Consider the following 57,671-nt stretch of genomic DNA (forward strand, 5'->3'; position numbering starts at 1 on the left):
CGCGCGGCCTGCGGCGGCCTTTTGTCATCGCCGCCCAACACCCAGCCTGGAGCGCGGCGTTAGCCCAGGCCGCAGGCGCGCCGCCCGAGGCCGTGCGCCTGATCGCCCGGCATCAAACCCCGCCTCAGGCCGACGACTTCTGGCTGCAACGCCTCCAAGCCGCCGACGACCGGTCCTGACAGCCACAAAAGGCCGACCCGAGGCCTGGCCCTGAGATTCCCGCTTTCCGGGTTCGGAGGAAAGCCCATGTCCCGTGCACATGCTGCTGGTGAGCGCCTCTCCCTGGCCGAACAGATCGCCCTCCGGGGGTGGGTGGCATGGTAGGGGGCGACATCTTCTCTGTGTTGGAGATTTCGGCGCTGGTGTCCGGCCATGCGGCGCCCTTCGCCTTTGCCTCCGGTGGTGTCATCGCCCTGCTCACCGGCTATGCGTATGTCAAACTGGGGTTGCATTTCCGCTCCGACGGGGGAGTTTCACTTACACGGGACATCTTTGCTTCCCTTCTGATCACCACACAGATTTACATTGTGATCGCCCTGGTAGCGGTGGGCAACCTGACGCCCGCCGAAATCAACCATTACAAGGAGTATGCCCTGGTCGTAGCAGCCAAACCGGCCCTGGGGCAGGCAGGGTTTTTGCTCATCGGTCTGGGTGCCTTGCTTTCCACCTCCGCCAGTTCAACCTTTCTGCTGCTTTTTATGGCCATTCACCTGTCGGCGCTGCGATGGCGGCGCGTCATCCACGCCAAGGTCTGGCCCCTGCTTGGGTTTCCTGATGGCCAGCTTCTCCTGGGCGATGTTGATGGCCTACCTCTGGAAACACAGCCCTCAAAGCGTGGTCCAGATCGCCACGTTTTATCTGGTCGTGGTGAGCGCTGAATTACTGTTCAGCCGGCGTGGCTGGCTGCGGAAAGCAATCCGTCGGCCTCGCCGCTGAGGAGGATTTTTCCTATGAGCAACCGCGAAATCCGCCTAAGCATCATTGGGCTGGGCCCCATCGGGGCCTCCTTCGGGCTGGCCCTGGCATCCCGGCGCGAAACCCTGCCCTTGCTGCGCATCGGGCACGACCCCGAACCACTACAGGCCCAGGCCGCCAAAAAGGCCGGCGCCGTGGACAAAATCACCCTCACCCTAAGCGGAGCAGTCAACCAGGCCGACATCGTGCTCCTCAGCCTCCCCCTACACGAAATACGCAAAACTTTAGAGCATATCGCCCCCGACCTCAAACCCGACGCCGTGGTGCTCGACACCTCCCCGGCCAAAGCCCGGGTGGCCGCCTGGGCGAAGGACCTGCTGCCTGCCCATGTGCACTATGTGGGCCTGTTGCCGGTCATCAATCCAATGTACCTGTTGGCTTCTTCCGCCGAGGAGCCCCGGGCCGACCTGTTTCACCACACAGTCATGGGCATTGTGGCGCCCGTGGAGACGCCAGGGCCGGCCCTCAAACTGGCCGCCGACCTGACCGCTCTGGTCGGCGCCACACCGCTCTTCCTGGACATCGCCGAGGCCGACGGCCTGCTAGCTGCCGTGGAAGTGCTGCCCCAACTGCTGGCCGCCGCCCTGGTGCACACCACCACCGGCGAACCCGGCTGGCGCGAAAGCCGCAAACTGGCCGGACGCGCCTACGCCGCCGCCACCGAGGCCGCCGACCACCCCACAACCGAACTCTCCGAAACCCTTCTTGCCCACCGGCACACCTTGCCGCACCTGTTGACGCGCCTCACGGCCCAAATGGACGCCCTCGCTCAATGGCTGAACGCAGGCGACGCGGAGGCCATCCGGGCCTGGTGGGACCAGGCCGCCCGCGCCCGCCGCCGCTGGTTGGGCAACCGCCAACGCAACGCATGGGAGACCGCCCCTCCGACCGAAGCCCCTTCCATAGGGGATACCTTCAGGGCGTTGTTGGGCCTCCGTCGTCCGGAAAAGCCTTCTTCGTAACCTCCTCGTTTTCCTTACCCTCCAGGAGCAGACCCATGAGCCCCACCCCCTTCCCGTCCGTGCCCTCCCCCGTGGAAATCCTCCGCCGCCTGATCCAGTTTGACACCACCAACCCGCCGGGGGACACCGACACATGCATCCACTACATTCAGGGCCTCTTGACCCAGGCGGGCATCGAGACCCAGATATTCGCCAAACAGCCCCGTCAGCCCAACCTGGTGGCCCGTCTGCCCGGACGCGGCACTGCGCCCCCTTTCCTCATGTATGGCCATGTGCATGTGGATGTGGTGACCACCGAAAACCAGACCTGGCGCTATCCTCCCTTCGCCGGCGAGGTGGCCGAAGGGTTCGTTTAGGGCCGCGGTGCCCTGGATATGAAGGGCGGCGTGGCCATGATGCTGGCTGCCCTGCTCCATGCCAAAGCGGAAGGTTTCGTCCCTCCCGGCGACATCCTGCTCGTGGTGCTCAGCGACGAAGAGGGCGGAGGCAACCTGGGGCCCGTTTTCTGGTCGAGGAGCACCCGCACCTCTTCCAGGGCGTGCGCTACGCCATCGGGGAGTTCGGCGGGTTCACCCTGACCGTGGGCGGCGAACGTTTCTACCCCATTCAGGTCGCCAAAAAGCAAATCTGCTGGCTGAAGGCCATCTTCGACCTGCTGCGAAAACTTCCGGAAAGCGGTTTCTGAGCAGCGCGGCAGGCGAAGCCACCAGATAAAAACAGGCGCACCTCTGTCGGGATGCGCCTGTCGATTTTCACAGGCCTGCGGCAGCACGCCTTCTCAGGGCGAGATGAGCACCTTCACGCTGCTCAAATAGCGAATGCCCTCTGGTAGCGCATCGTATTCCCGCACCACCAGCCGCACCCAGGTGGGTGCCGTCACCTGGTAATCCACCGTGACCGTGAACAGCCCGTACCCATCCTCGCCCGGCGTGGAAACCACGCCCGTGGCGTAGGCGATGACCTTTCCTTCGGCGGTGACCAGGGCGGCTTCCACCATGCCGTTGGTGGGTCGGGCCAGCCCCCGGACGAACACCTGGCCGCCTTGAATTAACTGCCCACGCCGGGGCTCCTGAATGACGATGGGCTGCAACAGCACATCGCCGGGCAACAACTCGGGCTGGCCGTCGCGCAACAGAAAAAGGCGCAGCGAGGTACGGAAGGACTCCCGCCCCTGCTCGTCAAAAGCCACCAACTGCAGGCGCGCCTGCTCCACTTCGGCCCGGATCTCAAAAGGCACCGCCAGCACATAGGTCAGCAGCGCCTCCCGATTTCCTTCAGGAATCCGCATGACCTTGCGGTAGAGCAAACGGCCATCTTCGCCGATCAACGCCAACTGAAAGCGCCCCACCTTTCTGGCCTGAACGGCGAATTGCACCCGGATAGGCGAAACCACCTTCGAGCCTTCCCCAGGGGTGAGAAACTGCAAAGGAGCGTAGGGCACATACCCCAACTCCGGAATGGGTGGGGGAGTGGCGGTGAGGGTGGGCCAGGGAATGGATAGCACCGTCGGCGATGGAGGCAGGGGCGAAAGACGGGGGGCTTGCCTTGCCCCTACGGTAGGGGTCGCCGTGGGCGTAAAGGCTGCGGTGGGGTCGGCGGTGGGCGTCGGCGAAGGCGTTCCCGCAGCGGTCAGGGTGCCGGGCGGTTCCCCCAACGCTGCCGCCGTCAGATGCACCACCGTGGGCAACACCTCGGTGGGGATCAGGGTGGGTAGCGGCGGGGTCGCCAGCGCCTGACAGGCCACCTCGGTCCCCAGGAGCAGCCAAGCCAATCCACGCAGCAGAGTGCGAGGCTTCATCGGCCTACCCCAACGCCGCCCAGGCTTCCAGTTTGGCCTCCACCCGGCGGATGACCTCGTCGGTAAAGGCCGTGGTCCCCAATTGGCCGCCCAGGTCGGGCGTGGCCTTGCCTTCATAAATGGTCTCGAACACGGCCTCGTAGATGGCCCGCGAGGCCAACTGCGCCGCTTTGTCTTCGATGTAGGAGAGCAAAGCCGCCCCGGCCAGAATCATCGCCATAGGATTGGCCACATCCTTGCCGTAAAGCGCCGGTGCCGTGCCGTGAGGCGCCTCGGCCATCACTGTCTTGACCTTCATTTCACGCGGGTCGAAGGCCAACACCAGGCTCTCGGATCCGGCGATGGAGCCGAACATCTGCAGCACCATATCCGAGAGCAGGTCGCCGTCGCGATTGAGAGTGGGGATGACCAGCGCCTCACCGGAGGTTTGCAAAAGCAAGGCCAGGGTCGCATCGATGAGCAACGGGCGGTAGGGCACATCGGGATGACGTTCGGCTGCTGCGTCCAACTCTTCTTTGAACATGCCTTCGTAAACCGGGCTGACGGTGTACTTCGGCCCACCGAACACCGTGGCCCCCATGCGTTCGGCGTACTGAAAGGCGAATTCCGCCACCGCACGGCAATTGGAACGGGTCAGGCGCGAGATGCGGTAGGCCACCTCGTCGTCATCGGGGGTGCTCTCACGCCACTCTTTGGCGCCATAGGCATCTTCCACGGCCATGCGCACGATGGCGATGGGCGCATGCACGCCGCCGATGGGCCGCACCCGCGGCAAACGTCGGCCGGTGCGGAGAATCACCTTGGCGTCAATGGCCTCGCGCAGGATGGCGTTGGGCGAACCGACATCCTCGGGGTCCTCCGGCGTGATGGTGGCCGCCTTCAGCCCAAATCCGGTGGCACACATGGCCTTGGCCGCCTCGTACACCACCTTGTTCTGCGTCGCCCGGCGGTTTTCCAGGCTCAAATCGTAATGTTCGAATTCCAAAGGAAAGCGAATCACCGCCGGATCCAGCACCCGGAGGGCCTGCTCCAGCAACTCTTCGCCAGTCTGATCACCATGCATCACTACTACCGTTGAGACGCGTCGGTACTCAGCCATCCAACACCTCCAACAAGATATCGGGGGAAAGGGGTTTCTCCAGCACGCCTCGGGCACCGGCCTGAAGAGCGGCCTCTTGCAGGGCCGGGTCGGCCTCGGCCGTCAACAGGAAAATGCGCGTCTGCCCCGCCGGCAGGGCCTGCCGAAGGACACGGATCACGCTCAAGCCGTCCGTTTGCGGCATGCGCAGGTCCACCAACACCAAATCCGGCGTATCCTGCCGAACCACAGCCACCGCCTCGTCCAGAGAACGGGCCACCCGGGGAATCGACCCCACCAGACGCGCGATGCGGGCCAACAAGGTCAGGGTTTGTTGCGAATCATCCACAAACAGCACTTTCTTCCCGCTCACCGAACCCTCCTCTATCGGGGTGCCTCATTTTACTCCATCTCCCTTGAAAACGCGAAACGCGCAGGAGAGCATCCTGCGCGTCGTTTCACACTCGCAACCCGCGGCTCAAGACAGGCCGTAAATCGCCCCAAATTTGGTGCTCAAGTAGCGCACATACGGCTCGGCCGTGATCTCCGAACCCGTCACCCGCTTGACCAACTCCTGCGGCTCGAACTTGGCCCCGTGGCGGTGGACCATCTCACGCAACCAGCCCAACAGCGCCTCGAACTCCCCACGGCGGATCTGCTCCTCCATATCGGGGATGTCACGCTGCATGGCCTCCCACAATTGCACCGAGATCAAGTTGCCCAAAGCGTAGGTGGAGAAGTAGCCCAACGCGCCCATGGACCAGTGAATATCCTGCAACACCCCCTGGGCATCGTTCGGCGGCGTGAGGCCCAGATATTCCTCCATGCGGGCGTTCCACGCTTCGGGGAGGTCCTTCACTTCCAGGGAGCCTTCCATGAGGGCGATTTCCAGTTCCAGGCGCAACATGATGTGCAAGTTATAGGTAGCCTCATCCGCCTCTACCCGAATGAGTGAAGGCTGCACCTTGTTGATGCCCTTGTAGAAATCGTCCAGGCTGACATTGCCCAGTTGGGTAGGGAAAGTTTCCTTCAGGCGGGGGTAGAAGTGCTCCCAAAAGGCCCGCGAACGCCCGACCAGATTTTCCCACAGGCGCGATTGGGACTCATGCACGGCCAGAGAGGCGCCGTTGGCCAGCGGCGTGCGATCCAGCGCCGGGTCGATGCCTTGCTCGTAAAGCGCATGCCCGCCCTCGTGCAGGGTGCTGAACAAACCCGAAGCCAGGTTGTTCCGGAAAATCCGCGTGGTGATGCGCACATCCCCCATCCCAAAACTGGTGGTGAAGGGATGAGCCGATTTATCCTGACGGCCCCGTTGCCAATCATAACCAAAGCGCGTGATCACCGCCACGCCAAAATCCCATTGCTTCTGCTCGTCGTAATCGAGGTAGAGGAACCCATCCTCCACCTGGGGGCGTTCGGCGATGGCGCGGATCAACTCCACCTGTTGAGGGCGCAGGGCGACGAAAATCTCCTTTACCTGCGCCGTTTTCATCCCCGGCTCGAAGTCGTCCAGCAATGGATCGTAAATGTGATCGTAGGGGGCGAACAGGCGGGCATACTCCCGCTTCAGGTCCACCAACCGCTCCAGATAGGGGCGGAATCTGGCAAAGTCGGATTGGGCTTTGGCCTCTCGCCAGGCCATCTGTCCTTCTGAAGCGGCCTGGCTCATTTCGGCGACCAGTTCCGGGGGCACCCGGGTGGCTTTGTCGTACTTGCGCCGGGTGACCTTCACCAGGCGTGCCTCGTCGGAATCGGGATCCCGTTCGGCCACATAGGGTTGAAGGTCATCCAGCAATTGGCCAATTTCGTCCGAGGTGAACTTGATGTGCGCCAGACGGGAAAGCGTGGCCAGTTGCTGCCCCCGCTGCGCCGCCCCTCCCGAGGGCATGTAGGTTTCCTGGTCCCATCCCAACACCGCGGCTGCGCGGCGGATATCCGCCACTTCGCCGAGAAGTTCTTTCAAGCGTTGCAGTTTGGCTTGCATACAAAGGCTCCTTGGCAAGAATCCCAGACCTCATCTGGGAACACTTGATAGATTATACCAAAAAACGACGCCCTTGTGTTCTCTGCTCAATTGTGATAGACTGAGTGTGGGACCCAGTGCCCTGGCGGAGGAACCTGAAAATGGCCAACGAAAAAATCCTGATCATTGACGACGATCTCGATACCTTGAAGTTGGTGGGGCTATTGCTCCAGCGAAACGGGTATCAAATCGCTGCGGCCAAATCCGGTCCTCAAGGCATCCAAAAGGCACGCCAGGTCCACCCCGACTTGATTCTGCTGGATGTGATGATGCCGGGGATGGACGGCTACGAGACCGCCCGCCACCTGCGGGCCGACCCCGAAACCGCCTCCATCCCCATCATCATGTTTACGGCGAAAAGTCAACTGGACGACAAACTGGCTGGGTTCGAATCCGGCGCCGACGACTATGTCACCAAGCCCGTCCATCCTGCCGAATTGCTGGCCCGGGTGCGCCGGGTGCTCAGCCGCACCACCGGGCAATTGAGCGTCGAGCGCCCGGCAGCCACCGGGGGGTTGCGGGGCTTCGCCGCGGGGGTTTTGGGCGCCAAGGGAGGCGTTGGGGTCACCACCGTGGCCCTCAACCTGGGTATCGCCCTGCGCCAGGAAAGCAAAAACAGCGTGACCATCGCCGAGATGCGCCCGGCCCACGGCACCCTGGGCGTGGAACTGGGCTTTGAAAGCAACAACGGTCTGGGCAATCTGCTCAACCTGCCCATCGATCAGATCACCGAAACCCGAGTAGGCAACGAACTGCTGGTGTTCAATCCGGGGTTGCGGTTTCTCCTAGCCTCCGCCGACCCCGCTCAGATCGCCTTTTTCACCGAGGGCGCCAAAGCCGAACGGATCACCCACCATCTCAAAAAACTGGCCCCTTTCACCATCCTGGATTTGGGGCCGGGATTCCAGCCGTGGACGGCCAAACTGCTGCCATTGTGCGACCATTTGTTCATCGTGGTCGACAGTTTCCCCTCCACCTTGCGCATCGCCCAGGCCCTCATTCAGCACCTGGGGGCTCAGGGCTTCGGCACCGGGCGGCTGAGCGCCATTCTGCTCAACCGCACCCGCTCGGCCATGCAGGCTTCGGCCAGCGAAGCCCAACGCCTGCTGGGCATCCCCATCGCCAAGGTCATCACCCCTGCTCCAGAACTGGCCTACCAGGCCACCAAGAACCATGTCCCCATGATCATCCAGGCCCCCAACAGTCTGACCGCCTCCCAATTCAACGAAATCGCCAAATACCTGCACGAAGAGGTGTTGGTACGCGCATGAACGCTTTTCCCTTCGCCGACTCCCTGGACGACCTCATCCGCGAAGCCGCCGCCTACATTCGTCATGCCCGCTACGGCGTGGTGCTCACGGGAGCAGGTATCTCCACCCCTTCGGGCATTCCCGACTTCCGTTCCACCGGAAGCGGCCTGTGGGACAAATACGATCCTTTCGAAGTGGCCTCCCTGAACGCCTTCCGTCACCATCCGGAGCGGTTCTTCGAATGGGTGCGTCCCCTGACGCGGGAGATGATGAACGCCCAACCCAACCCGGCCCATTACGCCATCGCCCAACTGGAACAGGCCGGATATTTCAAGACCATCATCACCCAAAACATCGACGGATTGCACCAGCGCGCCGGGTCCAAACAAGTGATCGAAGTGCACGGCACCTTAAACACCGCCACCTGCACCCGCTGCTTCCGTACCTATCCCAAAGAGACCTTCCTGGAAGCTTTCCTCCAGAGCGGGGAGATTCCTCGCTGCCCGGAATGCGGCGGCATTCTCAAACCCGATGTGGTGCTTTTCGGCGAGCAACTGCCCTGGAAAGCCTGGTCGGCCGCAGAAAAAGCGGCCCGTCAATGCGACCTGATGTTCGTGGCCGGCTCCTCGTTGGAGGTCACCCCGGTGGCCAACCTGCCGCTTATCGCGGTCCAGAGTGGTGCCGCCCTCATCATCGTCAACCACACGCCCACCTATATCGACATTCGCGCCGATGTGGTGCTCCGGGGCGATGTCGCCAACATCATCCCGCGCATCGCTCAGGCCGTGCTCCAAAGTGAAAACGCCTGACCAGCCCCCCTATGCCTGCTCTCACTCGACGAGACGCTTTGAAACTGGGCCTGCTTTCGCTGACCGCCCTGGCCTGGCGCCCCTTTGCGCGCTGGTTCGGCCAGGGGCGCTCCCCCTTTGGCCCCGTTGCCCAATGGGCCCGTATCACCGTGGGCGGGGTGCCCATCTTCGCCGAACCCGACTTTCAGGCTCCCAGGGTGGGACACTTTCCCCGCGACACGCTGTTCCCCATCTTAGAGGAGGTCATCTCTCCGCATGGGCCGCCTTACAACCCCCGCTGGTATCGCACCTGGCGAGGGTATGTGCACACGGCCTACACGCAACGCGTGGAGTTTGCGCCGCAATGGTATCTACGGCCCACCCTGCCGCCTGGGGGGCAACCCGCCGAGGTCACCGTGCCCTACGCCCAGTCTTACCGCGTGGCCCAGCAAAAACCCTGGAAGCCGCTCTACCGCCTGTATTACGGCTCCGTGCACTGGGTGGTGGATTTCGTTCGAGAGCAGGGCAAAGGCTGGTTCGTGGTGGAGGACGATTTGCTCAAGGTGCGTTACGCCGTCCTGGCGGAGCATTTGCGCCTGCTCACCCCTGAAGAAGTGGCCCCGATTTCGCCCGATGTTCCCCCGTTGGCCAAGTGGATTCGCGTCTCCCTGAGCGAGCAGCGGGTTTACGCCTACGAGGGCCAGGAGATGGTCTTTCAGGCGACCATCTCTTCAGGCATTCCCTCGAACCTGCCCACGGACAACGGCATCCCCACCAAAACGCCCAGCGGGCGCTTCTTCATCACCAGTAAAGCCTTCGCCCGGCACATGGGCAACGGTGACCTGACCACGGCCCTGGAGGCCTACGAACTGCCCGGCGTGCCCTGGGTGGGGTTCTTCGTGGAAACCGGGGTCGCCTTCCACGGCACCTACTGGCACGACAACTTCGGTACGCCCATGAGCCACGGGTGCATCAACATGCACAACGAAGATGCCCGGTGGCTCTTTCGCTGGAGCACCCCCACCCTGAAGGCCCAGGCCGACTACTGGGAACCCTTCAAAAACGGGCGCGGCACCACCGTCATCGTGGAAGACTGACCCCGCGGGGTCAGAGCCCCACCCTCAAATCCGGAAAGAGAAAAAGCCCGGGAAGATGTTGCCTTCCCGGGCTTTTGGGTTCACCCCATGGGGGCTACTCGTCCCCGTTGAAGCGGAAAGCGATCTGCGACCAGGCCTTGTACAACTGCCAGCGCTGCTGCACATCCCGCTGAGCCTCGGCCAGCAGTTGCTCGGCGCGATCGGGATGGGTATCCAGGAGCATCATGTAGCGCCGCTCGTGGCGGATGTACTCCTCCAGAGAAATCTTGGGATCGCGCGAATCCAACTGCAGCGGCGGCAGATCCTTCTCGATGCGGCGCGGGTCGAAGCGCACCAGCGGCCAGTATCCCGAATCCACGGCCCGCTGTTGCTGCTCGGCGCCGTAGCGCATGTCGTAGCCGTGCTCGATGCAGTGGGAGTAGGCCACGATGATGGAGGGGCCGGGATAGGAGTCGGCCTCCAAGAAGGCCTTGACGGTCTGGGTGTCCTTGGCGCCCATGGCCACCCGGGCGGCATATACATTGCCGTAGGTCATCGCCAACAGGATGAGGTCTTTCTTCGGCAGGCCCTTACCCGCGGCGGCGAACTTGGCCACCGCGCCACGCGGCGTGGCCTTGGAAGCTTGGCCGCCGGTGTTGGAGTACACCTCGGTGTCCAGCACCAGGATGTTCACATCGAGGCCCGAAGCCAACACATGGTCCAGGCCACCGTAGCCGATGTCGTAGGCCCAGCCATCGCCGCCCACAATCCACACGCTCTTGCGCACCAGGGCGTGGGCCACATGCTTTAGGTCGAGCACTTCACGGGTGGGCTCCATCTGCTCCAGGCGCTGGAGCAAGAGGGCGACGCGCTGCCGCTGGGCCTTGATGCCCTCCTCGGTGGACTGGTCGGCGTTGAGGATCTCATCGACCAACTGATCGCCGATCTTCCCACCGATGCGCTGGAGCAGATAGCGGGCGTAGTCGGCCTGCTTGTCCAGAGCCAGGCGCATGCCCAGGCCGAACTCGGCGTTGTCCTCAAAGAGGGAGTTGGACCAGGCCGGGCCGTAGCCCTCTTTGTTGTAAGCCCACGGGGTAGTGGGCAGGTTGCCGCCGTAGATGGAGGAACAGCCCGTGGCGTTGGCCACATAGATGCGGTCGCCGAACAGGCGGGTGAGCAGGGAAAGGTAAGGCGTCTCGCCGCAGCCCGCGCACGCGCCGGAGAACTCGAAGAGCGGCTCCATGAGTTGGATGTCCTTGACCTGCGTATGCTTGAGTTGCTCGCGCGGCGGGTCAGGCAGGTTGAGGAAGAAGTCCCAGTTTTCGGCCTCCTGCTCGCGCAGCGGCGCCTGAGGCGCCATGTTGAGCGCCTTGCGGGTGGGGTCGTTCTTGTCCACCGCGGGGCAGACTTCCACACACAAAGTACAGCCGGTGCAGTCCTCGGGTGCCACCTGGATGGTGTAGGCCATGCCCTTGAACTGGCGCCACTTGGCCTCCATGTGCTTGAAGGTGGGCGGCGCGTCCTCCAGCAAGACCGGGTCGTACACCTTGGCGCGGATGACCGAGTGCGGGCAGATCATCACGCACTTGCCGCACTGGATGCACAGATCCGGCTCCCACACGGGGATTTCCAGGGCGATGTTGCGCTTTTCGTAGCGGGTGGTCCCGCTGGGGTATGTGCCGTCGGCCGGGAGAGCGCTCACGGGCAGGGCGTCGCCCTCGCGAGCGATCATCTTAGCGGTGACCTTCTGCACGAACTCGGGGGCCGTGGGCGGCACCGGCGGGCGCAGGTCGAAGGTGGCCGTCACCTTGTCGGGCACCTTGACCTCGTGGAGGTGCTCCAGGGCAGCGTCCACGGCGGCGAAGTTCTTGCGCACCACATCCTCGCCCTTCTTGCCATAGGTCTTGCGGATGGCCTGCTTGATCTTCTCGATGGCCTCATCTCGCGGCAGAACCCCGCTGATGGCGAAGAAGCAGGTTTGAAGGATGGTGTTGATGCGCAGGCCCATGCCCGTCTCGCGAGCCACCCGGTAACCATCGACCACGAAGAAGCGCAACTTCTTGTCGATGATCTCCTTCTGAATGGTCTTCGGCAGGTGATCCCAGACCTCGTCGGGGCCGTAAGGGCTGTTGAGCAGGAAGGTCGCCCCCGGCTCGGCCTCCTTGAGCACATCCATCCGCTCCAGGAAGGCGAACTGATGGCAGGCCACGAAGTTAGCCCGGCTGATGAGGTAGGTGGAGCGGATAGGCTTGGGGCCGAAGCGCAGGTGAGAGACGGTGATAGCCCCGGCCTTCTTGGAATCGTACACGAAGTAGCCCTGGGCGTAGTAGTCCGTCTCCGTCCCGATGATCTTGATGCTGTTCTTGTTGGCGCTCACCGTACCGTCGGAGCCCAGGCCGTAGAATACCGCGCGGATGGTCTCGGGGTCCTCGGTAGAGAAGGACGGATCGTAATCGATGCTGGTGTGCGTGACATCGTCGTAAATGCCCACGGTGAAGTGGTTCTTGGGGCTGGCCTTGGTCAGTTCGTCGAAGACGCCCTTGACCATGGCCGGGTTGAATTCTTTGGAGGAGAGGCCATAACGCCCACCGACCACCTTGGGCTTCTGAGCAAAGGGGGCCACCCCACGCTCGAAGGCCTCTTCCACGGCCGCCACCACATCCAGGTACAGCGGCTCACCGGTGCTCCCCGGCTCCTTGGTGCGGTCGAGCACGGCGATGGCCTTGACGGTGGGCGGCAACGCCTTGATGAAGTGCTCCATGGAGAAGGGCCGATAGAGGCGCACCTTGAGCACGCCCACCTTCTCGCCCATCTTTTCGGTGAGGTACTCCACTGTCTCGTGGGCCGTGTCGGCACCGGAGCCCATGAGCACGATCACCCGCTCGGCGTCCGGCGCGCCCACATACTGGAACAACTCGTAGCGCCGACCGGTCAATTCATAGAACTTGTCCATGTAGCGCCGGACGATCTCCGGTACAGCCAGATAGTAGGGGTTGACCGACTCGCGGGCCTGGAAGTACACATCGGGGTTCTGGGAAGTGCCTCGGATGAAGGGATGGTCGGGGTTCAACGCCCGATCCCGATGGGCCCGCACCAATTCATCGGAGATCATGGCCCCAATGTCTTCGGGCGTGAGCTGTTCAATCTTCCGGATCTCGTGGGAAGTGCGGAACCCATCCATGATGTGGAGGAAGGGCACCCGGGCCTCCAGGGTGGACGCGTGGGCGATGAGCGCCAGGTCCTGGGCTTCCTGGGGGTTGGCCGAGAAGAGCATGCCAAACCCCGTGGCGCGGGCGGCCATCACATCGGAGTGATCGCCAAAGATGGACAGGGCCTGCGCCGCCAAAGAGCGCGCGGCGATGTGGAAGACGGTCGAGGTCAACTCGCCCGCAATCTTGTACATGTTGGGGATCATCAAGAGCAGGCCCTGGGACGCCGTGAAGGTGGTGGTCAGCGCCCCCCCCTGCAAGGAGCCATGCACGGCCCCTGCCGCACCGCCTTCACTCTGCATCTCGACCACCCGGGGCACGGCGCCCCAGATGTTGGGTCGCCCCGACGCCGCCCATTTGTCGGCCAACTCGGCCATGGGCGAAGACGGGGTAATCGGATAAATGGCCACCACTTCGCTCACCTGGTAGGCCACATTCGCGGTGGCTTCGTTCCCGTCCACCGTGACAAAAGGTCGCTTAGCCATAAACTAACCTCCTCGACGTTCGGCGCAACTGAATTTGTCTAACGCCAAGAACAGACATGGCGGTCAAAACATGCTTCGCTTGATAGGAACCCACGACGCCGCCGAAGGATGCGCCAGGCTCCTAAGAGCTGATTATACTACCATTTTGACCTCCCCCTCTGCTTCCTTAAAAAGATAGGCCGGATATGGGAACCCCATCCCGGCCCAGAAAGCATGCCTTTTCCTAAAACATCAGGCTCCTTCGGCAAGCAGGCCCATCGCCCGCAGGTCCTCCAGCACTTGTTTGCTGTGCTCGGCGGGTTTCACTTTGGGATAGACCTTGCGAATGATGCCTTCAGGGTCGATCACATAGGTCACCCGCAGCACACCGTAGTATTCCCGACCATAGGCCTTCTTCAATCCCCAGGCGCCATACTTTTCGAGAACCTGGTGTTCGGGGTCCGAAAGCAACACAAAGGGCAGGTTATATTTGAGCTTGAACCTGGCATGGCGCTCGGGTGGATCGGGGCTGACACCAATGACCATCACCCCGGCGGCCTGATAGTCGGCGTAGTCGTCTCGAAAGCCGCAAGCCTCCTTGGTGCAGCCTGGGGTGTTGTCTTTGGGGTAAAAGTACAGCACTATCGCCCGACCGCGATAATCCGACAGACGATGGATCTGCCCGCTTTCGTCGGGCAAGGCAAAGTCGGGGGCTGGCGTTCCTTCGGGCAACAACATCCTCTTCCTCCTCAGTTACAAAATCCCGGCCCGGCGCAGGGCTTCCTCGATTTGCTCCAGGGTGGGCGGTTTGACGATAACGGTCAAAGCGCTGGTCTGCCGGGCGCGTTGATGGGCTTCCTGCTGGGCTTCAGAAGTGACCACAATCACCGGCACCACCTTCAGACGCGGGTCCCGTCGCAGGTAAAAGAGCACATCATATCCTTCGATGCCCGGCATGTGCAAATCCAGCAAGGATCACATCGGGACGAAACTTTTCCAGTTTGAACAGGCCCCCGGGGCCCGTAGGCCGCCTGGGGCTCGAGGCCCAAAAGCCGCAACATGGCACACAACGAATCGGCCATGGCGCGATTGTCGTCCACCACCAACGCCTTTTTCGCCATCGGTCACTCCTCAAGGCAACTCGGCCACCAGCGTCCCCATCACATCCACATCGTAGCCCGGCAGCGCGGCCACGGCCCGGCGAAACTCGGCGTCGTAGAGCAACTCCAGCAACGGGGCCAGCAAAGGACTGTCGTAGAACGCGGCGAGGATGACCAGGTCATACCGCTCGGTAAACAACGACACGAAGTCCAGCCCCAACGCCTGGGCTGCCGCGGGGATGCCCAAACCGCAATCGGCGCGTCCGGCGGCCACGGCCGCGGCCACAGCGAGGTGCGTGTACTCTTCTTCATTGTACCCCTGGACCTGCTCCGGGGAAATCCCCAGACGGCTCAGGTGGTAATCCAAAAGCACCCGCGTCCCCGCGCCCCGCTGCCGGTTGACAAAAGTCACATCGGGCCGGGCTAAATCTTCCAGGGAGCGGATGTTCTTGGGGTTGCCAGGCTGCACCATGAGCCCCTGCTGCCGCCCCACCAGCGCCACCACCTTGACCGGCACATCGGGCAAATAGCGGCGGATGTACGCCAGGTTGTACTCACCGCTCTCCGGGTCCAGCAGGTGGCTCCCTGCCAGGTGGGCCTCACCACGCCTCAGCGCCACCAGGCCGCCCAAACTCCCCACATTGGCCGAGACCAGCCGCCGCCCCCGTTGCGCCAGAAACTGGATCATCAGGTCAAGACTGACATCATGGGACCCGATGGCAAACAGCGTGTTCTCCAGTTCCTGCGGGGGGGTGTAAAGGCGCACGGTGACCTCGGTGCCTGCCTCGTAGCCTTGCAATCCCCGGGGCACGACCACAATGCCGTCAGCCCGGACCAGCGAGGTGATCAGCCCGGCCCCGCGGGCCAGGGGCGCGGCCAGCCAGCGTTCTCCCACCCGGCCCACCACCACGCGCACATAATCGTCATCGCCGGCAGGCGAGGCCAGTTTGCGGGTCAGATGGGCACGGAGGACAGGCGGCCGGTGAGGCGTGCGCCCCAGCCAGCGGGCCAGCAACGGCTCGACGAAAATCTCCCCGGTGAGGGCCGCCGAGGCCGGATAACCCGGCACGCCCACCACCGGCACCCAGCGCTTACCCGCCTGGATGAGCCCCAAAATCACCGGGTGGCCGGGCCGCACGGCCACACCGTGCACCAGCAGGCGTCCCAGGCTTTCCACCACCCGCGCGGTGAAGTCCTCCGAGCCCGCCGACGAGCCGGCGTTGACCAACACCAAATCATGAGTGCGCGCCGCCTCGGCCACCCGCGAACGGATAAGGTCAAAGTCGTCGACGCTGATGGGGTAGCGAGTTGGCTCCCCACCCCACTGGCGCACCTGCGCAGCCAGCACCACCGAGTTGTACTCGATGATGTCGCCGGGTTTGGGTTCCTGGCCGATAGGCACCAACTCGGTCCCTGTGGGCAAGATGGCTACTCTGGGTTTGCGGGCCACCGGCACCTCGGTATACCCGGCTCCGGCCAGGGCCCCCAGGTCCACCGGGCGCAACACCCGGCCGGCGGGGAGCACCAACTGAGTGGCCACGATATCCTCGCCGATAGGCCGCACATGCTGCCAGGGTCGGGCAGCCGCGCGGATGCGCAATCGGGCCGGATGGCGCGGGTCGGCCGCCAGGCCGTCCGCCTCGTCCAGCGGCTCCACCTGTTCGATGGGGATCACCGCGTTGGCCCAAATCGGGATGGGGTCGCCGGTGTCCACATACACCGCCTGCTCACCGTAGATCAGCATCAACGGTCGGGTGGGCATGGCGCCAAAAGTGTCGGTGGCGCGCACGGCAAAACCATCCATGGCCGCGGCATGGTAGTGGGGCGAGGAAATCCTGGCCCAAATCGGCTCGGCCAACACCCGGCCTACCGCCCGTTCGTCCAGGGAAATACGCTCGACGCCTAAAGGACCGTCCAGGCCCACTTCGCGCAGCGCTTCCCAGAAGCGGCGCTTGGCTTCGTCCAGCGGGATGTCGTGAAGATAGACGCTCATAAGGGCTCCGAAGTGTCAGGTATTCCAGTATCAGGTGTCAGGTGTTTACGAAGCCTTGCTCCAGCGACTCTGAACCTCCTCTGCGTTCTCTGCGCCTTCAAATTACCTCCAACACCACCTCAGCCCACTCCCCGGCAGCGATGCCCGTCGCATCGGCCGGCACTTTGAGCAGGCCGTCCGCCTCCACCAGGCGGAAAATGAGGTTGGACTTGTAGAAAATCGGCTCGGCCTCCCATCCCTCAAGCGTAGCCCGCAGCCGCACCGGCCACCAGTCCTCTCGGCCGGCCTCCGAGGGCAGATTGACCGTCACCCGCGCCCGCACCACAGGCCTGGGACGAAGCACGCGGAGGCCCAACAACCGCTCCAGCGCCGGGCGCACGAACAAATCGGTGTTCACCAAAGCGCTCACCGGGTTCCCCGGCAAACCGATGACTGGCTTCCCGTCGGCCACGGCCAAAATGGTGGGCCGTCCAGGCTTGGTCGCCACGCCGTGCACCAGCACGCCGGGCTCGCCCAGGGCATCCAACACCTCGGCGGTCATGTCGCGCACCGACGCCGAGGAGCCTGCCGTGACCACCACCAGGTCACACTCAGCCAACGCCCGGCGGGCCGCGTCTTCCAGCGCCTCCCGTCGGTCGGGGAGAATGCCATAAGTCACCGGTTCACCGCCCCAACGACGCACCTGGGCGCTCAGGGTATAGGTGTTCACATCCCGCACCTGACCAGGGCCCGGCATGGCCTCCGGGGGGACCACTTCGTCCCCCGTGGACAGGATACCCACCCGGGGTTTCCGGACCACGGAGACCTGCACCACCCCCAGGGCCATCAATCCCCCGATCTCGGCGGCCCGCAACCGGGCCCCCTGGGGGATGACCACCTCGCCCTGGGCCACATCCTCACCTAAGGCGATCACATTGTCCCCCACGGCCACCGGACGCAGCACCTCCACTTCGCCCTCCCGCGCCTGCTGGGTGTACTCCACCATTACCACGGCATCGGCCCCCTCGGGCAGCATGCCTCCGGTGTGAATCAACGCCGCCTGCCCAGGCCCCACGCGGAAGGTTGCCGCCGCGCCCATGGGCACCTCCCCCATCACGGTCAGATAGGCCGGGAGCGACTCCGAGGCCCCGTAAGTATCGGCCGCCCGCACCGCAAAACCGTCCACGGCCGAGCGCGGGAAGGGGGGCATGGGGTGCGACGCCGTGATGGGCTCGGCGGTCACCCGGCCCAACGCCTGAGCCGTGGGCACCCTCTCGGAGGGCAAACGGTGGGTAAGGTGCGGCAGCCAGCGTTGCCGCGCCTCTTCCGGGGGCAGCAAGTGCAAAAATTCGGGCATCCCGTCCTCCCAAACCAGGTTTCAATGCAACCAAAACCCCAAAGCCAACAAATACACCGTCAGGGCAAAGGTGGCCGCCGACAGCCGACGCAACCCGCTCCACAAGGGCTTCTGCCCCTGAGCCATGCGTTCCAACAGCCAAACCTCTCCCATGGCAGGGAACAGCGCCAACATCGCCGGCGCCCCCACCTCCCATGGCCACCCCACGAGCAAATCCAGCGCCAAAAACAGAAAGGCGCTTGCCAAAAAGAGATGGTGCAACATCAACCCACGCTGCCAGTCCACCCGCTGGAGAAGGTTACGCACCCCGTGACGCCGATCCCAGGCATAAGCGGGGAACTCACGGGCCAGTTGCACGGCCAGGTAAAGCGACATCAGGGGCACCAGAGCGAGACCCAAAAAGCGATGCCAGGCCCCCCATTGCAAAATGAACCCTGCCCAAGGGATGAGCCCCCCCATCGCCAACGCTGCGGCCCATTCGCCGTACCCGCTCACGGCCAGGCGCAGGGGTGGGATCGCGTAGAACACCCCCAGGCCGGTGAGCAAAGCCAGGGTAAACAGCGCCAGCCAGGGCGCACCCAACCATACCAGCGCGCTCAAAGTGACCACCTGGGCGACCAGCAGGGCCAACGCCGCCCACAACGCCCGACGGCGGCCCGCCTCAGCGGCGCTCCAGGGCCCCTCCGGCGGGCTCTCATAACCCCGGGGGAGGGGCGTGGCAAACGCCTCGCTGAGAAAAAGCACCAACAACTGGCTCCACCAAACGCTCAGCAACCCCAACCAAAATCTGTTTCCCTCCACATCCCGGAGGAAATGCGCCATGCCGGCCCCTAACGCATAGGTCAACGCGCCCTCCACGAAGAACCAGGGGGCCAGCCAGGACAACCATACCCGCCAGGTGGCTGGGTGGCGCGTGGCATTCGATTCCGACAAGCGGGTCATCCAGATCTCCCTTTCTCAAACAGGCACCAGGGGTGCGTCTCTCATTTTACCGTAACTTTCGGCAGGCGTGCGGTGCCCTGGCCTAAGCCGCGTTGAAGGCCTGGCACCGCTTGCTTCGCTGTGCCCAGCGGGGCCATCCCGGAGCCAGATCTCCGGAAGCCAAAGCGGCACGAGCATGCCGCACTCCCAAAAACCCAAAAACATTTTCACCGTTGGGCAACAACCTCGCGTACGCCCGCCGTCATCCATGACCTGGCGTGATTTTGAAACGATTCGATTAACCTCTTTGTTTTAACATCCGCACTGCCCTTTGCGAAAACCGGGCAACATGGGTATAATGAACCCGTCTCCCATCCATGGATGAGCCGCAAGGCGGGGCCAGGGAAAAGGGAAGCGAGGCCACGGCAGCAGGAGCCTGTCCGTGGGGTCTGGCGTAAATTGCTGAGGGGTATGCATGGAAAACGGCAAGGATGTTTCAGGACGCATTCTGTGGATTGAAGGCCGAAGGGCAACGGTGCCCCCCTTTGTGGCCGCCGTGCGTCGCAAGGGGTACGAGGTCCACACCGTCCCCAGCGGGCAAAAAGCCCTGGCTGCCATGGCGTCCTTTCGCCCGCACCTGATCGTGCTTTATGCCGCTTCCTTTGCCAGCAGCGGTATACGCATTTCACGCCGGCTGCGCGAGGCCGCCCCCGACATCCCTCAACTCCTCATCCTGGGCGAAAAAGCGACGATCAATGGCAATCCCCCGGCCGACATCATCCTCCATCTCCCCTTCACGGCGCGCAAACTGCTCAATCGCATCTGCCGCCTGTTGCCCACAGATGGTCGGCGCATCCTGCGCGTTGGCCCCATCACCCTGGATGTGGACAACCGGCGGGTGCAATGCCTGGACAAGGACAGCCGACTGACCCCCCGCATGAGCGAACTGTTGCAAGTGCTGCTGGAAAATCCGGGCGTTCCCCTGCGCCGCGATGAGTTGTTCGCCAAGGTGTGGAAGACCGATTACACCGCCGATACCCGAACCCTGGATGTGCACATCTCCTGGCTGCGGCGCGCCATCGAACCCGATCCCAGCCACCCCCGCTTCATCAAAACCGTGCGTGGGATCGGCTATCAGTTAGACATCGATTGAAGCCAACGCAGTTCCTGACCGTCGCGCAACACCACCCGCACCGCCACGGTGCGGGTTTTCGTTTCCCCTTCGGGGAAAGGCAATATCCTGGGGAGGGGCTCCACCCCACGGAAAGGGCGCACTCCCTGGATCTGGCTGCGAAACACCTGCCCATCGTAATCCGGATCCACCTCCCAGGTTTCCACCGCCGCCCAATTGGGGGAGCGCAACGCAAGACCCTGGGCCGTCCTCTGCACCCCCCATCCCTGCGGAGGCTCAGGCGTCGGAACGGGGACCTGCCCCACACGCCACACCACAAAAGGCGGGGCCCCTGCCAGCACCAGTCGCTGGGCGGCGATATGAATGGCCCGCCACGAAGCATCCACGCCCACAAAACGGCGACCCAGGCGAGCCGCCACCACCGCCGTCGTCCCTGACCCCAGGAACACATCCCCTATCCAATCCCCCTCGTGCGACGAAGCCCGCAACACGCGCTCCACCAGAGCCTCCGGCTTCTGGGTCGGGTAGCCCGTCCGTTCCTTGTGCAACCGTGCCACCACCGGGAAATACCACCAGTCTTCGGGCACCTTGCCGCGTTTCAGGTCGGGCACCTTGCCAAAACCCGCCTTGGACGAGGCTTTGAAGGTCTCCACGGTGTTGGGATGATAGGGCACCCGTACTGCATCGGCGTTGAAGAAGTAATCGTCGCCCTTGGTATAGGCCAGGATGGTGTCGTGTTTGCGGTTGAAGGCCCGGCGAATGGGTGAAGGGCCATGATAGACCCACACGATTTCGTTCAATAGGCGCCTGGGGCCGAACAACTCGTCAAGCAACACGCGCACATAGGGCGCGGCGTGCCAGTCGAGATGGACATATAAGGTACCGTTGGGCGCCAGCAGGCGATACATAGCCTGTAAACGGGGCCACAGGAACGCCAGATAAGCGTCCAGGTCGGGCCATCGATCCGCATACCCTTCGGCCAGTTGCCAGGTTTCCGGCCGCCGCGAATCTTCGCCCCGGCCGACGCGCACAGCGTAACGTTTGTTGGTGAAAAATGGGGGATCAGTATAAATCAGCGGCACCCCCTGAGGAAACCGCTCAGCCAAAGCGCGCATCACGGCCAGGTTATCCCCCTGGATGAGCCACCCTCGCGGCTCGCCTGCCTGCTGTTGGGGATGCACAATCCGGTCCAGCACCAACGGCGCAGGCGAGGCTTCGGGCAAGGTTTCCTTTTCGCGAAATTGCAAAACGGGCATGGGCAAAGTTTACCATAGCGCTTCGTGCAGGTTTAAACACACAAGGGCCCTCTGAAGGGCCCAGGGCACAGTGGGCGGGACAGGACTTGAACCTGCGGCCTCTTCCTTGTAAGGGAAGTGCTCTAACCAGCTGAGCTACCCGCCCGCGCGCGAAATTATACCACAAGGGCGGTTGCCCCTTCTTGTCGCGGGAACGCGCAGGCAGGGTTTTCCTGGCAGCGCTTCCGGCGAAGCGCTGCCCTCAGGCTACCGCCGGACAAAACCGGCTATAATAAAAACCTCATCCTGTGCTCAAGGAGGAACCACCATGCGGGCATTCTTTCGCCTTTCTCTCGCCTTGATGCTGGGGGCTCTGCTGAGCCTGGTGGGTTGTAACGCAGCCACGCCGACACCTACAATGGTTGCCCAAACCTAACCCACCACGCCTACCCCTGCCCCCACGCCTCCGCCCAGCGTGGTCAAAGTCATCGGCACCTTTACTTACACCAACGACATCATCACCACCTACTATGTCGAGCACGCCGTGGCCCTGGTAGATATGTACGGCTTCATTATCCGCGACCAGGAATGGGAAATCCCGGTTACCTCGCAGGTGTTGGGCTACCTGAAACTCGACCCCGACAAAGAAAAAGGCACCTTCTTCGTCGAGCTGCCCGCCCAACCCGAAGGTCACTTTGCCGATGTGGACCACGACGGGAAAGAGGAAACCGGGGTTCAGGTGTTTGCCGTATCGTACTGGCCCAACCTGACGGGCGGCCCGTACTCGGTGGGCGACGATCGCTCCTACGGATGGCCCGTATATCTGGCATCCGTGCTTACGGACGAGGAGAACCACAACGAAGTCATCGGCGGGAAACTGATCGTCTGGGCGCCCGACGACCAGCAATCTTTCCCGGTAGGTTTTGGGGATGACGGCCTGCTCTTTACCGACGATGACCCCGTCAAACCCATCCCAGCCGGCTATACCGTGGTGGATCTGGATCAGGAGCCTTTTGCCTTCATCCGCCAACCTGAAGTCGAACTGACCCTTTACGAACCCAAATCCGCGGCCATCAAGGATTTCTCCGACCTATCCTACACGGAAGCCTTCGACCGGATGTTCGACTTTGCCCGGAAGAACTACGCCTTCAACGACATCCAGGGTAAAGCGCCTGATTGGGACGCTCTTTATACCGAACTGAAGCCGCGCGTTGAAGAGGCCGAAAAGCAAGAGGGCGCCGCCGCCTTTGCCCTAGCCCTCCGGGATTTCACCTGGGCCTTCAAAGACGGCCATGTTGGCATGAGTTGGACCCAGGACCTGTACAACCAGTTTCTGGCGGACACCGAGGGGGGCTATGGGTTCGCCATCCGCGAAACAGACGATGGGCGGTTCCTTGTCGTGTTTTTGCTTCCCGACGGGCCAGCCGCGCAAGCCGGCGTCCAAAAAGGTGCCGTGGTCACCGAGTTCAACGGCAAGCCCATTGAAGAGGCGTTGGCCGAGGTGAAACCCTGGTCCATGCCTTTTTCCACGGATTGGGCGCTGCGCTATCAGCAAGCCCGTTACCTGCTACGGGCCAAACCGGGTATGGAGGCCACAGTCACCTTCATCAATCCCGGCGAAGACGCCCCCCAGACCGTCACCCTGACCGCCATCGCCGAGCGCAACAGTTTTGCCTACACCTCCATTTACCATAACGCCCCCGAAAAGACCTACCTGCCCGTGAACTATCGGGTACTCGACTCCGGCGTGGGCTACATTCGCCTCAGCAGCAACTACGATGACCTAAACCTGATCATCCGCCTGTTCGAGCGCGCGCTCAAAGAGTTCCAGAAAGACGAGGTACCCGGAATCATCATTGACATGCGCTTCAATTCCGGTGGCGCTCCTCTGGGCCTGGCGGGTTTCTTCACCGACCAGGAAATTCCGCTCGGCCAACTGGAATACTACAACGAAAAGACCGGCCAATTCGAGGCCGAGGGCCCGCCCGACAAAATCCTCCCCAACGAACACCAATACCGATTCGACAAACTAGCCGTCCTGGTCGGGCCGGGTTGCTATAGCGCCTGCGAGATCGAGGCCTACGGCTTCAGCCAGGGGCCCGGCGCCATCGTAGTCGGGCAGTTCCCCACCTCCGGCACCGAAGCCGAGGTTTCGCGCGGCCAGATCAAGATGCCCGAGGGCATCTCCATGCAAATCCCCACCGGGCGCTTCGTGCTCCCCGACGGTTCGCTCTTCCTTGAGGGCCAGGGCGTCCAGCCCACGCTGCGGGTCCCGCGCAACGAACAAACCCTGCTCACCGACGAAGACGTGGTGCTTAAGGTGGCCGAAGCGTCCATCCTCAGGCCCTTGGGCGCCGGCATCACGCCCTCGGGACCGCCAGAAATCGTCAGCCCAGACAAAGCCGAAAGCATCCTCCTCAGCGGTGTGGACTTCCTGGAAGACAAGGCTCGCGAGAAGCCCTCACCAGAAGATTTCGCCAAGCCGGGCGTGGTGACTTACACCGTACCCATCAACCGCCCAGAGAAACCCATCGTGTGGGCGTACGGATGGTGCGCCACGGACCAGAGCACCCTGGAGGACAACTTCCAGCACATTCAACTCGCTTTCGTCCTGGACGACCAAGAAATTTCCCACGACCTGCTTTCCACCTACAAGTACCAGACGCGCGACGGACTGGCCTGCCACCTGGTTTACGCCGTCCTGCAAAACTGGCCAGCCGGCGAACACCATCTTCGGATTACGGCCACCTTCACCGCGCCCATCAACGACGGTCAGGACGACTACCCTGCAGGAGACTACATCCTGGAGTACAATGTGTTCGTCAAGCCATAAGAGTTCTGCCAAAAAAGCCCCCGCTCGGCTAAGCGGGGGCTTTTTATTTGCACCGTACACTCCTCAGGGGACACTGACCGAAGCGGTAAAGTTCCAGAACCAGTTGTAGGCGTAATACCCCGTGGTGGAACTTTGTAAGCGAATGGCGATCCGCGTCTGCCCGGCCAGCCCTGGCGGAATGGTGAAGGTGGTACTGCTCAGGTTGCCGCTGGCATCGGTGGTGACCGTGTCCACCACCCATCCCCCAATGCCCAGAGTGCCAAAGTAGTTCATCGTCACCATGTAAGTATCATTGGGTGGAAAGTTGTGGGGTTTGATGGTCACCGAAGTATCCCGCACTACATCGGATACATAGAAATACGGATATCCCGGCCAGGGGAGCACCACGCTTGAGCCCCCACTGGTGCCTCCTGAAGTTGTGTTGTTCCAGAACCAGTTGTAGGCGTAGTAACCCGAGGTTGGGCTTTCCAGACGGATGGCGATTTTCGTGCGCCCGGCCAAAGCCGCAGGGATGTTGAATGTGGTCTTGCTCAGGTTGCCGCCGGCGTCCGTGGTCACGGTGTCCACCTCAATGCCGCCGATGCTCAGGGTGCCGTACTCGCCCATGAGCACCTTGTAGGTATCGTTTGGCGTGAAGTTGTGCGGGTCAATGGTCACTGAAGTATCCTGAACCACCGTGGTGATGTAGAAATACGGATAACCCGTATAGCCCGGAATGCTGACTACTGTGTTGTTCCAAAACCAGTTGTAGGCGTAATACCCCGTGGTCGGGCTCTGTAAACGAATGGCGATCCGCGTCTGCCCGGCCAACCCGGCGGGGATGTTGAAAGTGGTCTTGCTCAGCGTCCCGCTGGCGTCCGTGGTGACCGTATCAACCACCCAACCACCAACCCCGTAGGTGCCGTAGTAGTTCATGGTCACCGAAAAGGTGTCGTTGGGAGGAAAGTTGTATGGCGAAATGGTCACACTGGTATCCGCCACCACAGAGGAAATGTAAAAATACGGATACCCTGTATAACTCGGGGTTGCTCCCTGAGCCAGGGGTCCCACACCGCCCAGGGCCACCGAGAGGGCGATGACCCCGGCCAACACGAAACGCCACCATCGCTTCATGATTCACCCTCCTTTGTATTGCCAAGAGCACCCATTGCTAATTTCAGGATACACGAAAGACGGGAAAACTGCAACAGGTGTCCAAAGCGGTGCCCATAGCGATCCTGACAGGCAGGCCCAGGGAAGTCGCCAACGCAGCCCCCAAACTCAAAAAGCCGCGCGGCGATAACTTGACACATTCGGGCGAACCTTTTATAATCCAGGCGCGTTCCTCGGTAGCTCAATCGGCAGAGCGGGCGGCTGTTAACCGCTAGGTTGCAGGTTCGAGTCCTGCCCGAGGAGCCAACGAAGCGGGCCAAGTGGCCCGCTTCGGCTTTTTTGGGCGATGGTTACCGCTTGTCCAGGGAGAGATGCAGCGTCTCAGGCGGCATATCTCACGGATGCAACCACCCCAACACCGCCCAGGTGATGCCCAATCCGGCCAACGCGCTGGCGGCCAACTGGCCATGGTATGCTTTTTGCGATACAGACGCGCCCAGGCCACCAGGGGCAAGGCCAGATACATCACGGCAGTCCCCCGTCCAAAGGCATAGACCAGCAGGATGGCAAACCCGCTCACGCTGACCATGTGCAGGCTGGTTTTCCAGAAGCTGGAAATGGTGAACATGGTGACTCCCAGCGCCACATAGACCAAGGCCAACGCCCAAACCAGCCGAGGCGCCCCACCCCACAGGAGCAGCACCAGCACAATACAGCATGGGCAACCCGGTGAGGATGAGAAAGGTCAATACAGCCCAGCCCACGCCACGCCATCCGCCGGCCTTCCACCCAATCAGGGGAAAGACCTACACGGAGAGCATGGAACTGTCAAAGAACACGGAAACCCAACGGGCCAAAGCAGAAGCGTGCATGATGTTCTTCTCCTGAGCCGTGATGTGATGATAAAATCTGAGCGACGATATACGGTCAGGATAAGGCCGCCTCAGCCAGGACATCTGCGGAAACTCGCTGCCCCCAGCGAACCTCCCCCACGCCGCAAGGTAAGGCAAAGCGCACCTCGCCAGCCCGACGCTTTTTGTCGCGGGATAGAAAAGCGATCACCTGGTCCCGATCCAGCCCCTGGGGCACTGCGGTAGGCAGGCCCAGCCCGGCCAACACGGCCTGCAAACGGTCGGCCCAGCCTGGCGCGGCCAGACCCAATTGCTCGGCCAGACGCGCCTCGATCACCAACCCGATGGACACGGCTTCGCCATGCCGCAACCCATAGCCTGCCGCAGCCTCCAGGGCATGGCCCACGGTGTGCCCCGCGTTCAGGACGGCACGGATGCCCCGCTCAAAGGGGTCTTCGGTCACAATCCGCACCTTGACGGCCAGGGCCCGCCGCACCACTTCTTCACGCCGTTCCTGCACCGCCGCCATCCCCTGCGCCAACAAGGCCCAAAGCGCAGGATCGCCGATGACGGCGTGCTTGACCACCTCGGCCAGCCCACTCCGCCACTCCGCGTCCGGCAAGGTCTCCAGGGCCGTGGGGTCCACCAACACCAGGCGCGGGGGATGAAAGGCGCCCACCAGGTTCTTCCCCTGGGGCAGGTCAATCGCCGTCTTGCCGCCCACCGAGGCGTCCACCATGGCCAGGAGCGAAGTGGSCAGGTTCACCCAGGGGATGCCACGCATGAACGTGGCCGCGGCGAACCCCGTCAGGTCCCCCACCACGCCGCCGCCCAGGGCCACGACCAGACTGTGGCGGTCCAGGCCACGCTCTAACAAAAAATCCCACACTTGCGTAAGGGTGGCCAGGGACTTGGTGCTTTCGCCAGGGGGCAAGGTCAGGAGATGGACGGCAAACCCGGCGCGGCGCAGGGCATCGGCCACAGGATCAGCATACAGGGCGGCAACCTGCTCATCGGTGACCAGGGCCACGGCGGGCCGCTCAGGGAAGCGGGCGGCCAGTTCCCGGCCCACCTGAGTCAGCCCCCCGACGCGCACCAGCACCTCGGAAGGCTGTTCGCGCATCTTCTGTCGAAAGATGCCGGCCTGGATTTGTGCCTGCCAGGCCACCTCGGCGGGGTTCAGTGTGTCCACCGTCACCCGGCGCGCAAAGGAGGCGTAATGGGCCGCCCGTGCGGCCAACAGGCGGCGCAATGCCCCCTCATCCTCCCCAGGCAACAGGGGACGCCCGCCACGCTGGGCCTTCACCCGCTGCGCCAGCGTCTCTGGAGAGGCTTGCAGCAGCACCACCGGGCCGTGGGCCTCCACCAAACGCCGCGAGGGGGCGTGGAGCAGGGCACCCCCTCCCAGGGCCAGCACCGCCCCTGGGGTTCCGGCATAGGCTTCGACGAGGTCCTGCAGGGTTTGGGCCTCCAGGGCGCGGAAGCCCTTTTCCCCCTGGCGCTGAAAAATAGCCGGGATGGGCATCCCCGCCCGCGCCTCAATGGCGCGATCCACATCCACCAAAGGCCATTCGAGCCGGGCGGCCAGATGACGTCCCACTGTGCTTTTGCCCACCCCCGGCGGGCCGTAGAGAAAGATCAGCATGGCGTCGCTCCAAAAGCCACGGCCCGGCAAGGGCCGGGCCGTGGAAGGTCATGCAGCGGCTTCGCCCGGCTTACGCCGGAACCAGGTACGCCATTCGCGGTTCTCCCAGATGACCAGGATGGGCGCCGCGTTAAGAATGGAGGAGTAGGTACCGCTGAAGATACCCACCAGAAGGATGATCACGAAATGGCGGATGGTCACGCCACCGAAGAGGGCCAGGGCCAGCAGGGTAAGCATCACCGTCAACTGGGTGTTGATCGAGCGGTCCAGGGTCTGGACGATGGAGTGGTTGACCAGGGTTTCATATTCCAGCCCCCGGTAAATGCGGGAGTTTTCCCGAATGCGGTCGAAGACCACGATGGAGTCGTGCACAGAGAAGCCAATGACGGTGAGCAGAGCGGTGAGGAACATGGCATCGGCCTCCCAGCCCAGGAAGTGCCCCAACATGGCCTCCACCCCCAGGGTGACCGCCACATCGTGCAACATGGCCAGAATGGCGGCCACGCCGTAGCGGAAGGCGTTGGGCACCCCCCGGAAGGCGTAGGTCAGGTAGAGCAAAATGGCCAGGGCCGAGAGCGCCACGGCCCCGGCAGCACGGGTGGCCACCTCTTTCCCCACCGAGGGGCCAACATGGATGAACCGGCGCACCTCCACCTGGTCGTTGAAGCGCTTCTCCATCTCGGCCACCACCTGATTGGCCTTGGCTTCGTCGATGGGCTTGGAGCGCACGATGACCGAGTTGTCCACCGAGGTTTGCACCACCGGGTCGCCGATGCCCAGGTCGGTGTAGAGGGCAATGACCTCGGCTGGCTGAGGCGCCTGGTGGGCGAAACGAACCTCCAGCAGACTGCCGCCCGTGAAGTCAATAGCCAACGGCAGGCCCCAGAGGGCCAGAGCCAGCATCCCCGGAATGATGACCAGGAACGAAAGCAGCAGGAACCAGTAACGTTTGCCGACGATATTCATTTGGGCCTCCGCGTTAGATACCGAACCACTTGGGGTGCTCGGCAAACTTGATGCGATCCAGCAAGGTGTGGAGATAGACGCGGGTCACCGTAATGGCGGTGAACAGGGAGACCCCCACACCCAGCGCCAGGGTGAAGGCGAAGCCTTTCACCAGGCTGGCGCCATAGGCGTTGCCGAACCAGTACAAAATGGCCGTGGTGATCAGGGTGGAGATGTTGGCATCCCGAATGGACGGCCAGGCTCGATGCCAGCCCAAATCAATGGCGTTGATCAGCGCATGGCCGGCGCGCAACTCTTCCTTCATGCGCTCAAAAATGAGGATGTTCGCATCCACGGCCATGCCGATACTCAAGATGAACGCGGCGATCCCCGGCAGCGTCAGGGTCACCGGGATCCACTTGAACAGAGCCAGGGAGAACAAGGCGTAGGTGATCAACGCGATGTCGGCCACCAGGCCCGGCAAGCGGTAGTAGAGGGCCATGAACAGCAACACGATCCCCAGGCCGATCAACCCGGCGACCAAAGAGCGCTGCAGGGAGTCCTCACCCAGGGTGGGGCCAATGGTGCGGCTCTCGGCCACCTTCAGCGGGATGGGCAGGGAGCCGTACCGCAGTTGGATGGCCAGATCGTTGGCCGACTCGTAGGTGAAGTTACCGCTGATCACGCCGCGACCATCGGTGATGGGCTCACGGACCACGGGCGCGGAGATGATGGTCTTATCCAGGGCGATACCCAGATACTCGCCCACATGCTTGCTGGTGAAGTCGCCGAAAATCTTGGCCCCTTCGTCGGTGAGCACAAAGGCGATCTGATAGCCCTTTCCCACCTGATCCGCCTGCACGGTCACGCTTTTCAGCGCCGCACCGGTCATCACCGTGTGATACACCTTGGGCTGAGGCGTAGGCGAGGGCAGGGCCGTGGCTTCGCCGGTCAGCGTGGCCTGGGGGGGCGCCGTAGGCGTGGGAGTGGCCGGGGTCGCCGTCCCACCCAGGTCGGTCTGGACCACTGTTCCCGGGGGCAGGTATTCCTTCCCCAACGCCACGAACTCCAACACGCCCGTCTTGCGGATGGTGCTCAGCGCCCGTTCGGGGTCCGTTTCGCCCGGGATTTCGACCACGATGCGGCAGTTTTCCGCCAGTTGCACCACCGCCTCGGACACGCCCAAGGCGTTGACGCGCTTCTCCACGATGACGCGGGCGGTGGTCATTGCCTCGGGGTCCACCTGGTCACAAGGCATATCCGCTTCCAAAAGCGCCTGAACGCCTCCACGCAGGTCCAGGCCGAGGTGGAAGTCCAGCGGACGGTCGTAGTTGATGTTTCCCCAGTGAATGTGGATTCCCGGGTTGTTCGGCCACACAATCCAGGCCGAAAAAGCGGTGAGGAGCAAGATCGGGATCAGCCAGCGTCGATATTTTTCCATCAATGAAGCCTCCCAATAAGCATCGCCTGCGCGAGGCGCAGGACGGAGGGATTATACCACCATCCCCTCTCTCGCATCTTTCAATGAGGCACGAAAGGGCGATAGGCCTCCCACACCTGGGGGGCCTTTTCGCGGGCGCGGGCGGCGATGGCTTCCTCGTCCAGGGTGAGCAAGGCCCCGTCGCGCATCAACACCCGGCCGGCGACGATGGTGGTCGTGATCTGCCGCTCGTAGGCACCAAAGAGGAGGTGCCAGGGCAGGTTCTCAGGGGTGACCGGCGTGTGGGGATGCCAGTCCACGAAGATCAAATCGGCCGCGGCGCCCCTGGTGAGCCGGCCCAACGAAACTCCGGGGAAATATCGCTCGGCCAGCGCCCGATTGTTCTCCACGGCGATGCGCATCACGGTGTTACCGTCCATGCGCCGGGGATCGCCAGCGGCCAGTTTAGGCAACAGGTACGCAAAACGCATCTCTTCCCACATGGCGTGGGGGAACCCATCGGTGCCCAGCACCACCCTGACGCCCAGGCGCAACATCTCTTCCACGCGGGCCGCGCCCACGGCGTTGTTCATGTTCGAGCGAGGCTGGTGGCTCAGCCAGGTGCCCGTCTCGGCCAGGTGAAGCATTTCGCGGGCGTCGATGTGCACGCCATGGGCCACGATGGTGCCCTCGCCAAGGATGCCATGGCGGCTCAGGCGGTCGGCCGCCCGCTCCCCGGTGCGCCGGAGGCTGTCGTCCTCGTCGGCCGGATGCTCCGCCAGGTGAATGTGGAAACCTACCTCGGGCGGGCAGGCCTCGCGGGCCGCGGCCAGGGTGTCCTCGTCCAACGTCAGGCTGGCGTGCAGGCCAAAGGTGGCCGCCAGACGCTGCTGAGGCGTACCATAGGCGGGGTCGCGGCGCACACGCTCGGCGAAGCGGCGATTTTCCTCAATGGCCGTCCGGGCTTTGGCTTTGCCGTAGCGGTCGGTGACCTCATAGGCCAGCACCGCCCGTACGCCAGCCCGTTGCACCACCTCGGCGATCACATCCAGCGAGCCTTCCAGCGCGTTGGGCGAGGCGTGATGATCGAAAAGCGTGGTCACGCCGTTGCGGATGGCGTCCACCAGCATCACCTCCGCCGAGAGGCGCACAGCCTCCTCGTCCAACGCCTGGTCCAGGGGCCACCACAGGCGCTGCAGGATCTCGGGGAAATCCTTCGGCGCCGGGCCGGGAATGGCCATCCCCCGGGCAAAAGCGCCGTAAAAATGCGTGTGCGCACAGATTTGCCCCGGCATCACCCACTGGCCGCGGGCATCTAGCCGTTCCTCTGCGGGGTAACGGGCCTCCATCTCGGCACTGGGCCCCAAATCGGTAATGATCCCATCCCGCACAAGCAAAGCGTGGTCGGGCAACAACCGCCGCTCCTCGTCCCAGGTGACCAACATCGCATGGGTCACTAACATCCGTCTCCTCCTCCGTTGAGATTAGGGGGAACCAGGGCCCTCCAGGGCCTGCCGAATCCAATCTACATAGGCATCGTCCCACACTACCACGGAAGCCACATGAGGCTCCCGCCCGATGAAAACCCAATCCATAGTGGGCCGAACCAAATCCGTGGGTACGGGAAGGACCTCCGGGGTCCGGCCCGCGGCCACAAAGGCTCCGTAGAAGCACAACAACCGGGCCACATCCTCCGCGGGGATGTCGGTAAGCACGGCGGAGCGCAGCGTTGCCACAATCTGGGGCAATTGCGTGAAGGTCTCCGGATCGGCCAGACTGCGCAGAATCCCCTGAATCACCCACCCCTGCCGTTCGGCCCGAACGAAACCCGGACGATCCATCCGCGCCCGAGCCAGGGCCAGGGCCTGGCGGCCGTCCAGAAGGTAATGTCCCGGCTCAAAGTGGGCGCCGGAGGCCCGATCATGAATGGCATAGGGGATATCCACCGGGATGCCGCCGATGGCGTTGATGGCGTTGACGAAGGCCCGGAAGCCCCGTAAATCCACGGCCACATATCGGTCCACAGGCACCTTGAAATTGTAGGCGACGGTGTCTGCCATCAGACGCACACCCCCACTCAGGGCCCCCCCGCCGCTCATCAGGGGCGTCCCCAGGAAGTAGGCCGAGGTGAGTTTGATGGGGCTGGGATAGGCGCTATCCCAAGGCAGGTCCACATAGAGATCGCGGGGCAAGGGCACCACCACCAGGCGCAGGTGGGCAAAATCCACTCGCACCAGGCGGATGGCGTCCCCCATGCCAAAACGGAAGGTGGGCGAAACGCCCAGCACCAAAAAGGTCATCTGCGCCGGGGCGTGACAGAATCCCGTGACATCCACGGCTTTGGGAAGCGGGGTTGGCGTGACGGAGCCCTGGGCCGCACCCCCCGCGCCAGGGAAGGCCAGTGTAGTCAGCACAATCACGAACATCACCCCAGGCCACCACAGTTTGCCCCTCACAGGTCACTCCTCCGGGGTCGGCGTGGGCGGGAACCACACCGGGAAAATATAACGCAACAGTGGGCGTACCTCTTCGGGCACCGTCCCCTCCAACACCCGACCATCGGGCAAAAAGTAGGCAAAGGCTAAGCGCACCACGCCGCGCAGGCTGCCCAAAGGTTTGCCATAGCATACCACGGCTTTCTCTTGCTGGCGCTCCGGCAAGGGCGCGCAGGCCAACTGCATCCCGTTGATGCGCACCTTGAGCGCAGCGGGGTAGCGGGCGTGAAAGAAGACATAGCGCAACACGCGGTCGCCACCGCGGTCCACCCAGGCCCAACCCCGCAAACAGAGGTCGGTGGACGCCGCCGTGCACTCGCCCAAGAAAAAGACCGGCTCCGGCGTCACGGTGGGAGTGAAGGCCACCTTGGGCGACGGCTGGGGGAACGGCGAAGCAACCGGGCCAGGCCAGGGCGTTGGTGAAGCCGCCACCGACGCCCTGGCCGTCCATAGTCGGGTAGGCGAGGGCGCGGCCCAAGAGACCGTGGGCGCCGCAGTGGGTGCGGCTGTGGGCGCAGCGCGGGTCACACACCCCGCCGCGATCCCCAACACCACCGCCCATACAAGCCGCCACCAGCCCCGGGCCATCCGTGCGCGTCGTCCATCCATGCCGCCTCCACTCCCTTCGGGTCGCCCAGGGTTCATTTTACCCCGCTTTCCCCCTCGTTTCGGCTATAATAGGCCTATGAGTCCCAAAACGCACCATCAACTCACCCATCTGGACGAAAAAGGTCGGGCCCGGATGGTGGATGTAGGCTACAAGCCCGACACCGAGCGCGCGGCGGTGGCTAAGGGCGAGGTCCACATGCGCCTCGAAACCCTGGCCCTCATCCGCCAGGGTGCGCTGAAAAAAGGCGATGTGCTCACCGTGGCCGAAATCGCCGGGGTGATGGCCGCCAAGCGCACCAGCGACCTCATCCCCCTGTGCCATCCGCTGCCGCTCACCCAGGTGACCGTGGAGATCGCCCTGCGTGACGACCTCCCCGGCGTGGAGATCACCGCCACGGCCCGCACGGTAGGGAAAACCGGTGTGGAGATGGAAGCCCTGACCGCCGTCAGTGTGGCCGCCCTCACCGTTTACGACATGGCGAAGGCCGTGGAGAAGACTATGCGCATCACCAACATCCGCCTGGTGCGCAAGAGCGGCGGTCTGAGCGGCGATGTGGTCAACGAATAACCCTGCCACCCTGCCTCAATCTTTCCAGCCCCGAGGTAAAGCCTATGCCTCTTTATCGCCTTCTGTTTTTCGCCACGCTGCGTGAAGCCAGCGGCACCAAAGCCACCGAGATCGAACTGCCCTCCCCGGCCACCGTGGCCGACCTGAAGCAGGCCCTGGTGCAACGCTTTCCCAATCTGGCGCCTCATCTTGACAACACCATCGTGGCCTTCAACTACGCTTACGCTTTTGACGAAGATACGCTGCCCGAAGAAGGCGGCGAAGTGGCCCTGTTCCCGCCGGTCAGCGGCGGCAGCGACGAGGAGACGACGCAGGATACAATCCGGATTACCGTCATTTTCTTCGCCGCCTTGCGCGCCATTACCGGCCACAGTCGCCTGACGCTGGAACTCCCCAAAGGCAGCACGGTGGGCGACCTCAAGCGCCTGCTATTGGAACGCTGGCCAGACCTCAAACTTTCCCTCGACGGCATCGTGGTCTCCATTGGGGAACACACGGCCGAAGACGAGGAAGTGTTGCCCGACGGCGCTCAGGTGGGTTTGTTCCACCCCATCGCCGGGGGAAGCGAGGCGGAGGAAGAAGAACCGCCTACCGTGTGCCTGGTACTAGGAGGCGAACTGGATACCGACGCCCTCATCGCCCGCATCGTGCGCCCGACCACCGGGGCCGTGGTGTCCTTCACCGGCGTGGTGCGCGCCATCACCCGCCGGGGCAAGCCGCACGAAACGGTGCGCCTGGAATACGAAGCTTACCGCCCCATGGCCGAGGCCAAGATGCGGCAAATCGCCGGGGAAATCCGCGCCCGCTGGCCCGAGGTGGAGGGCATCGCTTTGGTGCAGCGTATCGGCGTCCTGCCCCCTGGAACGCCGACCACCTTCGTGGCCTGCGCCGCCCCGCACCGCAACACCGGCGTCTTTGAGGCCGCCCGCTACGGCATCAACCGACTGAAAGAAATCGTTCCCGTCTGGAAAAAGGAAGTCGGACCCGACGGCGAAACCTGGGTCGAGGGGCACTATCACCCCCAACGCGGTGACTGAGGAGGACCATGCTACCCTGGAAATGCAGCAACTGCGGCGAACCCTACCCTGAGGAGGCGTTGCCCTACCGTTGTCCCCGCTGCGGAGGCGTGTTCGACCGCGCCCTGCCCCTGCGCTACGACCCAGGGGCCATCGACACCCGGCAGCCCGGCCTGTGGCGGTTCGCCCCCCTTTGGGGTTGGGCGGCCGACATCAAACCGGTTTCCCTGGGCGAGGGCAACACGCCCCTGATGTGGACCCAGGGCTTTGACCGGCAGGTGGCGCTGAAACTGGAGTACCTCAACCCCACCGGGTCGCACAAGGACCGGGGCACCGCTCCCCTGGTAGCGCTCCTCAAAGACTGGGGCGTCAACGAGGCCTTGGAGGATTCCTCGGGCAACGCCGGGGCCTCTTTTGCCGCTTATGCAGCCCGGGCGGGCATCCACGCCCGAGTCTTCGTTCCGGCTTATGCTTCGGGCCCCAAACGCGCGCAAATGGCGGCTTATGGCGCCGAAGTGATCCCCGTGGAAGGGCCACGCTCGCGGGCGGCCGAGGCCGTGCGCCAGGCCGCCCAGGCCGGCGCCGTGTATGCCAGCCACGCCCATCTACCCTTCGGCCTGGACGGCTTTGCCACCATCGCCTGGGAACTGGCCGAGCAGATGGACACGCCGCCGGGTACCATCGTCGCGCCGGTGGGCCAGGGCAGCCTGCTCCTGGGCATCGCCCGCGGCGCCGAGGCCCTGGTGCGCGCCGGGGTGTGGCCCAAGATACCCCTGCTGGTCGGTGTTCAGGCGCTGGCCTGCGCGCCCCTCTACGCCCTGGCCCGCGGCGGCCGCGAGGCCCTGGCCTGGGTCACCGAAGGCGAAACCCTGGCCGAGGGCGTGCGCATCCTGCGACCGGTGTGGGGCGACGCCTTGATGGATTTCCTGAGCCGGACCCCCGGCGCTTTCGTCGCTGTGGAAGAGGAGGCCATTTGCCAGGGCCGTGAGGAACTGGCCCACCGGGGCTTCTATGTGGAGCCCACCTCGGCCATCGTGTGGGACGCCTTAGCCCAGATCGCCTCCTGGGCGCCGGAGCCCATCGTGCTCATCCTCACCGGCCACGGCCTCAAAGCCTCCTGAAACACCCCCCACCTCACGGAGAGAGCCTTTATGACTCACGAACGCATCGTCATCACCGGCATGGGGACCGTCAATCCGGTGGGCCATTCGGTCCAGGAAACCTGGGAAAATATCCTCGCCGGCGTTTCCGGCGTGGGGCCCATCACCCTGTTCGACGCCAGCGACATCCCGGTGCGCATCGCCGCCGAAGTCAAAGCCTTTGACCCTGAAGCCTTTGGCCTCTCGCGCAAAGACGCCCGCCGGATGAGCCGCAACCAGTTGTTCGCCCTGGCCGCCGCCCGTGAGGCCATCGCCCAGGCCGGGCTGGACGCCGACCGGCTGAATCCGGAGCGCATCGGTGTGCTGGTCTCTTCGGCCATCGGCGGGCTGGAAGCCATTGAGGCCAACATCCGAACCATGATCACCACCGGGCCGCGGCGGGTCAGCCCCATGGTGATCCCCATGCTCATGCCCAACGGCGCGGCCGGGCTTACCGCCATGCGCTATGGCTTCCAGGGGCCCGCGCTGTCCATCGATTCCGCCTGCGCCACGGGCATCGATAGTCTGGGGATCGCCTGGTATCTCATCAAAGCCGGCGTGATCGATGTAGCCGTCGCCGGCGGCACCGAAGCCACCATCACGCAATCGGGCGTGGTGGCCTTCGACCGCACCGGGGCCATGTCACGACGCAACGAGGATTACCAGCACACCCCCCGCCCCTTCGACAAGAACCGCGACGGGCTGGTCATGGGCGAGGGGGCCGGGGTGCTGGTCATCGAGCGCGAAAGCCACGCAAAGGCCCGCGGGGCCGAAATCCTGGCCGAACTGGCCGGTTACGCCGCCACGGCCGACGCCTACCACATCACCTCCCCGCACCCCGAAGGCGACGGCGCCATGCGCGCCATCCGCGACGCCCTGGCCTCGGCCGGCGAGCCGCCGGAGGCCGTGGACCACATCAGCGCCCACGGCACGGGAACCCAACTCAACGACGCCATCGAAACCAAGGCCATCAAGCGCGCCCTGGGCGAGCACGCCTACCGCGTGCCCATCTCCTCCACCAAATCCATGACCGGCCATATGATGGGCGCCACCGGCGGCCTGGAGACCATTTTCTGCGTTCAGGCCATCCAGGAGGGTGTGGTGCCGCCCACCATCAACTACGAGACCCCCGACCCAGAATGCGACCTGGACTATGTACCCAACGAACCGCGCGAGGTGCCGGTTCGGGTGGCCCTGAACAACGCCTTTGGCTTCGGCGGCCACAACGCCGTGATCGTGGTGCGGCGCTATGAGTAGGCCCCATCGAGTATAATTGCCGCTGTTCGGGCCCTGGGGCCGTCCCCTGTCCCAGGGCCCTCACCCGCATCCTGAACCCATGGAGCCCCAGCGCCCCACCCCACTCCGTTGGGTCGCTGGTGCTCCCTGAGTTCCTCAGGGAGGTCGCGCTATGCTCTCACCCCAACGCCAGGGGGAAACACCCTATGACTTTGCCCGCCGCCTGGGATTGACCTTCAAGGATCCACGCCTGCTCGTGCGGGCCTTGACCCACCGCTCCTACCTCAACGAGCATCCCGAAGCCCTGGAAGACAACGAGCGCCTGGAATTTCTGGGCGACGCGGTGCTCGACTTTCTGGTGGGCGAATGGCTGTACCACCACTTCCCCGAAATGCCCGAAGGCGACCTGACGCGATTGCGGGCGGCCTTGGTGTGCCGCGACCAACTGGCGGCCTTCGCCCACCAAATCGAGCTGCATCGGGCGCTGCTCCTGGGCCACGGCGAAGAGGCCAACGGCGGGCGCAACCGCCCCACCACCCTTTCGGCGGCCTTTGAGGCCCTGGTAGGGGCCCTCTACCTGGATCAGGGCATCGAAGCCGTGCGTCGCTTCCTCCTGCCTTTGCTCGAACCAGCCATGGAGCGCATTCTGGAAGCCCGCCTGGACGAGGACCCCAAGAGCCGCCTGCAGGAATGGGCCCAGGCCCAGGGCTACCGCGCGCCTACCTACCACATCCTGGAGGTGCGCGGCCCGGACCATGCCCGCGAATTCGACATCGAGGTCCGCATCGAGGGTCAACCCTACGGGCGGGGAAAAGGCCCTTCCAAGCGGGAGGCCAGCAAATCCGCCGCAGCGGATGCCCTGCGCAAACTGGGGCTGGCTTGAAAAAACGCGCGCTGATTTTGGCGGCAAAGCCGCCAAAATCAGCGCACTCATTGAGGAGGTCCCGTTGCCTTTGCGCCTGAAATCCCTCGAACTTCAGGGATACAAAACCTTCGCCAACCGCACCCGGTTCGAATTCGGCGAACGCATCACGGCCATCGTCGGCCCCAACGGATCGGGCAAATCCAACATTGCTGACGCCCTGCGCTGGGTGCTGGGCGAGCAGGCCTACTCGGCCCTGCGCGCCCGGCGCACCGAGGACATGATCTTCGCCGGGTCGGAACATCGCCCCCGTGCCGGAATGGCCCAGGTGACCGTGCTCTTCGACAACAGCGACGGTTGGCTCCCCGTGGATTTCAGCGAGGTCTCCCTCACCCGCCGGGCCTACCGCGACGGCGAAAACGAGTACCTGCTCAACGGGCAGCGGGTGCGGCTGCGCAATGTGAACGAGTTGCTGGCCCGCGCCGGGCTGGCCGACCGCACCTACACCTTCATCGCCCAGGGGGTGGTGGACGCCTCGCTCAGCCTGAGCGCCGTGGAGCGCCGGGCCATGCTCGAGGAGGCCGCTGGGGTAGGCCTTTACCGCTCCCGGCGCGAAGAGACCCTGCGCCGCTTAGAGACCACCCGCCGCAACTTGGATCGGGTGCTGGACATCCTGGCCGAACTGGACCCCCGGTTGCGCAGTCTCTCGCGGCAGGCCCAGCGGGCCCGGGAATACGAACAGGTGCAGGCCGACCTGCGCCTGATGCTGCGCGACTGGTACGGTTACCACTGGCATCGGACGCAAAAGCAATTGCTGGACGCCCGCCACTGGGCCGAGGCCCAGGCCCGGCGGCTGGAAGAGGCCCGGCAAAAAGCCCAGCAATGGCGCGCCAAAGTGCGCCAGGAGCGCCAGCGGCTGGAGGCTCTGCGGCAGCAAATCAGCGCCTGGCATCGTGAACTGGCGGCGCTGCACGCCCAACGCGAGGAGCAGAGCAAGGCCCTAGCCGTGGCCCAGGAACGGTTGCGCACGGCGCAGGCCCAGCAGCGCGACCTGCACCTGGAAAGCGACCGGCTGACCGAGGAAATCCGGCTGCAGGAGGAGCACGTGGCGCAGGCCCAGGCCGAAATGGAAGCCCACGAAAAGCAGCTGGCCGAGGCACGTCACGCGCTGCAAGAGGCCCAGACCGCCCTTCAGGACCGACGGGAGGAGCGCCGACGCTGGCAGGAAGAACTCCACACGGCCCGCCAATCCCTGGAGCGGCTGGAGCGGCGTCGGACGGGCCTCGCCGCCCAGCAAGACGCCCTGCAAGGCGAAGCGCAACGGCTGGCCGAGGACCTGAGCCGCACCGAGGACCTGCTGGCGCAATTGACCGAGCAGCAGCGACGCACCCGCCAGCAGTTGGCGCAGGCCCAACAGGCGGCGCAGGCCGCTGCCCAGGCATTGGCGCAGGCCCAACAGGCCGTGGAAGCCCGCCAGAAGGAAGTACAGGCGGCCGAGCAGGCCCTCCGCGAGGCCCGGCAGGCCCTCGACGCCCTGGCCGCCGAGAAAGAACAGAGGCAAGCCCGGCTGGAGGTGCTGGACCAGGCCGAGCAGGCCCTCAGCGGCTACGCCGAGGGCACACGCTGGCTGCTGGAAGCCGTGCGCCGGGGGAAAACCCGCGGGAAAGGCAGCCCTCTGGGGCCTCACCTCACCGTGCCTGCCGAATTCGAGACAGCCATCGCTGCCGCGCTGGATCGCTTCGCCGAGGCCGTGCTCTGGGAAGGCGACCCCGAAGACGCCTTGCGCGCGCTGAGCGAAGCCCCCGGTCGCGCTGCCCTGTTGCCCCTGGACGCCTTGCGCCCGCCCCAGCCCCTGACCGCCCCAGACGACCCCGACTGCGTAGGCGTCGCGTCGCAACTGGTGGAAGCGCCCCCCGCCCTGCGCGAGGCCGTTACCCTGGTCCTGGGGCGCGCCCTGGTCGTGCGCCATTGGGAGACCGCCCGCCGCTTAGTGAAAGCCCTGCCTCCCGATGCCCTGATAGTCACCCTGCAGGGCGAGGTCTTCCTGGCCACCGGAGCGGTGCTGGCCGGGAAACCCGGGGCGCAAGGGGTGCTGCGCCGCACGCGGGAGCGTCGCAGGCTGCAGGCCCGCCTGGAACAACTGGCGCGCGAGGCGGCAGCACAGCAAGAGGCCGTCTCCCAGGCCACCCGGCGCCTGCGCCAGGCTCAGCAGGCCCTGCAAGAGGCCCAACAACAGGCCCACGCCCAGGCCCAAAGCCAGCAAAACGCGGCCCGCGAGGCCCTGCAGGAGGCCCAATTGGCCCACGAGCGCCTGGAACAACAAAAAGCCCTCCACCAAAAGCGCCTGGAGGACCTCCGCGCCAGCCTGAACCGCGTCCAGGAGAAAAGGGAAGCCCTCGAGCAACAGGCCCGTCAGGCGGAAGAGCGCCTGCAGGTTACCCGGCAGGCCCTCCAGGAAGCCCAACGCACCCTGGCTGCCCTAAACCTGGACGAACTCCACGAACAGGTGAACCACTGGCGCACCCAGGTGGCCGTGGCCGAGCAGGCACTGGCCCACCGCCGCAGTCGCCTGCAAAGCGAAACGCAGGCCCTCACCCGTCTGCGGCAACGGCTGGCAACGCTGGCCCAACAGCGGGAAACCCTGGAGGAAACCATCGCGCAACGCCAGGCCGACATCCTCCGCGCTCAGGAAGCCCTCCGCACCTTCGATGAGCGGGTAGAGGCGATCCATCGCCAACTGCCCCCCGCCGAAAGCGAGCAAAAGCGCCTGGAAGAGGCCCTGACCCAGTGGGAAGCCGAGGAAGCCCAGGCCGCCCACGCCTACCGCATTGCGGAAAAGCATCACACCCAAGCCCAACTGGCCCTCACCCGCCAACAGGAAGCGCTGGAAAACCTGCGTCGCCGCATCGAAGAAGACCTGGGTCTGGTCATGTTGGCCTACGAGGAAGACATTGCCGGCCCGCAACCGCTGCCCATCGAGGGCCTGGTGGAGCAACTCCCTGTGGTCGAAAGTATCCCCGCCGACCTGGAAGAGCAGATTCGCCAACTGCGGGCCCGGTTGCGCCGCTTAGGTCCTATCAACCCCGAAGCCCAGACCGAATACGAAGAAGTGCAACAACGCCACACTTTCCTCACCCAACAGTTGACCGACCTGCAAAAGGCCGAAGCCGATCTGCGGCAAGTCATCGCCGAGTTGGACGACCTGATGGAACAGGCCTTTCGCCGCACCTTCGAGCAGGTCAACGGCGAATTCAAGCACATCTTCACCCAACTTTTCGGGGGCGGCACCGCTTCCCTGGTGCTCACCCACCCCGAAGACATCCACCAATCCGGCGTGGATGTGATGGTGCGCCTGCCAGGGAAACGCACCCAGGCCCTGGCGATGCTTTCCGGCGGGGAACGCAGCCTGACAGCGGTCGCCCTGATTTTCGCTTTGCTGCGCGCTTCGCCAACCCCCTTCTGCGTGTTAGACGAGGTGGACGCCATGCTGGACGAAGCCAATGTGGGCCGGTTCCGGGAACTGCTGGAAGACCTCAGCGAGCACACGCAGTTCGTGATCATCACCCACAATCGCAACACCATCCAGGCGGCCGAGGTGATCTACGGCGTGACCATGGGCGAGGATTCGGTCTCGCGGGTCATCAGCCTCCGACTGGATGAGGTGGAGGACATGATCAGGGAGTGAGCGAAAAGGGGACGTCCTGGACGCATCAGGCTTCAGGGTACCCCTTGCTTTGGTCTAATACGCGAAAACTTCCGTCTCTTCCAGCGTCTGGGTGAGCAGCGCCTCAACGCCCAATTCGGCTTCCATCTGGGCGATGGCCTCGGGGTTGGGGCGCGTGGCGGGATGGGTGGAAATGATCGAGCAACAATCCTTGTAGGGCTGCTTGGCGATTTCGTAAAAGCCCAGGCGTTCGCCCAGGTCGATGATTTCCTGTTTGTTCCAGGCCACCAGGGGGCGAAAGACGGGAAGGTCCACCGCCCGGTCCACCATCACCATATTCCCCAGGGTTTGGGAGGCCACCTGCCCCAAGCTATCGCCGGTGAAGATCACCTGAGCGTTCATCTGCCGGGCGATGCGCTCGGCCGCGCGGGCCATGAAGCGCCGAAAGACGACCAACTCGTAGCGCTGGGTGCGGCGCTTCAGCCCGGCCGTGGCGATCTGGAACAGGTAATAGGGCACATAGTACACCTTCAGCCCGGGGATGTACTCCCCCAACCGTTCCGCCAGCCGCCCGACCTTTTCCCGATGAGCCTGCTCGCCTTTGACGAAGGCGTGGAAGTGCACCAGAGCCACCTCCGCCCCCCGGCGGGCCATCAGCCAGGCCGCCATCACCGAATCGATGCCCCCCGAAAACAGCCCCACGGCACGCCCGGCGGTGCCCACGGGCAGGCCCTGATGACCGGGCTGCTTCTGGCCGAAAACAAACACGCGCCCAGGGGCCACCTCCACCTGGATGGTGAGGTCCGGCCGCCGGAGATTGACCTTCCACCCGGTGGCCACCACTACCGCGGCCCCCACCTCTCGCTCGATTTGCATGGAATTGAGGAGAAAGGTCTTGTCCGCGCGGTTGGCCCGCACGGCAAAGGTGGGCTTTCCTCCTGCTAGGGGATGGGCAAGGGCCTGGCGCACCGCCTCGGCCTTGATGGCTTCAATGTCCGGCGGCACCGCTACAGCCTTGGCCCACCAAGCCACGCCAAACACCTTGCCGAAGTCCAGATCAGGCCGCTCGTCCTCCACCACCAGGCGGCCCATCAAGTGTTCCACCTGGTGCACCTTCAGTTGGCGGCGGATGTTGCGCCGTAACTGGTCGATAAAATCGCGGCGGTTCTTCCCCTTGAGCCCAATCTCACTGCTGTAATGCACCAAATAGATGACCATCAATGCCTACCTGTATTCTCCAGGATGTGTGAGCGCCTTATTATAGCATCAGGGGGTAATGGAACAAAAAAGCAACGGTCGGGCAGAAAAGCCCGCCGTTGCTCCAAAGCCGCTGAACAAAGCGAGGGGATCAGACAGCAGGGGCCGCCACACTGCCTTGGGCCGCCCGATAAGCCTGCCCGTAAAGGTGACCAATCACTGCATTGGCGTAAGCCGCGGTAAAAAGCACCCCCACCACACAGGCAATTATGCCCAAGCCGGCGATGATGTATGCCAGGATAGTACCGACCAACACCAGGAAATAGGTGCCCTGGTTAGCCTTGACCAACCCAAACACTTCACCAAAGCGAAAGGCCGCACCCAACTCCCCTGTGGCCACCATCTGGGCGTAGGCCGCGGGGAGCACCAGGCCCATGAAAAGCCCATAAATGATGTTGAAGCAAGACACGATGATGGCGACCATGGACGCCAGGGCGCCCAGCGCCTGGGCGGTATCGGCCCCCACCACCTCGGGATTGGCCACCATGGAAAACAAGGCATTACAGAAGCCCAGGATGAGCAACGGCAAGGCGTACACCAAGCCAACGACAAAGGCCTTGAGACCACGCACCACATGTCCCCCAAAATCCGACCAGCCGGCCAGCACGGGTTCCTCGCCCTGAATCACTCTCCGGGTGATTTCCAGGGCCCACCCCAACACGATCAAGTGGCCGATGATGGGAATCAGAAAGACCACGGCGGCGATCAACAGTTTGGTCACCCACTCCTTGTCTTCGAACACATAGGAAAACGAGCGGGCAAAATTCATGGCACACCTCCTCCTACTGGAAAGGGACGGATAAGAACGGTTCTTGGCTACACCTCATTATACAGGAAATTGCCGAACAGCACTACCGGGAAAGCCCGGGGTGGGGCACGCTATCGCCGGCGCAGTTTGGCGTAACGGGACAACAGATGCACCCACCACCCCGAGGGACGTCCCTGCCATTGCGCCCGACGGAGGGCCGCCCTCATCTCCTCTGCGTTGGCAAAAGGAGGGAGGAGGGTGACCGCTCGCCCCACCTCCAGGGCCGCGTGGGCATCGGAGCCCGCCGTGCCGGGGAGAGCATGCTTTTGTGCAAACCGTTGCGCCAGACGGTTGGCCCCCGGCCACATCGCCCGTGCGTTGAACACCTCCACCGCGTCCACCAGGGGCAACAGATCCAGCAAAGCCGCCAAGGGCCAATGGCCCTGGCGCAGCCGGTCGAAGGGATGGGCTATGCTGAGCACGGCTCCCTGCTCCCGTAGGCGGGCGATGGCCACACGGGCCGGAAGGCCGGCGGGCACCTCCTCGGTCACGAAGAAGGCCAGGATTTCGCCCTCCCGGGTGAGCACCTCTTCGCCCACGATGACCAAATCCGGCGCCAGTTCGTGGGCCTGCAACGCCCCGACGATGGTGTTATGGTCGGTGATGATCAGTTTGTCCAGGCCCTGCCGACGGGCGGCGGCCACGATCTCGGCTGGGGTGTTCAGGCCGTCGGGCGAAGCGCTGGTATGACAATGGGTCTCAACCTTCCACATGAGCCTGTCTCGATCGCTGGGGGCAAGGCGCGCGGCACGCGTCACCTCGCCGGGGTTTCATGGTCCGATCAATCCTCTTTCAGGGTCGCCCCCAAGGAGCGTAACGCCTCGACGAAGGTGGGGAAAGATTCGGCCACGCTTTCGGCGCCGTGCACGGTCACGGGTTCCCGCGCGGCCAACCCGGCCACGGCTAGGCTCATAGCCAGGCGATGGTCGCCATGGGCGTCCACCTTGCCACCCCGCCAATGGCGGCTGCCGTGAATGACAAAGCCATCGGGACGCTCTTCGGCCGCCACCCCCAGCGCCCGCAGTTGGATGACCAGGGCGCTGATGCGATCGCTTTCCTTATGGCGCAGTTCCCCCGCATCCTGGACGATGGTGTCGCCCTGAGCCGCCGCAGCCAGCACGGCAAAAGCCGGGAATTCGTCGATCATGCGCACCACCAGATCCCCCGCCACGGTGATGCCGTGAAGCGTGGAGGTGTAGTGTACCTCCAGGTCGCCCACAGGTTCACCGTACACCTCACCGACAGGCATGGTCTTCACCCTGGCCCCCATGGCCTGCAGGGCGTCCAGCAAGCCGGTGCGGGTGGGGTTGAGCAACACACCCCGCAGGCGCACCCGGGAACCGGGCACCAGCAACGCCGCGACCAGCAAGAACGCCGCTGAAGAGATGTCGCCGGGCAAGGTCAGGCGCAAGGGACGCAGCGATGCGTGCAGGGGGCCTTCGAGCGCCACCGTGTACCGGTCCGGGCGGTGCAACGGCGCCCCCATGGCGGCCAGAAGACGCTCGGTGTGGTCGCGGGAAGGGCCGGGCTCCCGCAAGAGGGTGCGTCCCCGAGCGGCCAAAGCAGCCAGCAACAGAGCCGTTTTCACCTGCGCCGAAGCCACCGGCAAAGCGTAAGTGATGGCGCGCAGGGGCTCCCCCTCCGGGCGGGCGGCCAGGCGAAGCGGCGCATGGCCGTCGGTATCCTCAATAGGGACGCCCATATGGCGCAGCGGTTCGGTCACGCGGCGCATGGGCCGGCGGCGCAGGCCCGGCGAACCGTCCAACACCGCCGGTAGCCCGGCGGCGGCCAGCACCCCGGCCAACAAACGCATGGTGGTGGCCGAGTTGCCGCAATTCAGAGGAACCTCCGGCGCCCGCAGGCCACCCAACCCCCGGCCCACCACCGTCAGGGTGGAGCCTTCCCAGCGCCACACCACCCCCAGAGCGGTGAGCGCATCCAACAGCGGGCGGGTCACGCCGGCCAAGAGAAAATTCTCCACCCGGCTTTCCCCCTCGGCCAGGGCGGCGAACAGGGCCGCCCGGTGCGAAAGGGATTTGTCGCCGGGCAGGGTGAGGGTGCCCCAGAGCGGGGCCTGAGCGGGGAACACGGTCAGGGGCATGTCCATCCTCCGGGGGGACCTTACCTGCGGGCCCGGCGGCGCACACGTGAGATCCCGATGACCAGGGCTCCGGGGAGCAGCGTGAACCCGAGGGAAGGCAGGCAACGCAGGGGCCAGGAGCCTGATGGAGGCACAGCAGTTTCCGTTGGGGTGGGGGCAGGCGTCGGCCTCTGCTGGGGGCCGGAGGGCGTTGTGGGCGTCGGTGAAGGCGGCGGGGAGGTGTTCCAGGAATACGGCGTAGGGAACACATAGCCCTGGGTCGGCGTGGGGGAAGGCGCCGGGGTGGCAGGAACGCCCATCCAGGTCAGCCATCCGGCGACAAAGGCCTCCCAGGAAACCCCCAAAGCCTCTTCAAAGGCCTGGCGGGTGGTCCGACCCCGGCGGAAGGCCTCGACCAGAGCCTGGAACGCCTGATCGCCCCAGGTCTCGTGGATGTAGACCACGGCGCTCAGGGCTTCGGCATAGGCCAGGCGCACCTGTTCGGGGTCACGGCCAAAGTCGCCGCTCAGGGCCTGGAGGGGGATAAGACGCCCCTGCCGGGCGGCCTGAGCCACCTGCGCCAAGGCGGCGCGCTGATCGCCAAATTCGTAGAATTGCGCAAAGCCTTCGTCAAGCCAGCGGGGCCAATCGGCCAGGTTGGCATGGATGGCCTGGTAAAAGAACAGATGGGCGATTTCGTGCGGGATGACCCGCCGGATCCACTCCTGGGAACTGTCCGGGGGAATGATTTCCACGGTCACGCCCAGGGCAGGGAAAGCCAGCCCGCCGACCCAGACATCCACAAAGGTCTGCCAGGAAGCGAAATCCTCCTTGCTGGCATAAAGCAACACATACACCGGAAACTCCAGGGTGCGTCCGGTCTGCTGCTCCATCCGATCCAGGGCCTGCCGTGCGGTCTGATAGACGAACTCCCCGAAGGCGGCGTCGCCCTGATACCAGCGCACCACGACCCGGTCATCGGCCCGTTCCTGCCAGGCAAAGCGCTGGTCGTCGTACCGGACCACCCGTTTCGGCGTTTCCCAGCGATTGCCGGCCTGGTCCTGGAGCACCCAGTAGTATTCCACGGGCGCACTGGGCGGCACGGTGATCTGCGAAGTATCCCAAGTGTAGGTCGCGGTTACCTGCCGGCCAGGGGTAAACTCAGGCTCCACCCGCGTGACAGACGGATCGCCCAACAGGTGATAGTACAGCCGGATAGCGACAATGGGCACGGCGTCATCTTCGGCACGCAGGCGAAAGATCAACGCATCGGGAAAGCGATTCTCGGTGCTTTCTTCGAGCACCCGAAGGGGGCCTTCTCCCTCGGCACGGACGGGGGAACGGCGCACTCCCAGCCCCCCCACAACCAGGGCCAGCCCGAGGAACACAAACCACCAACGACGCATCCTTTTCTCCTCTGGCACTTCGGTTTCCCTCGCCCCCAGCGACGGTTCAGGTCAACTTCTGGCCACAATTTGGGCAGACAGTCTCTTCGGCCTGCACGACAAAGCCACAGTGGGGACAGGTGCGTGGCTGCACAGTACCCAAAGGGGCACCGCAGGCCACACAGCGGCCTTTGCCCACCTCGTTGGCCGTGCCGCAGTAGGCACACACCACCCGGCGCAGACGCTCACTGAGCCGCATCCCCCCACCCCAGGCTTTCACCGCGACGTCCAGCACCTCCCACACCTGGTCGGCCAGGGAGAGCAGCGCCACATCCTGGGCCAGATCATCCAGACGACCGAGCAGGCTCCAGGGATTCCGGAGGACCAGCAGAGCGGTCAACCCCAAATCGGCGGCCAGCCCCTGCCACTCCTGTTGCCCCATCTGGACCGCCACCCCATCGGTCACCTGTTGCAACGACACGCTCAGGGCCGTCCGTCCACCGCGGCTGGGTCGCTGCCGGGTGGCAATTTGCACCACGATATACTCACCCTCGCCGATTTGCTGCACCTGCCAATCCCTGTGCCCGTGGAAATACCCCACGAGCGCCTGGGCCAGGTCCTGAGGCGTGAACTGGCCGTGATAGAATCGCGTCTCCATGACAGAATGGATTATAATCCGATTCGTCACAAAACTCCATGGGGTACGGCGTCTTGCCCGGCCTGCCGGCTGAAGGCCGGAGGAAGGACAACCGGGCCGTCCCCGATCACGGAAACACCGAGGAGCCTCGCATGAGACGCCACATTTTGCCAGGGATAGGGCTGTTCGTCAGCCTTTTGGCCGCCGCGTGGCTGGCACTACCCAGCGCCACCGCCCATCCGCTGGCCCAGGAAACCCCCATCCCCACCCTGACGGGCACTCCCGTGGGCGCGCTGGTGAAAATCGTCGGTGGGGGCGAGTTGCAAATCCATGTCCGCTCCGGGCCGGGGACGGCCTTTCCCCTGGTGGGGATCCTGGTGGTGGGCCAGGAAGTGCCTGCGCTGGGGCGCTCGCCCGGCGGCGACTGGATCAAAGTGGTGTACCCCGGAGCGCCCGATGGAACGGGCTGGGTCTTTTCTCCTTACACCCGTCTGATCCAGGGCGAACTGCCCATCCTGGAAATCCCCCCAACCCCCGTGCCGGACACCCCCACGCCGGACCCCACGCTGGCGGCCCAATTCCAACTGGCGCCGCCGCCCACCCGTCTGCCCACCTTTACCCCGGCACCTACCCTGGCCAGCATCACCTTCCCCCAGGAAAGCGTGCCGCTGGAAGAGCGGTTCCCCGTGGGGTTGGTGGTGGCTACGCTGATGTCCTTGGGCTTGCTGGGTCTGCTGGCCTCCTACCTGCGAGGGCGCTGAAATGTTCCCCCTGGCTGGCCTGCTTTTAGGTGCGCTGAGCGGCCTGCTGGTAAGCGCCCTGGCGGATGTATTCGTGGCAGCCGCCACGGCCCCCGAGGAGGTGTGGGCCGCCTGTGTCGCAGCGGATTCCGGGGGGCGGGGCTTCTGGCGCTGCCGGCTTTTGAACTGGCGCTACGGCTTCCACCAAACCGGAAGGCTTTGGCGACGCCAGGGATGGCGTCAGCCGCGTCTCTGGCTCACCGTGACCCTGCTGGCCGCGTTGGGTCACTGGCTGGCGCAAACGCCAACCTCCTGGGGCTTTATGCCCCTGCTCCTCTCTGCGGCCTTTTTCGCTTTGGTGGCCGTGGTGGACGCCGAGACCCACCTCGTGCCTTACGAGGAGGCGCTGTTGGGGCTGCTGCTGGGCCTGAGCGTTGGAGTACACCGGCACGGACTCCTCGGCACGCTCACGGGCGTGCTGGGTGGCGCGCTCGTCATGGGCCTCCTCTACTGGGCAGGGGAAATTTACACCCGCTGGCAGGCCCGTCGCCGGGGCGAGCCCCCCCAGGACGAGCCGGCCCTAGGCTTTGGCGATGTGTACCTCAGCGGGGTGCTGGGGGCCTTCCTGGGCTGGCCCGGCGTGCTGGCAGCCCTCACCCTAGGGGCCCTGCTGATGGGAGGATTCATCTTGCTCTTGGGGCTGGCGCTCCTGCTGCGCCAGCGCTCCTTGCGCGGTTTCGGCAGCCGGTTTCTGCCTATGGGCCCTTTTCTGGTCATGGCCACCTTCTGGCTGATGGTGACGGCCTGAACCACAATCTGCCAGAAACCCTTGACCTTCTGGTGTCCTCAGGTAGAATAAAAATGCACGGGGCAGTGGCGGAATGGCAAACGCAGCGGACTTAAAATCCGCCGGGCTTCGGCCCTTGTGGGTTCGACTCCCACCTGCCCTACTTCGCGACCTTCCCGGCACCCCGCGTCCTCGTGCGCGGGGTTTCGCGTTTCGCTTCCCCGGCCCAAGGAGGCAACCATGACCAGGCGACGCATCGGCATCCTCACCGGCGGCGGTGATGCCCCCGGCCTGAACGCAGTCATCCGCGCCGTGGTGTACACGGCGCAAAAGGCCTTTGGCTGGGAGGTGTGGGGCATCCGGGACGGCTTTGAGGGTTTTCTGCGACCTGATGGCGCCTTTCGCCTCACCGCCGAACATGTTCACGGCATCCTGCCCCGGGGCGGCACCATCTTAGGCGCGGCCAACCGGGGCAACCCCTTCGCCCGTAAGGTCATCCGCGACGGCCAGGAAGTCATCGAAGACGCCTCAAACCAGATCGTGCAGCGCGTGGCCGAGTTGGGCCTGGACGCCCTGATCGTGGTGGGCGGCGACGGCACCTTAGGCGCGGCCCGCGACCTGGCCCGTCTGGGGCTGCCCATCGTGGGCATCCCCAAGACCATCGACAACGATGTGCCCGGCACCGAGGCCACTATTGGCTTCGACACAGCGGTCAACACGGCTGTGGAGGCCCTCGACCGGCTGCACTTCACCGCCGAGGCCCACCATCGCGTCATGGTGGTGGAACTCATGGGCCGTAACACCGGGTTCATCGCCCTCAAGGCCGGGCTGGCCGGAGGAGCCGATGTGATCCTCATCCCCGAAATCCCCTTCCGTTTCGAGGCGGTGTGCGCCAAGGTAAAACGCCGGGCTGCTGCCGGACGGCCCTTCAGCATCCTGGCCGTGGCCGAGGGAGCCTACCCGCGCGAAGGGCAGCCTGTGTTCCGCACCACCGGCGACGCCATCTACAGCCCCCGTCTGGGAGGCATTGGCAGCCAGGTGGCCGCTTACCTCAACGAACACTGCAGCGAAAGCCGCGTCCTGGTGTTGGGCCATCTGCAACGGGGCGGCGTCCCCTCGGCTCTCGACCGCTGGCTGGCGACTCACTTCGGCCACGAAGCCGTGCGCCTGGTGGACCGCCGTGCCTGGGGCCACATGGTGGCCCTGCGGGGCCACGAGGTGATCCGCCTCCTGCTGGAAGAGGCCTTGCAGCAACCCAAACGGGTGGACCCCCACGGCGCTGAAGTGCAAACCGCCCGCGATTTGGGCATTGCCTTTGGCGACGAGGAAGGATAGGAAGGATAGGAAAAACCATGCCCAAACGATTCCTTTCCATTGAAGACGCCTTTCGCTTCCTGGAGGAGCACTTTCTCCCCGAGAAAGCCACCGAAACCGATGTGACCGTCCAGTTGCACCTCACTGGCGAAGGGGGCGGCGACTGGTTCATCCGCATCCAGGGCGGGCAGTTAAAGGTGGTGCCCGGCGTGGCCGAAGGCATGCCCGACCTGACCGTCACTGTGAACACCGCCGACTACCTGGCGCTGCTCAACGGCGAGATGGACCCGCTGGCGGCGTACCTGCGCGGCAGGGTGCAGGTGCAGGGCGAAGTGAAGTTGGTGTACCGGCTTCAGTACCTGTTCCGCCTGCCGGAGGCATGAGCATGGCCTGGGCGTTGGGGCTCATCGGTTACCCTTTGGGCCACAGCCTTTCGCCTCGCTTGCATCGAGCGGCTCTGGCCGCGCTGGGGCAGACCGGCGATTACCGGCTATACGAAGTGCCGCCGGAAGACGAGGATGCGCTACGCCGCCTGATGGACGCGCTGCGCCAGGGCACGCTGCACGGCCTCAATGTGACCATCCCCCACAAGCAGCGAGCAGCCGCCTTGGTCGACGCCCTCACCCCCACGGCGCAGGCCATCGGTGCAGTGAACACGCTCTTCGTCCGGGAAAGCCGGGTATGGGGCGACAACACCGATGCCCCCGGCTTCTGGGCCGACCTGAGGGTGCAACTGCCCAAGGCCACGGCGCAGCCCGGCGTGGCCTTGGTGCTGGGTGCGGGCGGCGCGGCGCGGGCCGTGGTCTATGCCCTGCTGAGTCGCGGCTGGCGGGTGCGGGTGGTGGCCCGCCGCCCCACCCAGGCGCAGGCCCTGTGTGAGCACCTGAGCGCCGCCACAGCCCCCCCTTTTTGCTCTCCGGTGGTCTGGGAAACCCTTGCTGATTGGCTACGCGAAACGCCCGACCTCATCGTCAACACCACCCCTGTCGGCATGGCGCCCCACGCCGAAGCCTCGCCCTGGCCCGCCGCCTTACCCTGGCCGCGCAACGCAGCCCTCTACGACCTGGTGTACAACCCCCGCCCCACCGCCCTGGTGCGCCAGGCCCGCGCCGCCGGTCTCCCCGCCGTTGACGGCCTGGGGATGCTCATCGAGCAAGCCGCCCTGGCCTTCGAGCGTTGGACCGGGCTCCGCGCCCCGCGCGAGGCCCTGGGACAGGCCGCCACCGCCCCACCAAGGAGCGACACATGAACGAAACAGTGCTGCGCGGCTTACGGGTGCTCTTCCCCCGCCTAAAGCGCATACCCATTGTGCGCATCCACGGCCGAGGCAACCGCCTACAGTACCGGGGCGCGGTGCTGCTGGGGGTGGTCTTCGACATCCACGGCGACGACAACGAAATCACCATCGCGCCGGGCGCCTTCCTGCGCGGGGTGCGCTTCCATCTCCGCGGTTCGGGGCATCGGGTGCACATCGGCGCAGGAGTGCGCATCAGCCGCCGCGCCGAACTGTGGCTGGAGGACGAAGGCGGCGAACTGACCATCGGCCCCGGCACCACCATCGTCAGCGCCCACCTGGCCGTCACCGAGCCGGGGTCGCGGCTGGTCATCGGCCCGGACTGCATGTTGGCCACCGACATCGAAATCCGCACCGGCGACTCCCACGCCATCTTCGACGCTCAGACTGGCGAGCGGTTGAACCCGGCTGCCGATGTGGTGCTGGAGGAGCACGTGTGGGTGGGCGCGCGGGCCATCATCCTTAAAGGCTGCCGCATCGGTAAAGGCTCGGTGGTCGCCGCCGGGGCGGTGGTCACCCAGTCCTGCCCGCCACAGAGCATCGTGGCGGGGAATCCCGCCCGCGTCATCCGGCAAGGCATCGTCTGGACGCGCCATCGGCAGGCGAAGATAGACCACGGATGACGCGGAGGGCACGGATGGACACGGATTTTTCCCTTTTATCCCTCGAAGTGACCAAGCAACCAATCACCAGGTAACTAAACAACCATGCTCCGCATCCTACGCTTCCTCACCGCTGGCGAATCCCACGGCCCGGCCCTGCTCACCATCCTCGAAGGGCTGCCGGCCGGGCTGCCCGTGGACCCCGCTGCCCTGAACGCCGAACTGGCCCGCCGCCAGCGCGGCGTGGGCAGCGGCCCTCGAATGCGCATCGAACGCGACCGCGCCGAAATCCTCAGCGGCGTGCTGGAAGGCCACACCACCGGCGCGCCGGTCGCCCTGCGCATCGTCAACCGCGACCACGCCAAATGGCGCGGCCGACCCATCCCGCCCTTCACCGCGCCCCGCCCCGGCCACGCCGACCTGAGCGCCGCCCTGAAGTACGGCTACCGCGACCTGCGGCCAGCCCTGGAACGGGCCTCGGCCCGCGAAACCGCCGCCCGCGTGGCCGTGGGCGCCTTGGCCAAACAACTTTTGGCCGCCCTGGGCATCACCGTGGGCGGCTATGTGCGCGCCATCGGCCCCGTCGAAGCTGACCTGAGCGCCATCCCCCTGGCCGAGCGGCCCGCCCGCGCTGAAAAACACCCCACCCGCTGCCCCGACCCCCAGGCCGCTCAGGCCATGCAGGAGGCCATCGAAGAGATCATCCGCCGCCGCGACACCTTAGGCGGTGTCATCGAGATCGTCGCCCTGGGCGTGCCCCCCGGCCTGGGCAGCCATGTGCACTGGGACCGCCGCCTGGACGCTCGTCTGGCCGCGGCGGTGATGAGCGTCCAGGCCATCAAAGGCGTCGAAATCGGCCCGGCCTTCGCCAACGCCCGCCTTCCCGGCACCCAGGCCCACGACCCCATCCGCCAGCAAGGTCGCCGCCTGGTGCGCCCCACCAACCGCGCCGGTGGCATTGAAGGCGGCATCTCCAACGGCCAGCCCATCGTGGTCCGCGCGGCCATGAAGCCCATCGCCACCACCCTTACCCCCCAACCCACCGTGGATCTGGCCGCCGGTGCCGAAACGCCCACCCACTACGAGCGCTCCGACTTCTGCCCTGTGCCCCGTGCCGTGCCCGTGCTGGAGGCGATGGTGGCCTTAGTGCTGGCCGATGCCCTGCTGGAGAAACTGGGCGGCGACACCTTCGACGAACTCCAAACCCGCCTGGCTGCCTTGCGCCAACCCCGTCTGGACGACCTGCCCCAGGACGGCACCCCGCACATCTTCTGGCCCGACGATACTTGGGAGGACACGCCATGAGAATCGCTATCACTGGGGGAACCGGCCTGATCGGCCGCGCCTTGGGGGAAGCCTTGTTGGCCGAGGGCCATACCGTCATTGTGTTCACCCGCCGTCCGGACCTCGTGGACCGGCTGCCCCCAGGGGCTCAACCCGCCCCCTGGACACCCGCTGACCCCGACCGCTTGGCCGAGGTGCTACGCGGCGCCGACGCCGTGGTCAACCTGGTGGGCGAGAACATTGCCGCCGGGCGCTGGACCAGGGCCCGCAAGGAACGCATCCGCCGCAGCCGCGTCGAGGCCGGGGAAGCCCTGAGCGCCGCCCTGGCCGCCCTACCCGCCGCCGAGCGCCCTCGCGTGCTGCTCCAGGCCTCGGCCGTGGGCTACTACGGCCCGCGGGACGACGACGAACCGGTGACCGAAGCCGCCCCGCCGGGGAACGACTTCCTCGCCCAGGTCACTGTAGCGTGGGAGGCCAGCACCGCACCGGTGGAGGCTTTGGGCGTGCGCCGGGCCATCCTGCGCACAGGCGTGGTGCTCAGCCCGCGCGGCGGCGCCCTGCCCCTGATGGCCCTGCCTGTGCGCCTGTTCGTGGGCGGCAAACTGGGCTCCGGCCGCCAATGGGTGCCCTGGATCCACATCGCCGATGAAGTGGCCGCCATCCGCTTCCTGCTGGAACGCGAGGACGCCCAGGGCTCCTTCAACCTCTGTGCTCCCAACCCGGTCACCAACGCCGAGATGATGCGGGCCCTCGGCCGGGTGCTCCACCGCCCCGTATGGCTGCCGGTGCCCGCCTTCGCCTTGCGGCTGGCCCTGGGCGAGATGAGCGCCACCGTGCTCACCGGCCAGCGCACCGTGCCCCAGCGGCTACAGGAACTGGGCTTCCCCTTTCGTTATCCCCGCCTCCTGCCCGCGCTAGAAGACCTGCTGACGAAGTAAGCGCCGGCACAACAACGGTCATTTGCGGCTTGCTTTTCCCGGCAAGTTATGCTATGGTGTAAAAGAAATCGTGGCCGATAAGGAGTTCCCCATGAACCAGCGTCACCCGCCGGCTCTGGCCATTGAAGAGATATTGCGGGCCATTGAAGACATCCATCATGCCGGACGCCGATTGCAAACCGAACTTTCTCCCGAGGCCCTCTCCCAATGGGCCGCCTCGTTGCATCGCCTGGAAAACCTCCTGGCGAAACACCGCCCTCTTCTCGAGCGCCTGCCCGGCGAAGAAATCCTCCAGGGCCTCGCACAAAGACTTGAGGGGCAACCCTCGCCACCTTCTTCCGGCGCCTCTTCGCCCCCCCAAATCCTCATCGTGGAAGACGAAGCCGACACGGCCGAGATGTTCGCCGAGATGTTGGGGTTGCAGGGCTACCAGGTGGAGAAAATCTACCGGGCCGAGGCCGCCATGGAGTACCTCAAACAGCACCACCCCGACGCCATTGTGCTGGACATCATGATGCCCCTGGTCTCCGGCCTGGAGGTCTTGCGGTTCGTGCGGCAAACGCCGCGCCTGCGCGACATCCCGGTGGTCATCGTCTCGGCCAAGGCCATCCCCTCGGAAATCCAGGAAGTGCTCAACGCCGGGGCTAATGCCTACCTCACCAAGCCCATCACCTTCGCCGAATTCGTGGACACCCTGAACGCCTTGGTGAAAGGCCAAACCCCCTAAACCTTCCCCCCAGGACAAACCTATGAGCGTAATCCGAGCCTTCATCGCTGCTGATCTTCCCGAGGATCTCAGGCACGCCCTGGACCGCGTGATGCGGCATCTCAAAAACGAGTTGAAAGGCGTTCCCATCCGTTGGGTTCCGCCGGAAAATATCCACCTCACCCTGAAATTTCTGGGCGAAGTCTCCCAACGCAACCTGCCCTTTCTCATCGAACTTCTTCAGGGCGAAGTGGCCGACCAGCGGCCCTTCGAGTTCGGCGTGGGCGGCCTGGGCGCCTTTCCCGATATCCGGCGGCCGAGGGTGATCTGGGTGGGCGTCAAAGGGCCCAAGGAACTCCACGACCTGCACCACGCCGTGGAGAACGCCATGAAGAAAATCGGCTACGCCCGCGAAACGCGCCCCTTCGAACCTCACCTTACCCTGGGGCGGGTCTCCAGGAACGCCTCACCCGAAGAGGTGCGACGCGTCAGTGAGGTTCTGCGGGCCGTTCAGGTGGGGTTCCTGGGCAGCGCCCTGGTGGAAGAGGTCTATCTCTACCGCAGCGACTTACGCCCCACGGGTGCGGTTTACACGCGCCTGGCCACCGCGCCCTTGCGCCGCACCAATTCCCCTGCCGTGGCTTGACATCCCACGCCGGAGTGCGTATGATACCCTATCATGATATTAACCAAGGAGGTGAACGCTGAACGCTCAACAAGTGGCTTACACCGTCGTCGAAGCCCTGGAAGAGAAAAAGGGCGAGGACATTCTGCTCTTAGACCTCCACGAAATTGCCCCCTTTGCCGATTACTTCGTCCTTTGTTCTGGCACCAGCGACCGGATGCTCGACAGTCTGGCCAACGCAGCCTTAGAGAAGGTCCGCGAAACCCATGGCCTCAAAGGCCGCGTCGAAGGGGTTGCCCGCTCGGGCTGGATTTTGGTGGACTTCGGCGATGTCATCCTGCATATTTTCGCCCCCGAAGTGCGCGACTATTACCGCCTGGAAGAGTTGTGGGCCGAAGGCAAAGTGCTGCTCCATCTGCAATGAACCCCGCAAAAGGATCAAAAAAAGCCCTGGGCGCATACGCCCAGGGCTTTTTTCACGCTCTCCAGTGGAGTTCAGGTCATCTCAAAGATCCACTTGTCCAGATCGCGGGACCAGGAGACGATCTCCTCCGGCTTGAACCAGAGGGCCACTTCCTTTTCACCGTTCTCCGGCGAATCCGACGCGTGGGTCAGGTTGCGCCCGATTTCCAGGCCGAAGTCATGCCGGATGGTGCCAGGCGCCGCTTCGGTGGGGCGCGTGGCGCCCATGGTCTGGCGCACGACCGCCACCGCGTTCGGCCCTTCCCACACCATGGCCATCACCGGGGCCGAGGTGATATACGCGATCAATCCCTCGTAAAAGGGCTTACCCTTGTGGACGGCATAATGCTGCTCGGCCAACTCCCGGCTGACCTGCATGAACTTCGCCGCCACCAACTTCAACCCTCGACGCTCCAGGCGGGCAATGATTTCGCCAACCAACCCCCGCTGAACCCCATCGGGTTTCACCAAAACCAGGGTGCGTTCCCGTTTCACCGTTACCTCCTTCTGGATTGAGATCCTCGCATCAGCACAACAAACTGCCCGGCGATGGCCGGGCAGTTTGATTGTACCAGAAATCTTCTCAACGGAGGAGTTCTTCGGCCTTGGTGTACATGTCCAAGGCCTCTTGAAGGCGATCGGCGCGCAGATAAGCGTCGCCCAGGGTCTGCAACAAATCCACCTCTACGGGGAAGCGGTAGAGGGTCTCTTCGATATCCTCGATGATGGCCTCCAGGTGCTTGCCCTTCTTGATCAGGCGCTGGTAAGTGGCCAGGGCTTCGGGGAGATCGCCGCGCCGCAACGCTTCGCGGGCCTGTTCGAGCCAGGCGGCGTAGCGGTCCTTCGCCTTCGGGGCCTCCTTGGGTTTCACCGCCTCGGGCGCAGGAGGCTGCGCCCCTTCGGGTTGAGGCGGCGCCGGGGCTTCCGGCACCGCTGCCGCCTCCTCCTGGGGAGCCTGCTCCGCGCGGAGGGTTTCTTCGGGCACCCACTCCCCGCGCAAATGCTCCACTTCGGACGCGGTCTGCTCCGCTTCCCCC

The 57,671-nt window shown here is 64.4% G+C and carries 54 protein-coding genes and 3 tRNA genes (1 of these 57 running past the window's edge); 30 read left to right on the forward strand and 27 right to left on the reverse strand.

The features are described 5' to 3' along the window. From G4O04_01500 to G4O04_01525, 6 genes are all read left to right on the forward strand, one after another. On the forward strand, positions 1–179 hold a 179-nt coding region (locus tag G4O04_01500; GenBank protein ID HEY57215.1), incomplete at its 5' end, for a hypothetical protein. Positions 180–317: 138 nt separating this feature from the next. Then, a complete protein-coding gene (locus G4O04_01505) occupies positions 318–878 on the forward strand; it encodes a hypothetical protein (protein HEY57216.1) in 561 nt (186 codons plus the stop codon). Between the two features lie 72 nt (positions 879–950). Further along, complete coding sequence (locus G4O04_01510; protein ID HEY57217.1) at positions 951–1,937, forward strand: prephenate dehydrogenase; 987 nt, start codon at positions 951–953, stop codon at positions 1,935–1,937. Positions 1,938–1,972: 35 nt separating this feature from the next. Then, on the forward strand, positions 1,973–2,293 hold the full coding sequence (locus tag G4O04_01515; protein HEY57218.1) for a hypothetical protein: 321 nt from the start codon (positions 1,973–1,975) through the stop codon (positions 2,291–2,293). Between the two features lie 36 nt (positions 2,294–2,329). Next, positions 2,330–2,515: a M20/M25/M40 family metallo-hydrolase gene (locus tag G4O04_01520; GenBank protein ID HEY57219.1), complete on the forward strand. Its 186-nt coding sequence runs from the start codon at positions 2,330–2,332 to the stop codon at positions 2,513–2,515. Next, entirely contained in the window at positions 2,476–2,622 is a 147-nt protein-coding gene (locus tag G4O04_01525) for a hypothetical protein (protein HEY57220.1), read from the forward strand. Before G4O04_01520 ends, G4O04_01525 begins: the two co-directional genes overlap by 40 nt. Positions 2,623–2,715: 93 nt before the next feature. Here the strand turns inward: G4O04_01525 and G4O04_01530 are convergent, their stop codons facing one another. The 4 genes from G4O04_01530 to G4O04_01545 all read right to left on the reverse strand — a co-directional run bounded on the left by G4O04_01530 (position 2,716) and on the right by G4O04_01545 (position 6,797). Next, positions 2,716–3,735, reverse strand: coding sequence for a hypothetical protein (locus G4O04_01530; protein ID HEY57221.1), 1,020 nt, complete (start codon positions 3,733–3,735; stop codon positions 2,716–2,718). 4 nt (positions 3,736–3,739) lie between these two features. Then, positions 3,740–4,834 carry an isocitrate dehydrogenase gene (locus tag G4O04_01535; protein HEY57222.1) on the reverse strand — a complete coding sequence of 365 codons (1,095 nt, stop codon included), beginning with the start codon at positions 4,832–4,834 and terminating at the stop codon, positions 3,740–3,742. Further along, positions 4,827–5,186, reverse strand: a complete 360-nt coding sequence (locus G4O04_01540; GenBank protein ID HEY57223.1) for a response regulator — start codon at positions 5,184–5,186, stop codon at positions 4,827–4,829. Before G4O04_01540 ends, G4O04_01535 begins: the two co-directional genes overlap by 8 nt. A gap of 105 nt (positions 5,187–5,291) precedes the next feature. Continuing rightward, positions 5,292–6,797 carry a carboxypeptidase M32 gene (locus G4O04_01545; GenBank protein HEY57224.1) on the reverse strand — a complete coding sequence of 502 codons (1,506 nt, stop codon included), beginning with the start codon at positions 6,795–6,797 and terminating at the stop codon, positions 5,292–5,294. 140 nt (positions 6,798–6,937) lie between these two features. On the opposite strand from G4O04_01545, the gene G4O04_01550 reads away from it, so the two are divergent. Genes G4O04_01550 through G4O04_01560 form a run of 3 tightly spaced genes read left to right on the forward strand, consistent with a single transcriptional unit; the run spans position 6,938 to position 9,971 of the window. After that, complete coding sequence (locus tag G4O04_01550; GenBank protein HEY57225.1) at positions 6,938–8,107, forward strand: response regulator; 1,170 nt, start codon at positions 6,938–6,940, stop codon at positions 8,105–8,107. Beyond that, entirely contained in the window at positions 8,104–8,895 is a 792-nt protein-coding gene (locus G4O04_01555; protein HEY57226.1) for an NAD-dependent deacylase, read from the forward strand. Before G4O04_01550 ends, G4O04_01555 begins: the two co-directional genes overlap by 4 nt. Positions 8,896–8,906: 11 nt before the next feature. Then, a complete protein-coding gene (locus G4O04_01560) occupies positions 8,907–9,971 on the forward strand; it encodes a L,D-transpeptidase (GenBank protein HEY57227.1) in 1,065 nt (354 codons plus the stop codon). A gap of 94 nt (positions 9,972–10,065) precedes the next feature. On the opposite strand, the gene nifJ is transcribed toward G4O04_01560, so the two are convergent. The 6 genes from nifJ to G4O04_01590 form a co-directional block, all read right to left on the reverse strand. Further along, positions 10,066–13,644, reverse strand: coding sequence for a pyruvate:ferredoxin (flavodoxin) oxidoreductase (gene nifJ / locus G4O04_01565; protein HEY57228.1), 3,579 nt, complete (start codon positions 13,642–13,644; stop codon positions 10,066–10,068). Between the two features lie 231 nt (positions 13,645–13,875). After that, entirely contained in the window at positions 13,876–14,361 is a 486-nt protein-coding gene (gene bcp / locus G4O04_01570) for a thioredoxin-dependent thiol peroxidase (protein HEY57229.1), read from the reverse strand. A gap of 15 nt (positions 14,362–14,376) precedes the next feature. Further along, the gene (locus G4O04_01575; protein HEY57230.1) at positions 14,377–14,580 is read right to left on the reverse strand and encodes a response regulator; all 204 of its coding nucleotides are present in this window, start codon (positions 14,578–14,580) and stop codon (positions 14,377–14,379) included. Positions 14,581–14,754: 174 nt separating this feature from the next. Then, positions 14,755–16,716 carry a molybdopterin biosynthesis protein gene (locus G4O04_01580; protein ID HEY57231.1) on the reverse strand — a complete coding sequence of 654 codons (1,962 nt, stop codon included), beginning with the start codon at positions 16,714–16,716 and terminating at the stop codon, positions 14,755–14,757. Positions 16,717–16,813: 97 nt separating this feature from the next. Continuing rightward, the gene (locus tag G4O04_01585; protein ID HEY57232.1) at positions 16,814–18,052 is read right to left on the reverse strand and encodes a molybdopterin molybdenumtransferase MoeA; all 1,239 of its coding nucleotides are present in this window, start codon (positions 18,050–18,052) and stop codon (positions 16,814–16,816) included. A gap of 21 nt (positions 18,053–18,073) precedes the next feature. After that, entirely contained in the window at positions 18,074–18,994 is a 921-nt protein-coding gene (locus G4O04_01590) for a hypothetical protein (protein ID HEY57233.1), read from the reverse strand. 454 nt (positions 18,995–19,448) lie between these two features. Here G4O04_01590 and G4O04_01595 point away from each other — a divergent pair, with 454 nt between their 5' ends. Next, entirely contained in the window at positions 19,449–20,126 is a 678-nt protein-coding gene (locus G4O04_01595; GenBank protein HEY57234.1) for a response regulator transcription factor, read from the forward strand. Here G4O04_01595 and G4O04_01600 read toward each other — a convergent pair. After that, entirely contained in the window at positions 20,108–21,361 is a 1,254-nt protein-coding gene (locus tag G4O04_01600) for a site-specific DNA-methyltransferase (GenBank protein ID HEY57235.1), read from the reverse strand. The two genes, G4O04_01595 and G4O04_01600, sit on opposite strands and share 19 nt — an antisense overlap. A 71-nt stretch (positions 21,362–21,432) precedes the next feature. Further along, a tRNA-Val gene (locus G4O04_01605) sits at positions 21,433–21,506 on the reverse strand. 309 nt (positions 21,507–21,815) lie between these two features. Between G4O04_01605 and G4O04_01610 the strand changes: the two genes are divergently transcribed. Then, a complete protein-coding gene (locus G4O04_01610; protein HEY57236.1) occupies positions 21,816–24,173 on the forward strand; it encodes a PDZ domain-containing protein in 2,358 nt (785 codons plus the stop codon). Positions 24,174–24,236: 63 nt separating this feature from the next. Here the strand turns inward: G4O04_01610 and G4O04_01615 are convergent, their stop codons facing one another. Continuing rightward, positions 24,237–25,286: a hypothetical protein gene (locus tag G4O04_01615; GenBank protein ID HEY57237.1), complete on the reverse strand. Its 1,050-nt coding sequence runs from the start codon at positions 25,284–25,286 to the stop codon at positions 24,237–24,239. A gap of 209 nt (positions 25,287–25,495) precedes the next feature. Here G4O04_01615 and G4O04_01620 point away from each other — a divergent pair. After that, a tRNA-Asn gene (locus G4O04_01620) sits at positions 25,496–25,571 on the forward strand. 621 nt (positions 25,572–26,192) lie between these two features. Here G4O04_01620 and aroB read toward each other — a convergent pair. From aroB to G4O04_01650, 6 genes are all read right to left on the reverse strand, one after another. After that, positions 26,193–27,761: a 3-dehydroquinate synthase gene (gene aroB, locus G4O04_01625; protein HEY57238.1), complete on the reverse strand. Its 1,569-nt coding sequence runs from the start codon at positions 27,759–27,761 to the stop codon at positions 26,193–26,195. Between the two features lie 48 nt (positions 27,762–27,809). Further along, the gene (secF, locus tag G4O04_01630; GenBank protein ID HEY57239.1) at positions 27,810–28,727 is read right to left on the reverse strand and encodes a protein translocase subunit SecF; all 918 of its coding nucleotides are present in this window, start codon (positions 28,725–28,727) and stop codon (positions 27,810–27,812) included. Between the two features lie 13 nt (positions 28,728–28,740). Continuing rightward, positions 28,741–30,147, reverse strand: a complete 1,407-nt coding sequence (secD, locus tag G4O04_01635; protein ID HEY57240.1) for a protein translocase subunit SecD — start codon at positions 30,145–30,147, stop codon at positions 28,741–28,743. Between the two features lie 80 nt (positions 30,148–30,227). Beyond that, complete coding sequence (ssnA, locus tag G4O04_01640) at positions 30,228–31,589, reverse strand: putative aminohydrolase SsnA (GenBank protein HEY57241.1); 1,362 nt, start codon at positions 31,587–31,589, stop codon at positions 30,228–30,230. Positions 31,590–31,610: 21 nt separating this feature from the next. Next, positions 31,611–32,582: an LCP family protein gene (locus G4O04_01645; GenBank protein ID HEY57242.1), complete on the reverse strand. Its 972-nt coding sequence runs from the start codon at positions 32,580–32,582 to the stop codon at positions 31,611–31,613. A gap of 3 nt (positions 32,583–32,585) precedes the next feature. Further along, entirely contained in the window at positions 32,586–33,230 is a 645-nt protein-coding gene (locus G4O04_01650) for a hypothetical protein (GenBank protein HEY57243.1), read from the reverse strand. Between the two features lie 76 nt (positions 33,231–33,306). On the opposite strand from G4O04_01650, the gene moaC reads away from it, so the two are divergent. The 6 genes from moaC to smc all read left to right on the forward strand — a co-directional run bounded on the left by moaC (position 33,307) and on the right by smc (position 41,736). Continuing rightward, positions 33,307–33,798 (forward strand): cyclic pyranopterin monophosphate synthase MoaC, encoded by a 492-nt coding sequence (gene moaC, locus G4O04_01655; GenBank protein HEY57244.1) that lies wholly within the window; start codon positions 33,307–33,309, stop codon positions 33,796–33,798. Positions 33,799–33,842: 44 nt separating this feature from the next. Next, positions 33,843–34,835 (forward strand): hypothetical protein, encoded by a 993-nt coding sequence (locus G4O04_01660; GenBank protein ID HEY57245.1) that lies wholly within the window; start codon positions 33,843–33,845, stop codon positions 34,833–34,835. Positions 34,836–34,843: 8 nt separating this feature from the next. Beyond that, a complete protein-coding gene (locus G4O04_01665; GenBank protein ID HEY57246.1) occupies positions 34,844–35,935 on the forward strand; it encodes a pyridoxal-phosphate dependent enzyme in 1,092 nt (363 codons plus the stop codon). A 30-nt stretch (positions 35,936–35,965) separates the two neighbouring features. Beyond that, positions 35,966–37,210 (forward strand): beta-ketoacyl-ACP synthase II, encoded by a 1,245-nt coding sequence (gene fabF / locus G4O04_01670; protein ID HEY57247.1) that lies wholly within the window; start codon positions 35,966–35,968, stop codon positions 37,208–37,210. A gap of 151 nt (positions 37,211–37,361) precedes the next feature. Further along, positions 37,362–38,072 carry a ribonuclease III gene (rnc, locus tag G4O04_01675; protein ID HEY57248.1) on the forward strand — a complete coding sequence of 237 codons (711 nt, stop codon included), beginning with the start codon at positions 37,362–37,364 and terminating at the stop codon, positions 38,070–38,072. A 64-nt stretch (positions 38,073–38,136) separates the two neighbouring features. Continuing rightward, entirely contained in the window at positions 38,137–41,736 is a 3,600-nt protein-coding gene (gene smc, locus G4O04_01680; protein HEY57249.1) for a chromosome segregation protein SMC, read from the forward strand. A gap of 54 nt (positions 41,737–41,790) precedes the next feature. Here the strand turns inward: smc and thiI are convergent, their stop codons facing one another. The 6 genes from thiI to G4O04_01710 form a co-directional block, all read right to left on the reverse strand. Next, complete coding sequence (thiI, locus tag G4O04_01685) at positions 41,791–42,933, reverse strand: tRNA 4-thiouridine(8) synthase ThiI (protein HEY57250.1); 1,143 nt, start codon at positions 42,931–42,933, stop codon at positions 41,791–41,793. 130 nt (positions 42,934–43,063) lie between these two features. Further along, entirely contained in the window at positions 43,064–43,741 is a 678-nt protein-coding gene (locus G4O04_01690; protein ID HEY57251.1) for a DUF4013 domain-containing protein, read from the reverse strand. A gap of 110 nt (positions 43,742–43,851) precedes the next feature. Beyond that, the gene (locus tag G4O04_01695; GenBank protein ID HEY57252.1) at positions 43,852–44,493 is read right to left on the reverse strand and encodes a PHP domain-containing protein; all 642 of its coding nucleotides are present in this window, start codon (positions 44,491–44,493) and stop codon (positions 43,852–43,854) included. A 68-nt stretch (positions 44,494–44,561) separates the two neighbouring features. After that, positions 44,562–45,887 (reverse strand): 3-phosphoshikimate 1-carboxyvinyltransferase, encoded by a 1,326-nt coding sequence (gene aroA / locus G4O04_01700; GenBank protein HEY57253.1) that lies wholly within the window; start codon positions 45,885–45,887, stop codon positions 44,562–44,564. Between the two features lie 14 nt (positions 45,888–45,901). Further along, entirely contained in the window at positions 45,902–47,266 is a 1,365-nt protein-coding gene (locus G4O04_01705) for a hypothetical protein (GenBank protein ID HEY57254.1), read from the reverse strand. Positions 47,267–47,312: 46 nt separating this feature from the next. Further along, positions 47,313–47,903: a zinc ribbon domain-containing protein gene (locus G4O04_01710; protein ID HEY57255.1), complete on the reverse strand. Its 591-nt coding sequence runs from the start codon at positions 47,901–47,903 to the stop codon at positions 47,313–47,315. A gap of 131 nt (positions 47,904–48,034) precedes the next feature. On the opposite strand from G4O04_01710, the gene G4O04_01715 reads away from it, so the two are divergent. From G4O04_01715 to rsfS, 12 genes are all read left to right on the forward strand, one after another. After that, complete coding sequence (locus G4O04_01715; GenBank protein ID HEY57256.1) at positions 48,035–48,643, forward strand: SH3 domain-containing protein; 609 nt, start codon at positions 48,035–48,037, stop codon at positions 48,641–48,643. 1 nt (position 48,644) lies between these two features. Beyond that, positions 48,645–49,430 carry a hypothetical protein gene (locus tag G4O04_01720; GenBank protein ID HEY57257.1) on the forward strand — a complete coding sequence of 262 codons (786 nt, stop codon included), beginning with the start codon at positions 48,645–48,647 and terminating at the stop codon, positions 49,428–49,430. Between the two features lie 59 nt (positions 49,431–49,489). Beyond that, positions 49,490–49,572 (forward strand) — tRNA-Leu (locus tag G4O04_01725). A gap of 77 nt (positions 49,573–49,649) precedes the next feature. Next, positions 49,650–50,744 carry an ATP-dependent 6-phosphofructokinase gene (locus G4O04_01730; GenBank protein ID HEY57258.1) on the forward strand — a complete coding sequence of 365 codons (1,095 nt, stop codon included), beginning with the start codon at positions 49,650–49,652 and terminating at the stop codon, positions 50,742–50,744. A gap of 17 nt (positions 50,745–50,761) precedes the next feature. Next, on the forward strand, positions 50,762–51,106 hold the full coding sequence (locus G4O04_01735) for an SCP2 sterol-binding domain-containing protein (protein ID HEY57259.1): 345 nt from the start codon (positions 50,762–50,764) through the stop codon (positions 51,104–51,106). A gap of 2 nt (positions 51,107–51,108) precedes the next feature. Beyond that, a complete protein-coding gene (gene aroE, locus G4O04_01740) occupies positions 51,109–51,972 on the forward strand; it encodes a shikimate dehydrogenase (protein ID HEY57260.1) in 864 nt (287 codons plus the stop codon). Then, on the forward strand, positions 51,969–52,640 hold the full coding sequence (locus G4O04_01745; protein HEY57261.1) for an acyltransferase: 672 nt from the start codon (positions 51,969–51,971) through the stop codon (positions 52,638–52,640). The genes aroE and G4O04_01745 overlap by 4 nt, the downstream gene beginning before the upstream one ends. Before the next feature lie 84 nt (positions 52,641–52,724). Continuing rightward, positions 52,725–53,924, forward strand: a complete 1,200-nt coding sequence (gene aroC / locus G4O04_01750; protein ID HEY57262.1) for a chorismate synthase — start codon at positions 52,725–52,727, stop codon at positions 53,922–53,924. Continuing rightward, positions 53,921–54,841 (forward strand): TIGR01777 family protein, encoded by a 921-nt coding sequence (locus tag G4O04_01755; GenBank protein HEY57263.1) that lies wholly within the window; start codon positions 53,921–53,923, stop codon positions 54,839–54,841. Before aroC ends, G4O04_01755 begins: the two co-directional genes overlap by 4 nt. A 91-nt stretch (positions 54,842–54,932) precedes the next feature. After that, on the forward strand, positions 54,933–55,568 hold the full coding sequence (locus G4O04_01760; GenBank protein HEY57264.1) for a response regulator: 636 nt from the start codon (positions 54,933–54,935) through the stop codon (positions 55,566–55,568). Between the two features lie 22 nt (positions 55,569–55,590). Further along, positions 55,591–56,193 carry an RNA 2',3'-cyclic phosphodiesterase gene (gene thpR, locus G4O04_01765; GenBank protein ID HEY57265.1) on the forward strand — a complete coding sequence of 201 codons (603 nt, stop codon included), beginning with the start codon at positions 55,591–55,593 and terminating at the stop codon, positions 56,191–56,193. Positions 56,194–56,266: 73 nt separating this feature from the next. Continuing rightward, positions 56,267–56,596 carry a ribosome silencing factor gene (rsfS, locus tag G4O04_01770; protein HEY57266.1) on the forward strand — a complete coding sequence of 110 codons (330 nt, stop codon included), beginning with the start codon at positions 56,267–56,269 and terminating at the stop codon, positions 56,594–56,596. 71 nt (positions 56,597–56,667) lie between these two features. Here the strand turns inward: rsfS and ndk are convergent, their stop codons facing one another. After that, positions 56,668–57,129, reverse strand: a complete 462-nt coding sequence (gene ndk / locus G4O04_01775) for a nucleoside-diphosphate kinase (protein HEY57267.1) — start codon at positions 57,127–57,129, stop codon at positions 56,668–56,670. An 88-nt stretch (positions 57,130–57,217) separates the two neighbouring features. Continuing rightward, on the reverse strand, positions 57,218–57,671 hold part of the coding region annotated (locus G4O04_01780; protein ID HEY57268.1) for a hypothetical protein (this coding region is incomplete at its 5' end). Its footprint extends 657 nt past the window's final position; 454 of 1,111 annotated nt are visible.

It is taken from the genome of Anaerolineae bacterium, from assembly GCA_011176535.1.
In the GTDB taxonomy this organism is placed as follows: Bacteria; Chloroflexota; Anaerolineae; order Anaerolineales; family DRMV01; genus DUEP01.

Bases quoted from the DNA above. Each gene is read 5' to 3' on its own strand.
- G4O04_01505 (HEY57216.1), top strand. From the start codon at position 318: ATGGTAGGGGGCGACATCTTCTCTGTGTTGGAGATTTCGGCGCTGGTG.
- G4O04_01510 (HEY57217.1), top strand. From the start codon at position 951: ATGAGCAACCGCGAAATCCGCCTAAGCATCATTGGGCTGGGCCCCATC.
- G4O04_01515 (HEY57218.1), top strand. From the start codon at position 1,973: ATGAGCCCCACCCCCTTCCCGTCCGTGCCCTCCCCCGTGGAAATCCTC.
- G4O04_01520 (HEY57219.1), top strand. From the start codon at position 2,330: ATGATGCTGGCTGCCCTGCTCCATGCCAAAGCGGAAGGTTTCGTCCCT.
- G4O04_01530 (HEY57221.1), bottom strand. From the start codon at position 3,735: ATGAAGCCTCGCACTCTGCTGCGTGGATTGGCTTGGCTGCTCCTGGGG.
- G4O04_01535 (HEY57222.1), bottom strand. From the start codon at position 4,834: ATGGCTGAGTACCGACGCGTCTCAACGGTAGTAGTGATGCATGGTGAT.
- G4O04_01545 (HEY57224.1), bottom strand. From the start codon at position 6,797: ATGCAAGCCAAACTGCAACGCTTGAAAGAACTTCTCGGCGAAGTGGCG.
- G4O04_01550 (HEY57225.1), top strand. From the start codon at position 6,938: ATGGCCAACGAAAAAATCCTGATCATTGACGACGATCTCGATACCTTG.
- G4O04_01555 (HEY57226.1), top strand. From the start codon at position 8,104: ATGAACGCTTTTCCCTTCGCCGACTCCCTGGACGACCTCATCCGCGAA.
- G4O04_01560 (HEY57227.1), top strand. From the start codon at position 8,907: ATGCCTGCTCTCACTCGACGAGACGCTTTGAAACTGGGCCTGCTTTCG.
- nifJ (HEY57228.1), bottom strand. From the start codon at position 13,644: ATGGCTAAGCGACCTTTTGTCACGGTGGACGGGAACGAAGCCACCGCG.
- bcp (HEY57229.1), bottom strand. From the start codon at position 14,361: ATGTTGTTGCCCGAAGGAACGCCAGCCCCCGACTTTGCCTTGCCCGAC.
- G4O04_01575 (HEY57230.1), bottom strand. From the start codon at position 14,580: ATGCCGGGCATCGAAGGATATGATGTGCTCTTTTACCTGCGACGGGAC.
- G4O04_01580 (HEY57231.1), bottom strand. From the start codon at position 16,716: ATGAGCGTCTATCTTCACGACATCCCGCTGGACGAAGCCAAGCGCCGC.
- G4O04_01585 (HEY57232.1), bottom strand. From the start codon at position 18,052: ATGCCCGAATTTTTGCACTTGCTGCCCCCGGAAGAGGCGCGGCAACGC.
- G4O04_01590 (HEY57233.1), bottom strand. From the start codon at position 18,994: ATGACCCGCTTGTCGGAATCGAATGCCACGCGCCACCCAGCCACCTGG.
- G4O04_01595 (HEY57234.1), top strand. From the start codon at position 19,449: ATGGAAAACGGCAAGGATGTTTCAGGACGCATTCTGTGGATTGAAGGC.
- G4O04_01600 (HEY57235.1), bottom strand. From the start codon at position 21,361: ATGCCCGTTTTGCAATTTCGCGAAAAGGAAACCTTGCCCGAAGCCTCG.
- G4O04_01615 (HEY57237.1), bottom strand. From the start codon at position 25,286: ATGAAGCGATGGTGGCGTTTCGTGTTGGCCGGGGTCATCGCCCTCTCG.
- secF (HEY57239.1), bottom strand. From the start codon at position 28,727: ATGAATATCGTCGGCAAACGTTACTGGTTCCTGCTGCTTTCGTTCCTG.
- secD (HEY57240.1), bottom strand. From the start codon at position 30,147: ATGGAAAAATATCGACGCTGGCTGATCCCGATCTTGCTCCTCACCGCT.
- ssnA (HEY57241.1), bottom strand. From the start codon at position 31,589: ATGTTAGTGACCCATGCGATGTTGGTCACCTGGGACGAGGAGCGGCGG.
- G4O04_01650 (HEY57243.1), bottom strand. From the start codon at position 33,230: ATGGATGGACGACGCGCACGGATGGCCCGGGGCTGGTGGCGGCTTGTA.
- moaC (HEY57244.1), top strand. From the start codon at position 33,307: ATGAGTCCCAAAACGCACCATCAACTCACCCATCTGGACGAAAAAGGT.
- G4O04_01660 (HEY57245.1), top strand. From the start codon at position 33,843: ATGCCTCTTTATCGCCTTCTGTTTTTCGCCACGCTGCGTGAAGCCAGC.
- G4O04_01665 (HEY57246.1), top strand. From the start codon at position 34,844: ATGCTACCCTGGAAATGCAGCAACTGCGGCGAACCCTACCCTGAGGAG.
- fabF (HEY57247.1), top strand. From the start codon at position 35,966: ATGACTCACGAACGCATCGTCATCACCGGCATGGGGACCGTCAATCCG.
- rnc (HEY57248.1), top strand. From the start codon at position 37,362: ATGCTCTCACCCCAACGCCAGGGGGAAACACCCTATGACTTTGCCCGC.
- thiI (HEY57250.1), bottom strand. From the start codon at position 42,933: ATGGTCATCTATTTGGTGCATTACAGCAGTGAGATTGGGCTCAAGGGG.
- G4O04_01690 (HEY57251.1), bottom strand. From the start codon at position 43,741: ATGAATTTTGCCCGCTCGTTTTCCTATGTGTTCGAAGACAAGGAGTGG.
- G4O04_01695 (HEY57252.1), bottom strand. From the start codon at position 44,493: ATGTGGAAGGTTGAGACCCATTGTCATACCAGCGCTTCGCCCGACGGC.
- aroA (HEY57253.1), bottom strand. From the start codon at position 45,887: ATGGACATGCCCCTGACCGTGTTCCCCGCTCAGGCCCCGCTCTGGGGC.
- G4O04_01705 (HEY57254.1), bottom strand. From the start codon at position 47,266: ATGCGTCGTTGGTGGTTTGTGTTCCTCGGGCTGGCCCTGGTTGTGGGG.
- G4O04_01710 (HEY57255.1), bottom strand. From the start codon at position 47,903: ATGGAGACGCGATTCTATCACGGCCAGTTCACGCCTCAGGACCTGGCC.
- G4O04_01715 (HEY57256.1), top strand. From the start codon at position 48,035: ATGAGACGCCACATTTTGCCAGGGATAGGGCTGTTCGTCAGCCTTTTG.
- G4O04_01720 (HEY57257.1), top strand. From the start codon at position 48,645: ATGTTCCCCCTGGCTGGCCTGCTTTTAGGTGCGCTGAGCGGCCTGCTG.
- G4O04_01730 (HEY57258.1), top strand. From the start codon at position 49,650: ATGACCAGGCGACGCATCGGCATCCTCACCGGCGGCGGTGATGCCCCC.
- G4O04_01735 (HEY57259.1), top strand. From the start codon at position 50,762: ATGCCCAAACGATTCCTTTCCATTGAAGACGCCTTTCGCTTCCTGGAG.
- aroE (HEY57260.1), top strand. From the start codon at position 51,109: ATGGCCTGGGCGTTGGGGCTCATCGGTTACCCTTTGGGCCACAGCCTT.
- G4O04_01745 (HEY57261.1), top strand. From the start codon at position 51,969: ATGAACGAAACAGTGCTGCGCGGCTTACGGGTGCTCTTCCCCCGCCTA.
- aroC (HEY57262.1), top strand. From the start codon at position 52,725: ATGCTCCGCATCCTACGCTTCCTCACCGCTGGCGAATCCCACGGCCCG.
- G4O04_01755 (HEY57263.1), top strand. From the start codon at position 53,921: ATGAGAATCGCTATCACTGGGGGAACCGGCCTGATCGGCCGCGCCTTG.
- G4O04_01760 (HEY57264.1), top strand. From the start codon at position 54,933: ATGAACCAGCGTCACCCGCCGGCTCTGGCCATTGAAGAGATATTGCGG.
- thpR (HEY57265.1), top strand. From the start codon at position 55,591: ATGAGCGTAATCCGAGCCTTCATCGCTGCTGATCTTCCCGAGGATCTC.